The sequence below is a fragment of the Ruegeria sp. CL6 genome, from assembly GCF_056536465.1.
This window is the reverse complement of the sequence record NZ_JBQFPR010000007.1, coordinates 169949-211584: the sequence shown is the minus strand read 5'-3', so window position 1 is coordinate 211584 and position 41636 is coordinate 169949. Positions and strand designations below refer to the sequence as shown.

The following is a 41636-nucleotide window of genomic DNA, read 5'->3' as shown; positions in this document are numbered from 1 at the left end:
ACCGAAATACTTGGTGATCGCTGCGGTCAGCGTCGTCTTACCATGGTCAACGTGGCCAATCGTGCCGATGTTGACGTGCGGTTTTGTACGCTCAAACTTTTCCTTTGCCATTCCTCAGGCGCCCTTTTGCGATTTGGGGGACCCTTGGTCCCGTGGTTACATCTGCGCGCGCGAGATATTTGGTTCGCAGGGGAAAATCAAGCACATCCTGCGTTAAAAGCAGGTTAAGACGCCGGATTTTGCAGAACCTCGGAGGAATCGAGAGGTTGTATCAGGTCAGGGCGGCGTTGGAACCAGCCGTTCTCGTCATGTTCTTCGGCCAACCACTCTTCGACTCGGTCTGCAACCTTCAGGGCCAGACCGCTCATTTGCTCTTCTTTGGTCCGCGTATTTCCCGACCCTGTCAGGGCACTTTCACCGGTTGTATCTTCCAGAACCTGAAACTGTTTTCCCTTAGCCAGGAATTCCTTGTTCTTCACGTCATAGACGTTAACCAGAACAATCGCCGTGCTTTTTGGGTTGTAGATGACCGGAATGCCCGGCGGAGCCAGCATGTACCCTTCGAGACTGATACCGATATCGTATTCCTGTGCTCCTTCATACCGGCCCAAGCGGACATCCACAGCGTTCTGAATCGCCGCCGTCCATTCATCCGGCGTGGCGTCGCGGGATACCGGACCCTGCACTGCCTTGTCAGCAAAGGCATAGTTCACACGCAGCTTGAATTCCCCCAGCGACTCGGGTTCTTCATATAGCTGCGTCTGCGCACACGCGCCCAGCAGGGTCAATCCGGTTATCAAGGTCAGAATGCGTAACATGATCTCGTCTCGATGGGCCTGTTTTTCTTTGATTTAGCGCACCAACCCAACTTGTGCCAAGCTGGATCGAAAGAATTCAGTTGTTGTGGCCGCGCGATCACGAGAATTTATAGTCGCGCGGGAACCCGTAAGGCGGCTTTTTCCCAACGCTGGCGCGTTTCGCAAGCCACTGGGACATATCGGCCTCGTGCCGTGTTTTATCCCCACCCATGGACCATTTGAGCCCCTCCTCCCAGTGAAAGGTCGTGAGGTCCGACAGCCCGCCATCCAGCTCCAGCGTTCCCTGCCGTCCGCGTGCCATGTTGTATTTCTGCAGGCGCACGCCTTTGCCACGCCCCATTTCAGGCAGCTCCTCGACAGGAAATACAAGGAACTTGCCGTTCTGGGACACCACAGCCACATGGTCGCCCTGAACCGGCTTACAAATCATTGCGGTTTCGTCGCCCTTGACGTTCAAAACCTGCTTGCCGTTGCGGGTCTGGGCCAGAACGTCATCCTCGGGCACCATGAAGCCGTTGCCTGCATCCGAGGCTACCAGCAGCTTGCGCCCCGGCTTGTGGATCATGATGTCGATGATCTGTGCCTCGTTCGGCAGGTCCACCATCAGGCGCAGCGGCTCACCCATGCCGCGTCCGCCGGGCAGGTTGGCTGCGCTGACCGTGTAGAAACGTCCGTTCGACGCAAACACCAGCAGACGGTCGGTGGTTTCGGCATGGAAGATAAAACGCGGACCGTCGCCATCCTTGAACTTGAGCTCGCGCTTGAGATCGATGTGACCCGTCATTGCGCGAATCCAACCCATCTGAGAGCAGACGACCGTGATCGGCTCCTTGTCGATCATCGCTTCAAGCGGCACTTCTTCCACATTCCCGGCTTCGGCAAACTGGCTGCGGCGCGCGCCGCCTTCGTAATCTTTGCCGAATGTCTTCTTGGTCTCTTTCAACTGCTCGGCGATCTTGGCCCATTGCAGGGCGGGGTCGGCCAGCAGGTCCTCGAGATTGGCGCGTTCCAGCATCAGCTCATCACGCTCGCGCACCAACTCCATCTCTTCCAGACGGCGCAAGCTGCGCAGGCGCATGTTGAGGATCGCGTCGGCCTGAACTTCGGACAGTTCGCCCTCGCCCGGTTTAGGCGAGACATAGTCGGACTCATCAGTCGCGCGAACATGGTCGATGCCCCAATCCTCGCGCATCAGCGCGGCTTTTGGGTCGTCATCATAGCGGATGATGTCGATCACACGGTCGAGGTTCAGGAAGGCAACGATGAAGCCCTCCAATACCTCCAAACGGTGGTCGATCTTCGCCATGCGGTGACGCGAACGGCGCAGCAGAACCTCTTGCCGGTGATCGAGGAAGGCGCGCAGCACTTCCTTCATCGAGCAGACCTTGGGTGTCACCCCGTCGATCAGCACGTTCATGTTCAGGCTGAACCGGATCTCAAGGTCAGAGTTGCGATAGAGCATCCCCATCAACACCTCGGGGTCCACGTTCTTGGAGCGTGGTTCAAGGATCAGGCGGATGTCATCGGCGGATTCGTCGCGTACATCGGCAAGGATCGGGATTTTCTTGGTCTGGATCAGTTCCGCGATCTTTTCGATCAGCTTGGACTTCTGAACCTGATAGGGAATCTCGGTGACCACGATCTGCCACTGGCCGCGTCCGAGGTCTTCAACCTCGAACTTACAGCGCAGGCGGAACGACCCGCGCCCGGTGCGATAGGCTTGCGCGATATTCTCGGGCGGCTCGACGATCACGCCACCTGTCGGGAAATCCGGGCCGGGAACGTAGTTCAACAGAGTGTCGTCGCGGGCGTCGGGCGTTTTGATCAGATGCAGACAGGCATCGCAAAGCTCTGAGATGTTGTGCGGCGGGATATTCGTCGCCATGCCCACCGCAATACCGCTGGCTCCGTTCGCCAGCAGATTCGGGAACTGCGCAGGCAGCACGACCGGCTCGGTCAGGGTGCCGTCATAGTTGTCGCGGAAATCAACGGCGTCTTCGTTCAGACCTTCAAGCAGCGCCTCGGCCACGATGGTCATCCGCGCCTCGGTGTATCGCGAGGCCGCAGGGTTGTCGCCGTCGATATTGCCGAAATTCCCCTGCCCGTCGACCAACGGGTAGCGCACGTTGAAATCCTGCGCCAAACGCGCCATCGCGTCGTAGATCGCTGCGTCGCCATGCGGGTGATAGTTACCCATCACGTCGCCCGAGATTTTGGCTGACTTACGGAATCCTCCCGTCGCGCTGAGTCGCAACTCGCGCATCGCGTATAGAATTCGCCGGTGAACCGGCTTTAGCCCGTCCCGCGCATCGGGCAGTGCCCGGTGCATGATAGTAGATAGCGCATAGGTCAGATAGCGTTCGCCAATCGCGCGGCGCAGCGGTTCAGCTATCTCGCCCCCGGTCTCAGGGGTCTCCATGTTGGGGTCGTCGATCGTGTCGTTCATATATGATGTGATACGACGCAACCGCGCTGCGGTAAAGCAACCAGCACGCATTTTGCTGGGGACAAGTGGCGCTTTATGCAACAGGGGGAGGCAAGCTCAGGATTTCCCCCAATCTTTCGACTCGGCTAAAAGATTATGTTAGGCTTTCACGTATTATACTGCCGTCTATTTCACGTTTTTCTTTTACCGGGGGATGCGCCATGTCGCGCCTTGTTCTTGCTACCTTTGCCGCACTCGGATGGTGTTTCTATGTCATGAGTGACGGTGCCGATTTTGAGCCGCGCGGAGTGCGAACCGCGAAGCCGGAGCGTGTTACCTCCCCTCCGGAGCAGGTAGCCCTGCAACACACTCGTGCCGAACAACTGGTAACGAATGTTGCCGCGCGCACGCCGACGGTGAGCGTAAAGCCTATCCTCACAAAAGAAGACATCGTCGAGATTTTGCCCGAACCGGCCACTCTCGAGTCCTTTTCAAGCCTGTCGGCTTTCGATGATCCAAGCGCAAATATTACCCTTGCCTCGCTTGAGGACGGGCTGACCGGGCTTCGTCAGGTCACCGAACCTGAGCAACACTCAGAGGCGGAAACGCCTGCGATTCCAGAGCCACAAAAAGACATCCGTGAAATTTCGGGGACGCGTGTGAACATGCGCGACGGTCCGGGCACGATCTACCCGATCGTTGGCAAAGTGAGCATTGGCCAGAAGGTCGAAGTCCTAAGCGACTCGGGCACCGGATGGCTGCGGCTTCGCGTGTTGCCCGCGCAACAGGTCGGATGGATATCTGCCTCTCTGGTCAGAAAAATCACAGAGTGACGCAGTGCCAACATTGTCCTGATCCATGCCTCGCCATAGCTTTGGCGCAGGATAAATTTCAGGAAGACCATGCAGAAAACCATTCTTATCACCGGCTGCTCCTCTGGCATCGGACTTGACGCAGCGCACGGGATGCGTGCGCGTGGGTGGCGTGTTTTCGCGTCCTGCCGCCAGCAGCGTGACTGCGACCGGCTGCGCGCGCAGGGTTTTGACAGCCCGCGCATTGACTATACCGACAGCGAAAGCATCACATCCGGCCTCGCGGAAGTGCTGGATGCAACCGGTGGCACGTTGGACGCGGTTTTCAACAACGGCGCACATGGATTGCCCGGGGCGGTTGAAGATTTGCCCACAGACGGTTTACGCACGATCTTCGAGGCAAACTTTTTCGGCTGGCACGAGCTCACGCGCCAAATCATCCCGATCATGCGCGCGCAGGGCCACGGGCGAATCGTTCAAAACTCGTCGGTTCTGGGCCTTGTCGCTTTTCCGTGGCGCGGCGCTTATGTGGCCACCAAATATGCGGTCGAAGGGCTGACGGACACGCTGCGCCTGGAACTGGCAGGAACGAACATCAAAGCCATCCTGATCGAACCCGGCCCGATCACGTCAAAAATCCGCGAGAACTCGATCCCTTTCTTCGAGCGATTCATCAACTGGGAAAACTCGGCCCTGCGCGAGAAATACGAAGCCTCGTTATTGAAAAGACTGTACGAATCCTCGGGGCCGGATCGGTTCGAGCTGCCTGCGTCGGCGGTAACCGACAAGCTGGCTCATGCTGTGGAATCCAAACGCCCGCGCGCCCGGTATTATGTCACCACGCCGACTTATATCGCCGGATACCTGCGTCGGTTCCTTCCCACGCGCACAATCGACCGTATCCTGTCGGACGTCTGAGGCGAAATTACCCGTTCGCTTTTTGAGCGTCCGAGGCTAGATGATAGCCCAACGAAACAAGTAACGCGGACGGTGTACTCATGGACCTACTGATGGTCGTCCTACTGTTGGCAATGGCTGCTGTTGTCGTCGTGCTGGCGATCGGCATCTCGAATTTCGGCAAAAGCGGCAAGGCAGCCGCGATGAAAAGCAACAAGATGATGCGCCTGCGCATCCTGTTTCAATTCATTGCCGTAATACTGATCGTGCTCTACGTCTGGCTGCGCGGACAAGGAGTTCAATAGATGGTCGTTCTCAATAAAATCTACACACGCACCGGCGATGACGGTAAAACCGCGCTGGGTAACGGCGAACGTGTCGCAAAATACTCGGGCCGCGTGGCCGCCTATGGCACCGTGGATGAACTGAATTCCTTTGTCGGCGTCGCCCGCACCGAGGCCGAAGGCGAGGTTGAGGCCGCGCTGTCGCGCATCCAGAACGACTTGTTCGATCTGGGGGCCGATTTTTGCCGCCCCGACATGGAAAAAGACGCCGAGGCCGACTATCCCCCGCTTCGGATCGTACCAGCCCAGATCGACAGGTTAGAGGCCGAGATAGACGCGATGAACGAAACGCTGGAGCCATTGCGCAGCTTCATCCTGCCGGGCGGGTCTCGTTTGGCGGCTCATCTGCATGTCTGCCGCACAGTGTCACGCCGCGCCGAACGGCTGGCCGTCGAGTTGACGAACATGGAACCAGTAAACGAGGTGGCTGTTAAATACCTTAACCGTCTCAGCGACTGGTTCTTTGTGGCGGCCAGATGCGCAAATGAAAACGGCACGGCGGATGTGCTGTGGATTCCCGGCGCGAACCGCTAACTCGTCATTGGGCAAGCAATTTTATTGCGCGCCGTTGCGTCAAAAAACACGAAACGCGACGTCCCAAGTCCATGACGTGACGATTTTGCTCTGTTGCCACTCGAATTGAAACGCTATTCAGACCCCCGAGAGCATTGGTGGAGTCGCTTCGCGGCTTACCGGATTTGTAAGGAGAAAGCGCAAAATGAAGGTACTCGTGCCTGTCAAACGCGTGATTGACTATAATGTGAAGGTCCGCGTTAAAGCGGACGGTAGCGGTGTCGATCTCGCCAATGTCAAAATGTCGATGAACCCGTTCGACGAAATCGCCGTCGAAGAGGCGATCCGCCTGAAAGAAGCAGGCAAGGCCGACGAAGTCGTCGCCGTGTCGATCGGCGTAAAGCAGGCGCAGGAAACGCTGCGGACCGCTCTGGCCATGGGTGCTGATCGCGCCATTCTGGTTGTTGCAGCCGACGACGTCCATCAGGACATCGAACCGCTGGCCGTTGCCAAGATCCTCGCCAAAGTGGTCGAGGAAGAGCAGCCCGGTCTGGTTCTGGCGGGCAAGCAGTCGATCGACAACGACATGAACGCCACCGGTCAGATGCTGTCGGCCCTGTTGGGCTGGTCGCAAGGCACCTTCGCGTCAGAAGTCGACATTGAAGGCGACACCGCCAAGATCACCCGCGAGGTGGACGGCGGTCTGCAGACCATCAGCGTCAAGATGCCGACCATCGTGACCGTTGACCTGCGCCTGAACGAGCCGCGCTATGCGTCGCTGCCCAACATCATGAAGGCGAAGAAAAAGCCGCTGGACGAGAAAACCGCGGCCGATTACGGCGTCGACGTCTCGCCCCGTCTGGAAATCGTCAAAACCGAAGAGCCGCCGGCACGTGCCGCTGGTATCGTCGTAGGCTCGGTCGACGAGCTGGTTGCGAAACTCAAAGAAGCGGGGGCTGTGTAATGGCTGTTCTTCTTCTCGCCGAAGTCAACAATGGTGAACTGGCGCTGGACGCCACCGCCAAAGCCGTCAACGCCGCGAAATCGCTGGGTGACGTGACCGTTCTGGCCGCGGGTGGCTCTGCCGCTGCTGCTGGTGAAGCCGCTGCCAAGATCGACGGTGTGGCCAAGGTTCTGGTTGCCGAAGACGAGTCGCTGGGCCACCGCCTGGCGGAATCGACTGCGGCCCTGATCGCAGGCCTGGCCGATGGGTACGAGCATATCGTTGCACCCGCCACCACCGACGCAAAGAACGTGATGCCACGCGTTGCGGCCCTTCTGGACGTGATGGTGATCTCGGATGCGTCCGGCGTGGTTGACGGCTCGACTTTCGAGCGTCCGATCTATGCGGGCAACGCGATCCAGACCGTAAAGTCGTCTGACGCCAAGAAAGTCGTCACCTTCCGCACCGCGTCCTTCGACGCTGCTGGCGAAGGCGGTTCGGCTGCGGTTGAGACCATCTCGGTCGGCGCAGATGCCGGTCTGTCCTCGTGGGTTGAAGACAAGGTTGCCGAAAGCGACCGCCCCGAGCTGACCTCGGCTGGTGTTGTTGTTTCGGGCGGCCGTGGTGTCGGCTCGGAAGAGGACTTCAAACTGATCGAAACTCTGGCCGACAAACTGGGCGCTGCCGTTGGCGCATCGCGTGCGGCGGTTGACTCGGGCTATGCCCCGAACGACTGGCAGGTGGGTCAGACCGGTAAGGTTGTTGCCCCGGACCTGTATGTCGCGGTTGGCATCTCGGGTGCGATTCAGCACTTGGCCGGTATGAAAGACTCCAAGGTCATCGTTGCGATCAACAAGGACGAAGAAGCGCCGATCTTCCAGGTTGCCGATTTCGGTCTGGTTGCCGACCTGTTCCAGGCGGTGCCGGAACTGACCGAGAAGCTGGGCTAAGCCCACGCATCGCATTGGTAGGAAGGCCCGCCAAACGGCGGGCCTTTTTCATTGCAGGTCCCTCACCCTGTTAACAAGCACTTCGGCGATCGCCCTATGTGCGGCCGGCCCAATCATGTGCTCAGCCATCGGCTGCTGCATAGTTCCGAACAACATATCTTCCAGCTCGTCTGACTGGCCGGATATGCTGGCGGATATCTCAACGATCTCAAGACAAAGTGGACGCAGCGCGTCTAGCATTTCATCTGAGACGGGAACTTCTGCGTCCTGTGCTGGCTCAGATCCGTCGAGCTGCCTCAGAACACGCAAGTTCAGAAGGATCACCGGTGTTTTCAGAGATTCCAGCAGATCGCTCAATCGGGCAACCCAGCACTTGCGCAGTTCTTCAGCTACAGCTTCAAAACGCGCGTCCTGCTGCCCTTGAAGCAAGGTCGCAAGATGGTGCACGAAATGGACATCCGCGAAATCGACTTCTGGGTACAACGAGACCAAATCCTCAGTCGGTGCTAGAAATCGATCGTTCCGCCGCGGATGCACCCTGTAAAAACGATTCGATTGCCCCAGAACATCAGGTGCTTGCAGGACGCATAAGTCCGCGTTGTTCAGCACCGATCGTAAACCCGCATCGCCACACAAAGCGTCAACACCGCAAAACAAACTGCCGAGGTTCAGGCACCTCCGATCCAGTTTTCCTTCGAGTATCGCGGGGAAGGGACGCTCGACAAAGCGGCCGAATGTTTCGTTTCCGCCTACGCACGCCATGAAAGGCGTATCCAAGGATCGCTGCGGCCCGCGAAACCAAAGACGCGACTCGCCGTATTGACAAACGGCATCCTCGGGTCCCCCCGAGCCTGTTTGATGATAGCTCATATCACTCACCCATTTTTCACCCGGGTGCCATCATGCAGCCGCAAATCTTGAGAAATTCCTAATGTGCGCATTTGAAGCAAATCCGCAGTACTGGATACCCTTGCCGCCCGACCCAAACTGTCGATATTGTCGCCCTAACCCGTGGCACAAAGGCACCAGAATATGGATGTAAAATCAGTCGGAGTGATTGGCGCAGGCCAGATGGGGAATGGTATTGCCCATGTCCTCGCCCTGGCGGATTACGACGTTCTGCTGAACGACGTAAATCAGGACGCGCTAGACAGTGCGATGGCGACCATCGAAGGGAACATGGCGCGCCAAGCATCACGCGGAAAGATTTCTGACGAAGCGATACAGGCCGCCCTCAACCGTATCCAAACCACGCTTGAATTGCCGGCGCTGGGGCAAACAGATTTGGTGATCGAAGCGGCAACAGAACGAGAGGCGATCAAGCAGGCGATTTTCGAGGACCTTCAACCGCATTTGTTGCCCCACACGATTCTGACATCGAACACCTCGTCGATCTCTATTACGCGACTGGCAAGCCGTACTGACCGCCCGGAACGCTTTATGGGCTTCCACTTCATGAACCCGGTGCCGGTCATGCAACTGGTTGAACTGATCCGTGGCATCGCCACCGACGAAGAGACATTCAGCGCGTGCAAGACCGTCGTGGATCGGCTGGGAAAAACAGCGGCCAGCGCCGAGGACTTCCCGGCCTTTATCGTGAACCGTATCCTGATGCCGATGATCAACGAGGCGGTTTATACCCTGTATGAAGGGGTTGGGAACGTACAGTCCATTGACCAGTCCATGAAGTTAGGTGCCAATCATCCGATGGGCCCGCTGGAACTGGCAGATTTCATCGGTCTGGACACGTGTCTGGCGATCATGAATGTTCTGCACGACGGACTGGCCGACACCAAATACCGCCCCTGCCCTCTGTTGACGAAATACGTCGAGGCCGGATGGTTGGGGCGCAAAACGCAGCGCGGGTTTTATGATTACCGGGGTGAAATGCCCGTCCCGACTCGGTAAAGGGGGCCAGCCCCCTCGCCCGGATTTTATCCGGGCTCACCCCCCGGGATATTTTTAGCCAGATGAAGATACGGATCAGGGCTTGAGCGACTCGCCAAGCCCCAATGTGTGCTTGCGGAGCCAGGCCATGAAGCCGCGCGGGTCACGTTCGAGCAATTGCATGTCTTCGTCTGAAACCGGCTCGCCGATGACGGGTGATTGTGGCTTGTTGCAGGAGCGGACGATCTCGTGCAGCAGAAGCCCCTGACGCAGAATAGCGGACATTTTATTGGCAATCTGGTATGCGCGCGAGTTGCTGCCCGGGAAGAAGATAGGCACAACCCGTGCGCCCGATCGCCGAATCATCTTGGCCGTGAACACATTCCACTCTTGCTCGATCGCGGGGCCGAACCAGTCATCCGACGACATCACGACGCCCGAAGGGAACAGAGCAACCACCCCGCCGTTTTTTAGGTGGTCCATCGCCTTTCCGCGCATTTCAAGCATTTTGGCCTGTGCTTCCGGGTCATGTGGAAAAGGCACGGGAATCATGAACGAGGTCGCGGCTTCATCCAGACCGGTCAAAACCGAGCGCGTCAGGATACGATAGTCGCTGCGGACCCGACCGATCAATTCAGCCAAAATCATGCCGTCGACCATGCCATGCGGGTGGTTAGCCACCACGACCACCGGTCCGGTCTTTGGGATACGTGCGATCTGGTCTTCAGGGGTGGTGAGGTCGATACCCATCACCTCGAGCGCGCCGCCCCAGAACCGTTGGCCGCGATAGTATTCGTTCTTTTTCTCGAACTTGTTGACCATACGCAGAATGGTCAGCTTACCCGTACACCATTCAATGGCGCGGATCGCGGTTGCAGTCCAGGCATCGTCGAAAGAGTTTGCGTAGGTCAGGGTTCTACGGTCGTAGACTTCGCCCTGGTCCTCGGCCCCATTCACAACCGGGCCTGTCTTGGTCTCGTGCGTTGTTTCCGCCAAATCCTGGTCTTCCCGTTCTTCTTATCGCGGCAGGTGCGGTCAGAACCCTTCCCCGAACTTGTCGTTCACCAAGGTTTCCAGCGCATCAGCCAACGCCTCAGCATCCGGTCCGGATGTCTCGACGTCAATAGTCGTTCCGCGCGATGCTGCCAACATCAAAAGACCCATTATGCTGTCGCCTGACGCAGAAAGCCCGTCTTTTGACACTTCGGCCTGCGCGTCGAACCCTTCGACCACCTCGACCAGCTTTGCCGAGGCACGGGCGTGCAAGCCCTTTTCATTGATTATTTTCAAACTTCGGGTTGTCATTCTTAATCGGTCCGGTCTTCGTCCAGCGTCACATTTTGGGCATTGATGTATTTGCGTCCAGCCTCCATCGCCTGCCTTACAGCGTCGCCGACAGGCAGATGGCGGGATTTGGCCAGTTTAATCAACATAGGCAGATTTGCACCGTAAAGGATACGTCGATCCTGCGGTGCGCAGGCGCGCAGACTCAGATTCGAGGGGCTGCCGCCAAATAGATCCGTGACAACAACGACCCCGTCGCCGACATCCACACTGTCAGCGGCCGCGCAAATTTCGGCCTGCTTTGCGTCGCGATCATGATCTGCCTCAATCGAGATCGCAACCAAGCCAGATTGTTGTCCGACCACATGCTGCATCGCGGCCAGATATTCCTGAGCCAACCCACCATGTGCTACGAGTACGATCCCGATCAATCCGGCCTCACATTCAACGATCGACGTTCCATTTCGCGGTGCCTAATTGCCACTTGCTGCCCCTCCTCCGCAAGAGCCTTTGCAACGGCTTCGGCGGTGGCAACCGATCTGTGTTGTCCCCCGGTGCAGCCGAAGGCCACGGACAGGTGCGCTTTGCCCTCGGCCCGATAAGCAGGCAGCAAGTGCCTGAGCAAATCAACGACCCGGTCGAAAAACGGCGCATAGTTCGCGTCTGACTGAACATAGCGCGCCACATCCGGGTTTCGACCATCCTCGGCCCTTAGTTCCGGGCGCCAATAGGGGTTGGCCAGGAATCGACAGTCAAAAACCATATCCAGTCCGCGCGGCAACCCTCTTTTATAAGAGAATGATTCGATGGATACCGCCAGATGTCGGCCGCTCTGCGGTGCAAACCAGCGCTCGACCTCTTCGCGCAGTTGGTGGACATTCAGCGGACTTGTATCAATCAGCATGTCCGCAAACTCGCGGATCGGTGTCAAAAGTTCCTTCTCGTGACGAACACCGGTCTCGGGACTTGCGTCTGCCGCCACCGGATGACGCCTGCGTGTTTCGGAAAACCGGCGCAACAGCACCTCGTCACTGCAATCGAGATACAATGTCGACATGTCGACTTGCTCCATTCGCCGCAGTTTGGCCGCCAGTTCGATGAACCCTATCGTCGAAAACTCCCGGTTGCGGGCGTCAATGCCCAGCGCCATTGGCCGGTCGTTTTCCGGCCCTTCCAACAGGTGCAGCAAAAGCCCCATGGGAAGATTGTCAATCGCTTCAAACCCGAGGTCTTCGAGAACCCGAATCGCCGTCGACCGGCCCGCACCCGAAGGCCCGGTCACCAGAACGATACGCCGCTGCTTTGTCATATGCTGGGCCATTCAGGGTCTACGCGCCCCATCCTCAGTAATTGCATCAGAGCTGATGCCAAATTGGGGACACCCGCCCCGCGTAGCAAGGGAACAGTTTGCCTCAGGGCGCGAATTTGAACCACTTCGGGCAGGCGCGCGGGTTCTGATTGGTCCAGATCGACCACATAGCTCAGCTTAACCGGCCCCACCGGTTGCGCCCGCAACAGACCAATGCCGCGCGCCTCAATCAATCCGCTTATGGGCGCAGGGACGTCGACCAGAACACTATCGCCTTCCATCCTTAGAACGACCCTGTCGTCTGCGACAAGCCCGGCACCAAGCGCCATCATCTGCAACCCGAGTGCTGACTTACCCGCCCCAGAACGTCCGACAAATAGCATCCCCCGCCCTTCGGCGGCTACGCATGTGGCATGGAGAATTGCTGTGTCTTGATCTGCGACGTCTAAGAGGAACTGACCGCTCATGACCTACACAGGCAGGCCCACGACAAAACGGGCACCCAGCGGGTCAGAGGTAATATCCGCTTCGGTGGGGCGGATATTCTCAGCCCAGATAACCCCGCCATGCGCCTCAACGATCTGTTTGGAAATCGCCAGTCCGAGACCGGAATTGTTTCCAAAATGCTCGGGTGGACGCTGCGAATAGAACCTTTTGAAGACCTTGGTCAGCGCCTGCTCGGGAATTCCGGGGCCGGTATCCTCGACAACAATCAAAACACGGTTTTCCCGACGCCGCACCCACACGCGGATAGCGTCACCGTTTTCACAGAAGGAAATCGCGTTGGTGATCAAGTTGACAAACACCTGCGCCAGACGCGCCTCAAGCCCGTTAATTTCGATTGGTTGCGCCGGCAAGTCGGTGATATATTCGACCCCCTTTGCCCTGGCGTCTTCACCTAGGTACTGGCTGATATTACTGAGCAGCTTGAGCAGATCAAACATCTGCTCTTCTTCCTTGACCAGCTCGGCATCCAGACGCGACGCATTCGAGATATCGCTGACCAGACGGTCGAGACGGCGGACGTCATGCTCAATAACGCTCAGCAGTTTTTCACGCTGATCCTCTCGCTTGACCATGCGCAATGTGCCCACTGCAGATTGCAGGCTGGCCAAAGGATTCTTGATCTCGTGCGATACGTCAGCCGCAAATTGCTCGTTTGAATCAATACGGTTGTAAAGCGCATTCACCATGCCGCGCAAAGCCCGGCTGAGGCGGCCTATCTCATCCGGCCGGGCGCTAAGGTCTGGGATGCGGATACGACCCGGATTTACCCCGGCCCCCCGGTCCTTGCCTGTCTCGGCAGCGGCGGCCAAGTCCGCCAAGGGGTTTGCGATCGTAGACGCCAGAACAAGGCTGAGGCCGATGGATACCAGCAATGCGACCACGAACATTTGCAGGATACGCTCCTGCTCGCGACGGGCCAGTGCGTCGATCTCACCGGCAGGACCGGCCATAGCGACCGCCCCGACAGGCTGCCCGTCCTGTATGATGGGCGCGGCAGCCACGATAACGGTTTCGCCTGCGCCGTCTTTCACAGCCTGAACCTGCATCTCACCCTGCAGCGCACTGGGAACCAAAGATTGCACGCGCTGCGCCAGCGTTGGCGCTTCGTCCGGGTTGGCGTTCGTGAATACCTTGTACAACCCGGTCCACACGGCATTCAGCGCGTCACTGATCAGCGTGCTGCCTGTCTGAACCTCGGCCTCTGATCTGAGAAGGTGGGGCATCTGAACACTGACCGCCCCGCCCCGCGTCCAACCGATCAGAGTACCGGCGGCGTCGTACACAAAAACTTCGCCCCCTACGGGAAGGCTTAGCCCCGCCAGCGTATCCTTTACGTCCAGCTCGGCGCTGCCATTGGAAAGCGCGATGGAGTTTTGCCTTAGCTGCGCTTCAAACACGTTGCTGACAAGCAGGGCGTCCCCGGACAAGTTGCGTGCCGTCTGCTTTACCTTCTCCTCACGGGAATCATCCAGATACAGCAAGCCGGTCACAAGAATGACCAGAGCCACCAGATTGAAGGTTATGATCTTTCGGGCCAGAGGGGATCCGCGAAGCGAAAACAGGTTCCGGCGGCGGCGCGATGCACGCAGCTCGGCCGAGTCCGGATCCTGCGGGATGACCCAGTCATCACCCAGAACGACATCCCCATCCCGCAATTCGCTGGCTTGTTCCGTATCGCGCACGTGCCCCAACTACCCTTTCAAAGCAGCTATTTTTATTCTTCGTTATACCTGTAGCCTATCCCGTACAACGTTTCGATGGCCGAAAACTCCGGGTCGGCGGCGCGCATTTTCTTGCGCAGTCGCTTGATGTGGCTATCGATCGTGCGGTCATCCACGTAGACTTGATCGTCATAGGCGACATCCATCAACTGATCGCGGCTTTTGACAAAGCCCGGACGTTGCGCAAGAGCCTGCAAAAGAAGGAACTCAGTCACTGTCAGGGAGACATCCGCGCCCTTCCAGCTAACAGCGTGGCGCAGGGGGTCCATCCTCAACTCGCCCCGCTCCATAACCTTGGCATCCCCCGAATTGGCAACGGCGACATCACCCGAGGTGGCCTCCTGCCGGCGCAGCAATGCGCGGATACGCTCAACCAGAAGACGCTGAGAAAACGGTTTCTTGACGTAGTCATCGGCCCCCATGCGCAGGCCAAGCACTTCGTCGATTTCATCGTCCTTGGAGGTCAGGAAAATCACCGGCATCTGGGTTTTCTGCCGCAGGCGCTGCAACAAATCCATGCCGTCCATCCGGGGCATCTTGATATCCAGAACTGCCATATCCGGCAGTTTCTTGTTAAACGCGTCCAACGCAGCCTGCCCGTCGTTATACGTTTCGACCTCAAAACCTTCGGCTTCGAGAGTCATGGACACGGACGTCAGAATGTTTCTGTCGTCGTCCACCAGTGCAATCTTTGACATCGGGTTTGCCCCTATTCCTGCTCACTCATGCAATATTTCGCTTATTAGTAGGGCATTTTTGTCGTTTTTGTGGCCCCGAATCAATCCGTATCTGCGAATCGTGCGTTTGTTGTCACACAGTTGCAGCAAAAAAGCCGTTAATGTTGCCGGAAAAGCGCCCTGATTTCCGACAGGAAATTTGTGATGGCGCTAAACCTGAAGTTGGTTGCGCTAACTGCGCCAAACCGTCCTGTTCATGCCCCAAACGACCGTGATAAGACCCGGCTGTCCGCCGGAACGATCCGGCAAAATGCCCCAAGAGCGCATTGGGCCTGAAGCCTGCGCGCCGCCACAGGAGAAGACAAACATGACATCTGGACGGGTTAACCCGCAATTCCGCCTCGAAGATCAGGGCATCGAGGGTCTGGGAAATGTCTATTACAACTTCATGGAACCGGCGCTGATCGAAGAAGCGCTGAAGCGGGGCGAAGGCACGCTGGGCAACGGTGGCGCTTTCCTCGTTACCACCGGCAAATTCACCGGCCGGTCACCCAAGGACAAGCACGTTGTCAAAACAGATAGCGTCGCTGAAACCATCTGGTGGGAAAACAACGCCGAGATGAGCCCCGAGGGGTTTGATGCGCTGTACGAAGACATGCTGGCGCATATGAAGGGCCGCGACTATTTCGTGCAGGACCTCGTCGGCGGGGCAGACCCGGCCTACTCGATCAACGTGCGCATGGTCACCGAACTGGCGTGGCACAACCTGTTCATCCGTCACCTGCTGCGCCGCCCGGATCGCGAGGATCTTGACGAGTTCACTGCGGACTTCACCATCATCAACTGCCCCAGCTTCCAGGCCGACCCGAAAAAGCACGGCTGCCGGTCCGAGACCGTGATCGCGCTGAACTTCGACCGCAAGCTGATCCTGATCGGCGGCACCGAATATGCAGGCGAGAACAAGAAATCCGTCTTTACCCTGCTGAACTACATGCTGCCCGAAAAAGGCGTCATGCCGATGCACTGCTCGGCCAACCACGCTGTTGGCAACCCGGTCGATACGGCTGTGTTCTTCGGCTTGTCTGGCACTGGCAAAACCACCCTGTCTGCCGATCCGTCGCGCACCCTGATCGGGGACGACGAACACGGCTGGTCAGATCGCGGAACCTTCAACTTCGAGGGCGGTTGTTATGCCAAGACGATCAACCTGAACGCCGAGGCCGAGCCGGAAATCTATGCGACGACCAACAAGTTCGGCACCGTCATCGAGAACATGGTGTTTGACCCCGAAACCAAGGAACTGGATTTCGAGGATGACTCGCTGACCGCAAACATGCGCTGCGCCTATCCGCTGGAGTATATCTCGAACGCTTCCAGCAGCGCGCTGGGTGGCCACCCCAAGAACATCATCATGCTGACCTGTGATGCGTTCGGCGTACTGCCCCCGATCGCGCGACTGACCCCGGCGCAGGCGATGTACCACTTCCTGTCGGGCTTCACCTCCAAGGTTGCGGGCACCGAGCGTGGCATCACCGAGCCGCAACCGACCTTCTCGACCTGTTTCGGCGCGCCGTTCATGCCGCGTCGTCCGGAAGAATACGGCAACCTGCTGCGAGACAAGATCGCCCAGCACGGCGCGACCTGCTGGCTGGTCAACACCGGCTGGACCGGTGGTGCCTACGGCGTTGGCAGCCGGATGCCCATCCGCGCCACTCGCGCTTTGCTGACTGCCGCGCTGGAAGGCTCGCTGCGCGACGCCGAGTTCCGCAAGGACGCCAATTTCGGCTTTGACGTTCCGGTATCCGTACCCGGCGTTGCCGAAGTTCTGCTGGACCCCCGTCGCACTTGGGACGATCAGGCCGCCTTTGACAAACAGGCGGAAAAGCTGGTGCAGATGTTCGCCGAAAACTTTGAACAATACTTGCCGTTTATCGACGAAGATATCAAAGCGGTTGCGATCGGGTAAAAAGACAAGGGGCGACTTTCGCCCCTTTTTTTCGCCTCGACACATGACCTTCGGGCAATGCGGCCTACGTTCAAGGGCGTATACAAATACGTTGCTCGTTTCCTTGGTTTGCGGTATCCCCCGAGGTCATTGTGACGAAAAAGCCCGGCGCAGTTGCACCGGGCATATGGTGAAAAGACCTTTGGGAAGCTCAGGCGCACACTCACACACGCGATTTGAGCAACCTAATCGAATACGAGTGTATGAAACAGGGGATGAGTGTCAATACGAGACGAGCTGAACGCAAATAACTCAGTATCTCTCACCCCGTTGTTCTTGCACGGCGGGCGACACAGGCAAGGACAGGTAATACCATGACGGAAATCTCGAAACTGACCGAACTGCGCAAACTGATGCAGAGCATGGAACGCACACTGGGGCTGGAACAGCTTTCTCCGGTTGAGCGGGACATCTACTACGCTGCTGAAGAACTGTCGAAAACCGATCAGGAAGTCCGCACATTCGGCCTGATCGAGCACACTCTGGTTCAAAGTGTTTCGCGCCCTACGTTTTTCCGTGCGCTCAAGTCGCTAGTGCAGAAAGGGTATCTTTCGCAAAGCGGCAGCGCGAACCGGGGCCGGTATATCGTTCATGCACCCAGATGATGGCTTTAGCCTGCACGATGGTGGTTGATCGTCGTGCACAAATGGGCCTCTGACACATTCTACGCATCGCTGGCTTATGTCGTCGCATCCTTCCTCACGTTCGAGGTTCTGATGCCGCTGCAGAATGTTTTCTTTCCTGAATATCCCAGCCGGGCCAGCCTTTTGTTTCTGCCGCACGGCGTGCGCGTTCTGGCGGCTTGGCTGCTTGGCTGGCGTTCGATCTACGCGCTACTTCCAGGCGTCTTTATCGTGTTTGCGTTTCTGGGTGGCTCTGACGTATTCCTGCCCAGCCGCCTTGTGGCCATCGCAATCGCTGTAACCACCGTTCCGGCGGTATTTTACCTTTTGAAATGGGTGGGCTGGGATTTATTCCCGCGCGCCGACCGCAAACCCTGCTGGTCCTGTATCATGGGCGTCGGCGTCATTACCTCATTCCTCGTTTCGGGCCTGACCAATTTGGCATTTGGCAGTGCGCGAGTGGAATACGTCGCATACCTGATCGGCGATATCTCGGGCCTGTTTTTCCTTATGCTTGGGCTATATTTCGCGTTTCGCTTTGCCGACACGCGCGGCTAACCCAGAAAACCGCGCCGCAGCAGGTTCAACCCGGCGATCAGCAAGACCAGCAGCGTGACCTTTCGGAACAGCGCCTGATCAATGCGGGATTGTAGCTGCAAACCGATCCACATTCCGATAAGCGCAGGCAGAACCAAAGCCGCCGAAAACGGAGCCGTCTGGGAATTGAATATGCCTGAACCCAGATGGGCCACCAACAAAGCAACAGCACCCAGACTATAGATCACCCCCTGAACCCGCATCTGCACAGCTTTCGGCGTGTTCAGCGCGGTCAGGTAGAGAACGGTCGGCGGACCCCAGACACCGGACATACCGCCGACAAACCCCGCGATTGACCCAATCCCGACCTCAATCCGGACAGAGGGCTTTTCAAGGGTCAGCTTCAACCCCAAAACCTGAATCAAGGCGAAGAACGTCACCGGAACGCCAATGATCAAGAGAAACGTCCTCGCCGGGACAATGCTGACCAGTTGCGCGCCCAATAGCAGAAATACCAGACCGACGCTCAGAAACACCCGAAACTGCCGAACGGCGGAAATGGCTGCGGGCACCCCCTCGCGAAGCCCCTGATATCCGTTCGTCACTAGTGTCGGCAAAATCAATCCCGCAATGGCAAGGTCAGGCGGCAGGATCATACTTAGCCCCGACACCAGAATCATCGGCATGGCAAATCCAACCATACCCTTGACCCAACCGGCCAAGAACGCGACCCCGAAAGCGAGCATCAGTTCCTGCGAGGAGAGTGCGGAAAACAACGTCATGGTCCCGTGATACCACTCCTGAAATTCTCTGCACTGCAAAAATGGTAGCGCAATTTTTGAACTTTTTCGCAGCGTAATTCGTATTTTTGTTGCGCTGCATGTGCAGCATGGTATGACCGTACGACCCAGAAAAGGACGTGATTCATGGCCCATGACGGACAGGATATGACCCAGATGACGACATCCGCGATTTTGCCCGACCTACTGACTCTGACCCGCGCCGCCGTGCCTGCTGTCGAAGCAGTATTTGAACGCGCGCGCGAGTCGGTCCGGGCGATGGTAACCGAAGATGATCGTGTCTCTGGCGCGTTGATCGAAGCGAACCAAACCGCGGCACATGGGCTGGCTTGGCTGGCGACTTACCAGCAATCCCTGCAACAGATGCAACGCTGGGCCGAGGCGCTGGACGCCGATGGCAAGTTTGGCGAAATCGAACAATTGCTGCATCAGATCGCCTTTGGCGAATACCTGCATCAGGTCGCCGGTGGCATTCCGATGAACCAGGGTGAGGTCATTCGCCTGCAGGATATGGGTCTGGGCTGGGACGCGCTGTCTGGCTTCCAATCAACTGAAATCCAGACCCTGATGGCGCAGGCCAATTCTCAGGCCGCCCGCATCCGTCTGGTTGAACTGATGGAAGATCAGGCCGGTGCCACGATGTTCGGCGCGTCCGGTCTGGACGAAGAACTCGAAATGATCCGCGACCAGTTCCGCCGCTATGCGCAGGAAAAGGTGGAACCCAACGCCCATGACTGGCATCTGAAAGATGAATTAATCCCGATCGAGATCATCGAAGAACTGGCCGAAATGGGCGTCTTTGGTCTGACCATCCCCGAAGAATTCGGCGGGTTCGGCCTGTCCAAAGCCTCGATGTGCGTGGTGTCCGAGGAACTGTCGCGCGGCTATATTGGTGTTGGTTCGCTGGGCACTCGGTCCGAGATTGCCGCCGAGCTGATCATCGCGGGGGGCACTGACGAACAGAAGGCGCAATGGCTGCCCAAAATCGCCAGCGCCGAGATCCTGCCGACCGCTGTTTTCACCGAACCCAACACCGGATCGGACCTTGGCAGCCTGCGCACCCGCGCAACCAAGACCGAGGATGGCAATTACGAGATCACCGGCAACAAGACATGGATCACCCATGCCGCGCGCACCCATGTGATGACCCTGCTGGCTCGTACCAACCCTGACACCACCGACCACCGTGGTCTGTCGATGTTCCTGGCCGAAAAGACGCCTGGCACCGATGAGAACCCCTTCCCCACCGAGGGCATGACCGGCGGTGAGATCGAGGTTCTGGGCTATCGCGGCATGAAAGAATACGAGCTGGGTTTTGATGGCTTCAAAGTCAAAGGTGAAAACCTGCTGGGCGGCGAAGAAGGCAAAGGCTTCAAACAGTTGATGGAGACGTTTGAGTCCGCCCGCATCCAGACCGCCGCCCGCGCCATCGGCGTGGCGCAATGTGCGCTGGATATTGCCATGCAATACGCGCAAGAGCGTAAACAGTTCGGCAAATCTCTGATCAACTTCCCGCGTGTCTCGGGCAAGCTGGCGATGATGGCGGTCGAAATCATGATCGCGCGTCAGCTGACCTATTTCAGCGCGTGGGAGAAAGACCACGGCCAACGCTGCGATCTTGAGGCCGGGATGGCCAAGTTGCTGGGTGCCCGTGTTGCGTGGGCGGCGGCCGACAACGGCTTGCAGATTCATGGCGGCAACGGTTTTGCGCTGGAATACAAGATCAGCCGCGTTCTGTGTGATGCACGTATTCTAAACATTTTTGAGGGGGCCGCCGAAATTCAGGCACAAGTTATCGCTCGGCGCCTGTTGAGCTGACTTTTTCGGCACCCCTGTTTCCCCAACTTGACCCGGCGCTCGCGCCGGGTCTTTTTCTATTCTGCAACGTTTGGACTCAATCTGGCCTCTTGCTCAGTTCGTCCTATGAATTCATTTTAAACGACGCTAGAGCAGCCAAAGAGTTCAGACAGTCCCAAATGCGAAAATCCGAATGATCCGATCTTTACTGGCACTCTGTGCGATCTTCTTGGCGCTTGCGCTTGGCGGCTGCTCAACCTCTCAACCCAGCGCCAGTCAGAGCGATATCGACGCGCTTACCGTTGCCATCAAAGAGCTTGACCCAAGCATCGATCCAAACGAAGCGCAAAGGGCCGCTGCTATTTCATATTCCTATTCGCAGCAACTGGCGCGGGACTGGAATGTCACTGATGCGGCCATCATTCACAATGCCAAGGTCATAAACGGGTTTCGGGAGCGCGGATTGTGTAACGACTGGGCCGAAGCCATGTCTGCACGCCTTCGGCAAGAAAACTTTAGCACGTTGGACGTGCATTGGGCCACATCGCCGCCCACGCAGTTTCGTATCATCCATCACTCGGCCCTGATCAGCGCCAAGGGTGCTTCGATGTATGACGGAGTCATTCTCGACCCCTGGCGGAACAGTGGCGCGCTGTTCTGGGCCCCTGTCCGCGAAGACACACGGTATAACTGGCGACCTCGTAGCGAGGTTCGCGAAGAGCTGTTGAACGGCGCAATACCGTATTGATAAGGATACCGGCATGATACGCCTCGCCTTCGCTTTTGCCCTTCTTGCTTTATTTCAATGCGACAAGGACGAAACGGTGGCCGCTTATGGCGCGGCGGATCAGACCTGGGTGCTGCAGGAAATCGATGGTGAACGCTTTCCCGCAAGTGCCCTGCTGAGGTTCCCCGAAGAAGGCAAGATCGCAGGCAATGCCCCCTGCAACAGCTACAGCGGCACGCTGAACGCGCCCTATCCCTGGTTTGAGATCACCGATCTGACAGCAACACGCGCGGCCTGCGCCGGGCTTGAGGCAGAAGGCTTCTACTTTGCGGCGCTGCTGGCCATGACTCAGTCCGAAGTGTCCGGGGATGTCCTGATCCTGCGCAATGACGACGGGCATGAAATGGTGTTCAAAGCCGCCGAATAAACTGATCCACGAAACGGGCCCGCGCCTCGGGCAATGGGTTGTGACCGAGCGATGGGGCCAGATGATGCTCCAGAAAGTAACCTGTTGTCCGCAGCCCCTGCGCGATCTCTGTATCCGGGGCAGTTCCTTCACCCTTCAAACAAGGCGGCAATGGTAGCAACCGGTCGGCCCATTCCCCTGCGCCCTGTTCGCTGACCGCACGACCGGTTTTCGGTGAAACAAAGATCAACCCCTCGGTTGCGCCTGTTACGGCACAGGCTGAAAAGTCGAGGCCAAAACCCAACTCCTCAAGCAACGCCAGCTCCCACCGCAGATAGGCCAATGGCCAAATCTCGTCTTGGCCCAGCAGGTCCATCAACTGTTCCGTTTGCTTGTAGACCCCCGGATGCGGTTCACGCTCGGGCAGGCTGAAGGACAGCAACGCCACCACCGCGTTCAGACCCGACAACGCGAGCCGGCCAGAGAACGCCGCCGCTGCGCGTGACCGCAAGGGTTCAACCTGAAACGTGCCCAGATGTTCCTCCAGCCGGGCCCGCCAGAGTACATCCACCTGCGCGCCCGGTTGCAGAATCGGAGAGATCTTGCGGCTGGCCCCACCCCGAACAACCCCAGCGTGACGACCGTGGGTTTCGGTAAAGACCTCGATGATCGCTGAGGTCTCGCCATGCCTGCGAGACGTCAGAAGGATGCCATGATCGCGCCAGTCCAAGTTTTGATCCTGTGGAAGATTGTGCTGAGCGCAACAAATCCCAAGCCAGCGCAGTGTGCAAGGGTATCAGGCGCCGGCACCGGTTTTGCACCTGAGTTTGACGGTGCGAGGGGCACAAACTGCGTCGCGCCCCACCGGATCATCACTCCAGCCCGTCCTCACCCAAAAGATGCCGCCCTTGCCGGTCTTCGACTTCGATCACCCAAAGATCGGGATCAAAACTGCGTTGGCGCTGAATGGTACTGTCCACGTCTGCTTCTTCACCGCTGGACAGCTCCACCCATTTGCGCTCACCGCTCATCAGGTCAAAGCTGCGTTGAAAGGCCACCGCCTGACCATCCAGCGTGTTCATCTTGACCAACACAGCGCCCGCCGTATCGTCGCCATGCGCCACGACAAAAGCCGGAATATCCTGAAGCCTCAGCCGCGCGATATAGGCGTGAACCCAGAAATCTGCGGTCAGTCGAGTCATGCGTTTCCGTCTTTGAAATCCAGTCCCATTTCCGAATACCGCTCGGACTCTTCCAGCCAGTTGGGTCGGACTTTCACTTGCAGGAACAGGTGGATTTTCCGGTCAAGGAACTCTTCCAGTTCGGCGCGCGCCGCTTGGCTGACGGCTTTGATCGTCTCGCCGCGTTTGCCCAGAACGATCCCCTTGTGGCCGTCGCGCATGACATAGATGACCTGATCAATCTTGGCCGAGCCGTCCTTGCGCTCTTCCCAGTTCTCGGTCTCGACAGTCAGTTGGTAGGGCAGTTCCTGATGCAACCGCAGGGTCAGTTTCTCGCGGGTCATCTCTGCCGCAATCATCCGCAGCGGCAGATCGGCAATCTGGTCTTCGGGATAGAGCCACGGACCTTCGGGCAACTCAGCCGCCAGCCACTTTCGCAGGTCATCGACGCCAAAGCCTTTCTCAGCCGAGATCATGAAAGTCTCGGCAAAAGGATAGCGCGCGTTCAGGTCACTGGTCAGCGCCAGCAGCTTTTCACTGGGCACCTTGTCGATCTTGTTGATGGCCAGTGCGATGGTGCGGCCCTGTCCGATCTCCTCCAACCCCTCAAGGATACGCTCGACCCCTTCGGTGATGCCGCGATGGGCCTCGACCATCAGAACGACAACATCGGCATCCGCGGCCCCACCCCACGCGGCGGCGACCATGGCGCGGTCCAGACGGCGGCGCGGTTTGAACAGGCCGGGTGTGTCCACAAATACAAGCTGCGCGTCCCCTTCCATCGCGACACCACGAATACGGGCCCGCGTGGTCTGAACCTTGTGCGTCACGATCGAGACCTTGGCCCCGACCATCCGGTTCAGAAGGGTGGATTTGCCTGCGTTGGGCTCTCCGATCAGAGCGATAAATCCGGCGCGTGTGGTCATGTGTCCTGCGATCCTGTTTGCAAGTGCGCACCCCTATATCAGAAAGACCCAATGGGCCAGAGGGATTTGTTGACAGTCCGACATGCCCGCCCTTGGCAGCGACAAAGCTTTTGCCCGGCAAGAAAAGCAATAAACTGCCAGAGAGTTCTGCTAGGCTAGGGTTAGGATTTCGGACTAAAAACGTGTTTACCACCATCTGCAACAACATCCCCAGACCAACCAGAATGATCGCAGGAATGTGCGGCCTGCTGTCATGCGCCCTGCTTGCGACAACGGGTCCGACGCAGGCCGAGAACGTGGACCTCCGAATAACCGAAACCATCCCGGTCAAGGAAAAGGCACTGCCTTACACGTTGTATCTGACGCTAAAAGACACAGGACCAACCCGATTGGGCATGGCCGCGTTTCTGGATCTGCGTTCATTTCAGAAACACGCGCCCTGGATATTTTCGGGGGTGCTGCAAGAAACCTGCCAACGCAAGTTTTCGCTTGCTGTTTCTGATGTTCAGGCTGATGCGGACACGCTTGTCGCAAAGGGGCAGGTCCAGGCCAAGTTCTATGCCTGCGACACCGATGATCCCGAAACTCATTACCGGGGGGTCTTGCTGTTCGGGCAAAATGTGGATGTCATCGTGAAGGCCGCGGCAGAGGTGGAACAGAACTGTTTGCATGTGCGTCTGAGGGATATTGATCTGGAACTGCAAGGGGTCGTAGGAACCCTCTCGGATTTGATTGGCCTGACCGACAAAGCGCGTGAAGTGATCCTTGCAAAAGGCACCGAAGTTCTGGCCGAAAACCCCGTATGCCCCGAACTGCCAAGCGAATTGGCAGGGTTGGAGCCACAGTTCACATCCGGCGGAATTCGAGAGATCAACACCGGCGGCGTAGGAGCGACGCTGAGCGGGTCGGTCGATACCAGTGCGGAAACGTTGTTGGATCTGATTGCTGTACTGCAGGAAACGCAAGGCGTCGGGGTTGTAGAATGAAGGTGCTGATACCGCTTGTATACGGCTTCTGCCTAGCCTCGCATCCAGCATTGGCCCGAGAGGTAAAACTCGAATTCAATCAGACCCTTGCGGCCGACGGGATGGAATTTCCCTATCGCCTGTCCATGACGCTGACAGATGTTGCCCCAACACGTATCGGCGTTGAGGCCATTTTGGACTTGCGTGAGGTACAGGAAACACTTTCCGAAGTGTTAAACGACACCGAGCTTGCAAACCTTTGCAATGCTCAGGTGACGCTTGAAACCCTCAGCACGGTCGCGCAAGGAAGTGAAATCGCGGTTCAGGGTCGCTTTGCAATGGAGGCGTTCAAATGCGATCGCAATGCTGGCCAGTCTCCGCAACGGCTTGAAAGTATCGCAGCAAATTCCCTCACGTTCACGGCGGCGGCTTCGGTGCAGGTCCAAGACCAATGCGTGTACTTTGAATTGGGCGGGATCGACCTGACGCTGGCTAAACCGATCCCGGATACGGAGACACAAGCGCAATTCCTAAGCGAGGCCCAAGCCATATTTCAGAAGGCCAGTAATGCAGTTCTACAGCGCAATCCGGTCTGCCCGACCCTGCCGCCAGAATTGTCTTCGATTGATCCCCGCTTTGCCTCGGGCGGTACGGTAGAAATCAGCAATGGTGGGATCGGTGTCGCGCTAAAGGGGTCATTCGACGTCAGCCCCGGGACTATTCTGGATGTGCTGAAAGTGTTGCAACAGCAAGGGGTACTGCCTGCGGCTCGCTGATCTATCAGGTCAGACTATCCAACAGGGCCTTGGCCGCTGCCTGCTCTGCCTGCCGCTTTGATCCTGCTGTGGCCTGCGCCTCAGTCCCGTCCTGCAGTCTGGCCGCGATAGTGAAAACCGGCGCATGGTCGGGGCCGCTGCGCTTGACCTCGACATAGGACGGGGGCTTTTGCCCGCGCGCCTGCGCCCATTCCTGAAGCGCGGTTTTCGCGTCGCGGGCGTCCGCCTCGACATTGTGAATCCGGTCGCCCCAAAGTCGAACGATCACGCCTGCCGCGGCCTCAAAACCGGCGTCACGGTATATGGCCGCAATGACCGCTTCCATCGCATCGCCCAACAGCGCTTGCTTGCGGCGCCCGCCAGACAACATTTCGGACCGGCCCAGTTTCAGCACAGCCCCCAGATCAATCTGGCGTGCCACATCCGCGCATGCTTCTTTGCGCACAAGCGCATTGAAACGGGGCGCAAGTTGCCCTTCGGATGCCTTTTTATCGGCCTCCAGCAGCGCCGTGGCCATCACAAGGCCCAAGACCCGGTCACCCAGAAACTCCAAACGCTGGTTGTCGGGACGGGTCGACGACGACACCGACCCGTGCGTCAGGGCACGCACCAGCAATTCGGGGTTTGAAAACTCATACCCCAAACGCTGCTGGAAAGCCTTTATGTCAGCCGAGAGCTTCAATTCACCGCCTTAAAGAACCGATCTCCGCGCCAGGTCCAGAAGAACAGCATCGAACGCCCTGCGGACGAGAACATGATCCGATCAGCGCGACCAATCAGGTCTTCGTAGGGAACATACCCCACTCCGCCAGCCGATTGCGGCAGACGGCTGTCGCTCGAGTTGTCGCGGTTGTCACCCATAAAGAAGTAATGGCCTTCGGGCACGGTATAGATGCCGGTATTGTCCGACCCCTGATTGCCGATATTCAGGACGTCATAGGACACCCCGTTTGGCAGAGTTTCGATCGCGCGAGATTTTTCGCAAAGGCCGCCATAACCGACAGGTCCGTTTTCACACCGGGGGCGCAAGCCTTGCGACCCCTGCGGCGCGGACACTTCGGCAAAGACTCCGTCGGGCTGCTGCGGAACCGGGGTGCCATTTAGGATAATCTGACCCTGACGCACCTGAATTCGATCGCCCGGCAGCCCGATCAAACGCTTGATATAGTCACGACCAGTCGCTGGATGGCGGAAAACGATGACATCGCCACGCTCGGGCTCTCCCTCCCAAATCCGCGAGTTGTCGTCGCCCTGCATCCAGCCGCAAATATCCTTGGCATCAATATTCAGCCCAAAGCTGGGGATGATAAGGCTGGGACATGACGCATAAGAATACCCGTAGGCCATCTTGTTGACGAAAAGGAAATCCCCGATCAGCAGCGTCTGCTTCATCGACCCGGAGGGAATCCAGAAAGGCTGAAAGAACAGCGTGCGGAAAACGCCTGCGATCAGCAATGCGTAGACGATGGTTTTGATCGTCTCCCACACCGAATTTCCGGTTTTGACGTCCTCGGCCATACTGCTCTCCGGTCCTTGATTTGTTGGGGTGCTACATGCGGGGCGAGGCCCGGTTAGTCAAGGCCGGACGGCGCCTTCGTGAAGCTGTCGCGCCTCAATCACCACGAAAGCCTGCGCCCAGGGGTGATCATCTGTCAGCGTAACATGGATGATCGCTTCGTGGCCTTCGGGTGTCATTTCGCGCAGACGCTCAGCGGCCCAGCCGGTCACATGCATGACGGGCTGACCTGTGCGAAGATTGGTAACGGACATGTCTTTCCACGCGATCCCCATGCGCAGACCAGTGCCCAGCGCCTTGGAACACGCCTCTTTCGCGGCCCAGCGCTTGGCGTAGGTTCCGGCGGTATCCGCGCGGTTTTCGGCTTTGCGCTGTTCGATTTCCGTAAAAACCCGATTGCGGAAACGATCACCGAACCGATCCAGCGTACCCTGAATCCGTTCAATATTCGCAAGGTCCGTGCCAATGCCGAGGATCACGTCACACCTCCAGAACAACAGAGCCCATCTTCTGCCCTGCTTCTACCATTTCATGAGCCGCCGCTGCATCCGACAGCCCGCCGCCAGGCACAACCGCGTGGCTGAGCGCATTTTGCTCCAGCCATTGACCAAGCTGCGCTTCACCCCGGCGTCGCGACGCGGCATCCATCTGATAGACGATCAGCATGTGCAGGCGGATATTCTTGAACATAAAGCCATAAAAATCCAACTCTGGCCGCATCTGAGAAGCCGACGCATAGCTGGCTATCGTCCCGCAGAGGCGGATCAACGACAAAGACGCGCGCTGATTGGCGGCGAAATCCACCTCAACAATGCGATCCACGCCTTGACCGTTGGTCATGTCCATCACGGCCTCGGCCACATCCTGCGCGCGATAGTTCACCCATTCAACCGCACCGGAATGAGCGGCTTTCTCGTCAGAACTGACTGTAGTGATAACACGCGCGCCGCCCAGAGCCGCCATTTGGCAGGCATACCTGCCAACGGTCCCTGCACCACCGGTAACCAGAACGGTTTTTCCGGTTATCGGACCGTCGCAATAAAGCGCATACCAAGCAGTCATGGCCGGTATCCCGAAACAAGCGCCTTCGGCAAAGCTGGTGGTTTCAGGCAGGTAGACCGCCTGTTCGGATGGCAGGGCGATGTATTCTCCACCTGTGCCAAAAGCACGCTGCCACTGCCCATTCCAAATCCAGACTCTTTCACCAACCCGGGCGGAATCCACACCGTCGCCCACTGCTTCGATCACGCCAGCCCCATCGGAATGAGGGATGACGACGGGGTATTGCATGGTAGCACCCGGCCGCGCGCCGCCCCGCAGTTTTACGTCGGACGGGTTGATGCCGCTTGCGCGAACGCGCACCAGCACCTCGCCCGGTCCGGGCTTGGGATCAGGCATATCAACCAGTTCCAGAACCTCTGATGCGGGTCCAAACTTTCGGTAGGTAATTGCTTTCACGCCGGTACATGTCCCGTTCTGATTGACAGAGTTTTGTCGATGGCCAGGTTCTTCAAGTCTTTTGCTTCTTTCTGCCCATCGCCCTGAGCTCCGCTTTCATGGCTAGCCAGAAAATCACGCTGTTCGAGAAAAAAGCCCAGATCGTTAGCCATGCCATCAACTCTACAATTTGGCCACTGCGGTGCCAAAAGCGGAAAAGGAACATGTCCACCGGACCGATCCCGGACAGGGCTAACAGAAAATAGGCCACGTAGTTGACGAAAAAGAAGAACAACGTTGCCGCAACCGCAAACTGAAGGATTTCGATCATACGCGGCATACGCTGCGCGGATCGTGCTGTCGCACGCCCGGCAATGGCCGCCGCAAGAATCGCTGACAAATACGGAATGCCCACATTCGTCAGGTCTATTCCGGTCAGAACAAGCAACACGACGATCGAAATTGGCAGCAAAAACCGGATCACGACCAACCAGATCGCATAGTGCCACAAGTTGATAGTTTTCAACGCCTTGCCTTCCCTGATCAGGCTACGGGTTTACGCGGGCTTCATCCATCAGCCTGCGCATTTCCTGAATGGCTGGGGTGAGGCCCAGAAAAATTGCCTCGCCGATCAGAAAATGACCGATGTTCAACTCTCGAACCTCGGGAAACTCTGCCACGGGCTTCACGGTCTCATAGGTCAGCCCATGACCCGCGTGAACCTCCAGGCCCAGCGAGTGTGCGAAGGCAGACATCTCACGCAGGGATTCAAGTTCCCGGTTGGCTTCGTCAAAGTGTCCCTCGGCAAAGGCATCGCAATAAGCGCCGGTGTGCAGTTCGATCACCTCTGCCCCAATGCGATGAGCCGCTTCGATCTGGCGCTGGTCAGCGGCGATGAAGATCGAAACCCGGCACCCCGCCTCACGCAGCGGAGCGATGAAATGGGCCAGCTTGTTTTCCTCGCGCGCGACCTCTAGCCCGCCCTCGGTGGTGCGTTCCTCACGCTTTTCGGGAACGATACAGACAGCGTGCGGTTTGTGGCGCAGAGCAATTTTCTGCATCTCAGGCGTCGCCGCCATCTCGAAGTTCAGCGGCACGGACAAGACGTCCATCAGCGCTTCAATGTCTGCGTCCAGAATGTGACGGCGATCCTCACGCAAATGAGCGGTGATGCCGTCAGCACCGGCCTCTTCCGCCAGTTTCGCAGCCCGCATCGGGTCAGGGTACGCTCCGCCACGCGCGTTCCGAATGGTCGCAACGTGGTCGATATTCACACCCAAACGCAGATGGTTTTCAGACATCGCTTGATTCCTTTCCCGAATTTTTGCCCGAGCCTAGTGGGTTTGTAACGGGAACGGCAGCCCCGGACTCGGCCAAACGTTTGATTTCATCAAACTTCGCCTTGATCTTGTCTCGGCGGCGCTGCTGGTAAGTGCGTATCAGGGGAAGGCTGAGGTAATAACAGATCGCAGCGGCAAGCAGACCGGGCAGAATACCTCCGACCAGATAAGGATAAAACACTTCGCGATAAAAGACGCCAAGACCATGCCAATCCGCGACCCGATCTGTGAACATGGCGATCAGGTTGTCCTTTAAGTCCCGCAGGGCGTTGGCGAATTTCCTCATCAGCCCTTGCGTATCGCCTTCCTGGAACTCTGTTCCCAGCAAGAAATGCCCTGTCTGCAGGCACACCACCCCGATCGGAACGTAGGTCAGCGGATTGCCAAAGAACGTCCCGCTGAGCGCGGCCAGAATATTGCCGTTGATCAGCCGCGCGCACACCGCGGCCACGACAAAGTGCAAACCATAGAAAGGCGTGAACGCAGCAAAGACCCCTGCGCCGATACCACGCGCAATGCGCTCAGGCGAATCCGGCAGGCGGCGCACACGGTGTTTGACGTAGTGAAAAGCGCGGGTCCATCCACCACGAGGATAGACGAATTCTGATGCGATCTGGACAGGCGAGCGTCGATCTCGGCGCTTGAATACCACTCCTGATCACCCCTTCTTAGCCAGCCGCCACAGCGGTTTTGGTCCTGTCTCTGTAACGTTCGACCGCAGCCACGTCGCTTTCGGCCTCAAGCATCAGCATAAGCGAATGCAGCTGTTCCAGGTCGCGCAGTTCGACATTGATCAGCAGGCGGTAAAAATCCGGTTTGCGGTCGACAAATTCCAAGTTTGAAATATTGGCCTTTTTCTCGCCAATCAATGTGCAAATACGCCCCAGTACCCCAGCATCATTTCCAATGGTCAGATCAAGGGTCGCACCATAAACAGCCGGGTGTGTTCCGGTATGCCAGTGCAGATCGACCCAACGGTCAGGCTCGCCCTCAAACTCGGTCAGGCGGTCACAATCGATGGCGTGGACCACCACGCCCTTCCCGCGATAGGTAATGCCCACAATCCGCTCGCCCGGCAGCGGCTGACAGCACGACGCGCGGTCGAACTTCTGCCCGGGTTCCAGACCGATCACGGCACGGCGCAGCGGGATCGCGTCGCCGTCATCCTGAGTCAGTTCCGGGTAGACCGCGCTGACCACATCATGGGCGGTCAGTTCCGCGCTTCCGAGTCGCGCCAGCAACTCGTGCCGGTCTTTCAGACGAAGATGCTTGGCGGCCGTATCCAGCGCCTTGTCGGTCGCTTTGCGCCCGACGTGATCAAAGCCGGATCGCGCCAACTCTTTGCCCAGCTTGATGAACCGTTCGCGATCCACTTCGCGCAAGGCACGGCGAATGGCGGTTCGGGCCTTTCCGGTCACCGCGATCTCAAGCCATGTGACCTGCGGTGTTTGCCCGTCGGCGGTGATGATATCCACCGATTGCCCATTCTTGATCCGGGTCCACAACGGAACCCTGATACCATCCACTTTGGCGCCAACGCAGGCGGACCCGATCCGGGTGTGGATCGCATAAGCAAAGTCGATCGGCGTGGCCCCGCGTGGCAGCTTGACCACATCGCCCTTGGGCGTAAAGCAGAACACCTGGTCGGAATACATCTCCAACTTGACCGCTTCGAGGAAGTCTTCGTGATCCTCCTCGCTGTCAAACTGTTCGGTCAGGTTGGCGATCCATTTCGCCGGATCGACAGCAAATGGGTTTTCCGAGCGGACACCGTCGCGATAAGACCAATGCGCCGCCACACCTGTTTCAGCCACATCATGCATCTGGCGGGTACGGATCTGAACCTCGACCCGCTTACCGTCGCGCCCAGACACGGTTGTGTGGATCGAGCGGTACCCGTTCGATTTCGGCTGGCTGATGTAATCCTTGAACCGTCCCGGCACAGCGCGCCACCGCTGGTGAATGGCCCCCAGCGTCCGGTAACAATCTTCTTCAGTCTGGGTGATGATGCGGAACCCATAGATATCAGACAAGCGCGAGAAGCCCTGATCCTTTTCCTGCATCTTGCGCCAGATCGAATAGGGTTTCTTGGCGCGACCGAACACCTCGGCTTCGATCCCGGCCTTTTCCAACTCGCGCCGCATGTCGCCCGTGATGCGATGAATCACGTCACCGGTTTCGCGCTGCAATGTGATGAAACGGCGAATAATCGACTGGCGGCCTTCAGGGTTCAGAACGCGGAATGCGAGGTCTTCCAACTCCTCACGCATCCACTGCATCCCCATACGGCCCGCAAGCGGCGCGTAGATATCCATCGTCTCGCGCGCTTTGACGACCTGCTTTTCCGGGCGCATCGCCTTGATCGTGCGCATGTTGTGCAGACGGTCAGCGAGCTTCACCAGGATAACCCGCAGGTCCTTGGACATCGCCATGAACAGTTTGCGGAAGTTTTCAGCCTGTTTGGTTTCGCGGCTTGAAAGCTGCAGGTTCGTCAGCTTGGTGACACCGTCCACCAGTTTGGCAACCTCATCGCCGAAAAGGTCGGACACCTTCCCATAATTGGCCTTGGTGTCCTCGATCGTGTCATGCAAAAGGGCCGTGATGATCGTCGCATCATCCAGACGCTGTTCGGTCAGGATGGCAGCAACGGCAACGGGATGGGTAAAATAAGGCTCTCCCGAATGGCGGAACTGGCCTTCATGCATCTGCATGCCGAACTCGTAAGCTCGGGCGATTCGGTCTGCATTTGTCTTGGGGTTGTAGTTGCGGACCAGCGCAATCAGATCATCAGCAGAAATCATCCGGTCCGCACCTTCGTTCGAGGGGATTACCCCTGGCCTTGAGCCTCCATCAGAGCGCGCAACAGCTTTTCTTCGGACATGTCATCGTCCGCAGGCTTGTCGGTTTCCGCACCCATCAGCAGAGCCATCTGGTCTTCTTCCGGCTCGTCAACCTCGATCTGGGTCTGGTTGGCTTCGATCAGGCGCTCACGCAGCTCGTCCGCGCTTTGGGTTTCATCCGCGATTTCGCGCAGCGAAACGACCGGGTTCTTGTCGTTGTCGCGGTCCACGGTGATCGGGCCACCAGCGGAAATCTCGCGCGCACGATGGGCGGCAAGCATCACCAGCTCGAACCGGTTTGGCACTTTGTCTACGCAGTCTTCAACCGTCACGCGGGCCATAGGGCGCTCTCCGTTACTGAGTCCATGTCAGGAAGAAGTTTATCTAAGCGCGAATCCCCGCCTTGACAAGCAGGAAATGCTGCAAATGCACCGATCACAGCGGGGTTACTGCGGCAACTTCTTCGGCGGGAAGGTCCGCAAGCATTTCCGCTGTGGTTCGACCCAACACCGGATGACGCCAATCCGGGGCGACATCCGCCATCGGAACCAGCACAAAAGCCCGGTCCTGAAGACGTGGATGTGGCAGGATCAACTGATCCGGTGCCTGTTGCCTTTGATCTTTGGCTGACAAAGTGCGCCAGCGCTCAAATTCCGCAAAATCCGGCAGGGTGGCGTCGTCGAAACAGACCAGGTCCAGATCCAAGGTCCGCATGCCCCACCGCTGAATCCGTTCGCGGCCAAACTCGTGTTCGACCTCATGCAGCATATGCAGCAATTCGGACGGCGAGTGGTCAGTCTCAAGCATTGCCGCTGCGTTTACGTAATCCGGCCCCGCGCCGACGGGAAAGCACGGCGTTGCGAATAAGCGGCTGACAGCGCGAATCACCACATCGTGACGCGAAACTGCGTCAAGTGCCTTTTCAAGTGTCACCTTGGGTCCATGATCCCTCAAATTGAGATTTGCGCCCAGTGCGATCACCGCTTTTGACCTGATTTTACCCATCCTACTCCCTATATTCGGCGAATTGCATACTTGCGATACACGGTAAATGCCCTAATTATAGGCGTATCAGCGCGCCGCTCATTTTCTAAACTCACTCACGTAACATCCGGCGCTCTGGTTTGTACCGGAAGGAACTATTTATGTTTTATAAAGACGAACGGCTAGCGCTGTTCATCGACGGCTCGAATCTTTATGCGGCCGCGAAAGCACTGGGGTTTGATATCGACTACAAGCTGCTGCGGCAGGAGTTTATGCGCCGCGGTAAAATGCTCAGAGCTTTCTACTACACAGCGCTTCTGGAAAATGACGAGTATTCGCCGATCCGTCCTTTGGTTGACTGGCTGCATTACAACGGCTTCACCATGGTAACGAAACCGGCAAAAGAGTACACCGACAGCATGGGGCGTCGGAAAGTCAAAGGAAACATGGACATTGAGCTGACCGTGGATGCCATGGAGCTGGCGCCGCGCGTGGATCATATCGTGCTGTTCTCGGGCGATGGGGATTTCCGCCCGCTGATTGCCAGCCTGCAACGTCAGGGCGTGCGTGTTTCGGTCGTCTCGACCATTCGCAGCCAGCCGCCGATGATCTCGGACGAACTGCGCCGCCAGGCGGACAACTTCATCGAACTGGAGGACCTGCGCGACGTGATCGGCCGCCCTCCGCGTGAAGTTCCGATGGAACCGCGCAGTGTCGCGGCCAGCGGGCAATAGCACCGGTTCACTCGGTACCGGGAAGGAAATCAGCGCGGTCAGGATGAACACCTGACCGCGCTTCTTAAATTAGAAACAGGTGCTAAAACACCTAACCGTTACCACTGATTCATGTCAGTTCAATGACGCAGTCCTGTCTGGACCAAGGCCGGGAAAAGACTTACCTGTGGCCTCAAGGAGACCGTGACATGAACAAGCCCCCCCTTACCCTGTACCTAGCCGCACCGCGCGGGTTCTGCGCCGGCGTCGACCGGGCGATCAAGATCGTCGAGATGGCGCTGCAGAAATGGGGCGCTCCGGTCTATGTGCGCCACGAGATCGTGCACAACAAATTTGTCGTCGACGGGCTGCGCGACAAAGGGGCTGTTTTTGTCGAAGAACTGGACGAATGTCCCGACGACCGGCCAGTGATTTTCTCGGCCCACGGCGTGCCGAAGGCCGTCCCGGAAACTGCTGCTCGGCGCGAGATGATCTATGTGGACGCGACCTGTCCCTTGGTGTCCAAGGTCCATGTCGAAGCCCAGCGCCACGCGGACGCGGGCCTTCAAATGATCATGATCGGGCACAAGGGCCACCCTGAAACGGTTGGCACAATGGGGCAACTGCCCGAAGGCGAAGTCCTGTTGGTCGAAACGGTCGAAGATGTTGCAACGGTTCAAGTGCGCGACCCTGAAAAGCTGGCGTTTGTGACGCAGACAACCCTTTCAGTGGACGATACCAAAGACATCATCGCCGCGCTTGAGGACAGGTTCCCGTCCATTGTCGGCCCCCACAAGGAAGACATCTGCTACGCCACGACCAACCGGCAAGAAGCCGTCAAAGCTGTCGCGCCAAAATCGGACGCCTTGCTGGTGGTTGGTGCGCCTAATTCGTCCAATTCACGGCGTCTGGTCGAAGTCGCCTCGCGCGCCGGGTGCGACTATGCCCAGCTTTTACAGCGCGCGACCGATATCGACTGGCGCGCGTTGGAGGGGATCTCAAGCATCGCGATCACCGCAGGCGCATCCGCGCCCGAGGTGCTGGTGAACGAGGTGATTGACGCCTTCCGCGATCATTATGACGTAACGGTCGAGATGGTGGAAACGGCCGTCGAAAACGTCGAGTTCAAGGTCCCACGCGTGCTGCGGGAACCGGCATGAGCGGCATACCACGCGCGCCCCTGTTTCTTGGATTGGCTGGCCTCATCCCATTCGTCTGGGGCGCTCTGACCTATCTGAACGGTGACCTGAAAGATTGGGGCAAAGAGGCGCTGGGGCCTCGGTTTGTTGGGCCATATGTCCAGTTGTTTTACGGCTCTGTCATCCTGAGCTTTATGTCAGGCGTTTTGTGGGGATTCGCGACCAAGACGTCCGGCAGCAAGGCAGCAACCTGTTACACACTCTCGGTCCTGCCTGCGCTATGGGCGTTCTTCAAGACAGGCGGCGGTCCGGTCAGCGCTGGAACAAGCCTGATGTACGGTTTTGCCGGGTTGCTTTTATTGGACGCCATGTTTTCATACTGGCGACTGACCCCGGTCTGGTGGATGCGCCTGCGCATTTTGCTGACGGCCGTTGTCTTGGCCTGCCTTGCCGTCGGAGTGTATTTGTGACCGATAAAAAAACAATCGACGCCTACACAGCCCGTGTCGCCGAATACCTGAGCATCCCTCTGCCGCCAGAACAGATCGAAGCGCGCATGGCCTTTGCCGAAGCGGTGATCGACGGCGGCTATGTTCTGGACCTCGGCTCTGGTCCCGGTTCAGACAGTGCGTTCCTACAGCGCGAAGGGCTGCGGGTTCGGGCGCTGGACGCAACACAGGCCTTTGTCGATCACGCTCGGGAAAATGGCATAGATGCGCATCTTGGTACGTTCGACGACGTGACCGAGGTTGCCGAGTATGACGGCATCTACGCCAGTTTTTCGCTTTTGCACGCCCCGCGCGAAGATTTCCCACGTCATTTGACGGCGATCCACCGCGCTTTGAAACCTCAGGGCGTTTTCTTCCTCGGCCTGAAACTCGGCACGGGGGAACATCGCGACGATCTGGATCGGTTCTATACCTATTTCTCGCAGACCGAGATCGAAGCAGCCCTTGCAACCGCCGGATTTACCATCGACCAGATCACCACTGGCGTCGGAGCGGGGCTGGCCGGGTCTTACGACGGCTTCATTCTGGTGCTCGCGCATGCCTGAACTGTTTGCCTATACAGACGGGGCTTGTTCCGGCAATCCCGGCCCCGGAGGGTGGGGTGTGCTGCTGCGCGCGATGGATGGCGACACCGTTCTGAAAGAACGCGAGCTGAGCGGCGGAGAGGCCGAAACCACCAATAACCGCATGGAACTGCTGGCCGCGATCAGCGCGCTGGAAACACTGGAACGGGCGTCGAATATCACGGTCGTTACAGACAGCGCCTATGTAAAGAACGGCGTGACCGGCTGGATTTTCGGGTGGAAGCGCAATGGCTGGAAAACCTCGAACAAAAAGCCTGTCAAGAATGTCGATCTGTGGCAACGGCTGGATGAAGCGCAGGCCCGCCACGATGTGACGTGGGAGTGGGTCAAAGGACATGCCGGTCACCCCGAGAACGAAAAGGCAGATGAACTGGCCCGTGCTGGCATGGCTCCGTTCAAGCCGAAAAAGGAAAAGGCGTGAGCGGTCTGGCGCTGCTCGACTATGCCTCGGTCTTTGTGTTTGCGTTGACGGGCGCTTTGGTTGCAAGCCGGGCGCAGTTGGATTTGGTCGGCTTTGCGTTCATTGCCTGCCTGACCGCGGTTGGCGGCGGCACAGTGCGTGATCTGCTGCTGGACCGGCACCCTGTTTTCTGGGTTGGGCAGCCCAATTACATTCTGATCGCGACCGGTGCTGCCGCGTTGGTGTTCTTCACGGCACACCTGGTGGAAAGCCGGTATAGCTGGCTGGTCTGGCTGGACAGCTTTGCCCTGTCCATCGCCGTTGCCGCTGGAACGGCTGCCGCTTTGTCACTGGGTCATTCCGGCATCATCGTCGTTTTGATGGGGATCATCACAGGTTGCCTCGGCGGGTTGATGCGCGACGTGGTCTGCAATGAGGTCCCACTGGTTCTGAAACAGGGCGAGCTTTACGTGTCTTGCGCCTTTACCGGTGCTCTGACCGCCGTTCTTGCAACCCGTTTTGGGCTCGATACCCTTGCAGCGCTTGCCGCTTGTGCGCTTGTCTGTTGGGCTCTCAGAGCTGGATCGTTACTGTTTGGCTGGCGACTGCCCGTCTACAAAAGCCGGCCACCGCGTCGTTAGCTACGAATCCTGGGCCAAATATCGTGTATTGGTCCGACAGCGGCCAAGCAGATCAGCGGCGCAGATATTTTTGCCAGATCCAGATCACCAGCAATGCGCCCAGAACGGCACCAACGAAACCGGACAGCCAGCCAGCAACGGTTATCAATGCGCGCAGAAGAAACCCGCCGACCAGTGCGCCGACGATGCCAATAAGCATCGTTGTTGGAATGTCAGCCTCGATCCGCATCAGACGTGTGGCCAGAAACCCTGCGGCCGCGCCGATCACAATCAGAGCGATTACGGGCATGTCATTTCCTCCAATGCGTCGGCACGATGATCAGCGCGCCGATGGATGAGATCACAGCTTTCAGGCCAGGCGCGCCAAAGCTGATGCCGAACATGATACGGATAAAATAAAACAGAAAAGCCCCACCGACGCATATTATGATGGATGGCACGTAACCGTTATGTGTGAAACCGGTTTTCTCTGACAGGTATCCCACGATCCCGGCGATCACGACTGTGCCCATCAGGATCATGAACATGCGGCATTACTCCGATTGAAAAAGCGTGCCGGCCGGGATTGGCCAGCCGCGCAGGAACGTTTCTGTATCCTGCGCGGCTTTGCCCGCCCTTTGCAAGCGCAGCAGTTTCACGGCCTCTTCTCCGCAGGCGACACACAGCGCGTCGTCCAGAACCTGACCGGGGGCGCCCTGCGCCTGGGCGAGACAAGAGGCCAGCAGTTTGACCCGCTCGCCTTCAACCAAGGTCCATGCGCCGGGAAAGGGTGACAATCCGCGTATCTGGCGATCAACCTCAACCGCTGGGCGGGTCCAGTCGATGCGTGCCTCGGATTTGTCGATCTTGGTGGCATAAGTCACGCCATCGTCGGGCTGGTTTGCCGGGGTCAGCTCTGGCAGTCTGGCCAGCGCCTGTACGATCAGCTCCGCGCCCATCTCAGAAAGCCGGTCATGAAGTTGGTCGGTCGTTTCCTGCTCTCCGATATCGGTGGCCTGTCGCAGCAAGACGGGGCCGGTGTCCAGCCCTGCCTCCATCTGCATGATACAGATACCGGTCTGAGCATCGCCCGCCATGATCGCACGGTGAATCGGCGCGGCACCTCGCCAGCGGGGTAGCAGGCTCGCATGGATGTTCAGGCACCCATGTCGCGGCGCATCCAGAATGGGCTGAGGCAACAGCAAGCCATATGCCACGACGACCGCCACATCAGCCTGCAGGGCAGCGAAAGCGGATTGTTCTTCTTCGGACTTCAAGGAAACAGGGTGGCGCACGGTCAGGTCCAACGCCTCGGCCCGTGCATGAACCGGTGTCGGGCGGTCTTTCTTACCCCGCCCCGCCGGGCGCGGCGGCTGACAGTATACAGCGGCAATCTCGTGCCCGGCCTCAACCAGCGCGTCCAAAACCGGCACCGAAAATTCGGGCGTTCCCATGAAAATTATGCGCATGATCTGCTCCAAGGATTGGGTGGTGCCGGGCTAAAGCCCAGCCTACGCGAGTTTCTTTGCTTTGCGCAGCAGTATGTCGCGTTTGACCTTGCTGAGCCGGTCGAAATACATCTTTCCGTTCAGATGGTCGATCTGGTGCTGCACGCTTGTGGCCTCGATCCCGACAAAATCACGACGGTCAATCATGCCCTGTTCATTCAGAAACTTGACCGTCACCGCACGCGGCCGTTTCACCTTGGCCGAGACACCGGGCAGGTTTGGGCTGGCCTCATCATGCTCACGCAGTTCGATCGAGCTGTGCAGAATCTCGGGGTTCGCCAATCGCACGGCCCGCCCCCGCTCGGTCGAGCCATCCACGACGGCCAGTCGCAGCATCACCCCGATCTGAGGCGCGGCAAGGCCCACACCGGGCATCGCCTCCATCGTATCCACCATGTCGTTCCAGATCGTGCGAATATCGTCGGTGATCTCGGTCACGGCCTCGGCCTTGGTGCGCAGGCGTTTGTCGGGCCACGGCAGGCAAGTACGGACCGTCATGCGCGGGCCTTTTCACGCTTTAGCTTTTGCATCTTGCGCGTGATCATCTGGCGCTTGAGCGGCTTGAGATAGTCGATGAACAGCTTGCCGTTCAAATGGTCTATCTCGTGCTGCACGCAGGTCGCCCAGAGGTCACCGAAGGTTTCCTGCTGCGCGTTTCCATCGCGGTCGATCCACGCGACCTCAACGACTTTGGGTCGGGTCACTTCGGCGTATTGCTCGGGGATCGAAAGGCAGCCTTCCTCATAGACGTTGGTTTCGTCCGAGGATGCGATGATTTCGGGGTTGAACATGATCAGCGGGCGCGGTGTCTCGCCCTCTTCCTTGACGCAGTCCATCACGATCAGCCGATCCAACACACCGATCTGCGGCGCGGCCAGCCCGATGCCGGGGGCGTCATACATGGTTTCCAACATGTCATCGGCCAGTTGACGCAGCTCGTCCGACAGGTCGGTCACAGGGGCGCAGACCTTTTTCAGGCGGGGGTCGGGATGGATAAGAATTGAGCGTTTCATGAGGTTGATTTAGGCCATCACACGCCCCACCGCAACGCCCCCCTTGCACCTGTCAAAATTGTAGCTAGCTTTCCTGCGGACAGATGGAGAAGACATGACTTTCAACGACCTGATCGACCGCCGGGGCACTCACAGTTCAAAATGGGACAAGATGGAGCAACTCTACGGCGTGTCGCCGCAGGACGGGCTGGCGATGTGGACGGCAGATTCCGATTATCCCAGCGCGCCCTGCGTCATTGAGGCCGTTCGCAAGGCCGCAGAACACGGCGTTTTCGGCTATTCGTGGGCGCACCCTGACTATCTGGCCTCGGTCCAGTGGTGGATGAAGAACCGTCATGGGTGGGACATCGACACAGACTGGGTTCTGACCTCGCAAGGTCTGGGCAACGCGATCGCACTGTGTCTGGATGTGTGGACCGAGCCGGGGGACGGCGTGGTCATATTCACGCCGGTCTATCATGAGTTCGCCCACAAGGTGAACAAAACCGGTCGCCGCGTGGTGGAATGCCCGTTGGTACGAGAGGGCGACAGTTACACCATTGATTTGGACGACGCGCAGTCGCGCTTGGACGGGTCGGAAAAGATGCTTCTCTGGTGCTCACCGCAGAACCCGTCTGGCCGGGTCTGGACTGCGGATGAGCTACGCGCTGTGGCAGCCTTTGCCGAACGCAACGGGCTTGTGCTGGTGTCTGACGAGATTCACCATGATCTGGTCTATCCCGGCAGCACCTTTGTCCCGATGGACGTGGCCGCACCCGATGCGCGCCCGTGGACGGTGACGCTGACAGCAGCCTCCAAGACGTTCAACATTGCCGGTCAGCGTACCGGCAACATGATCATTCCTGACCCGAAACTGCGCGCAACGATGATCCATCGCCTCAACACGCTGGACTATGGGCCCAGCGCTTTGGGCGTGGCCATGATCATGGCGGCCTATTCGCCCGAGGGTGCCGCATGGGTCGACGAACAGATCGCGCATCTGGACGGCAACCGCAAACTATTCGATGCGACGATCGCGGACATTCCCGGCCTTTGTTCGATGCCACTTCAGGCGACCTATTTGGCTTGGGTCGATTTTTCGGGCACTGGGATGGATCACGATGAGTTCATCCACCGCCTTAGAAATGATGCGCGGATTGCAACGTCCTCCGGGCCCGGTTTCGGCGCAGGTGGGGAAACGTTCGAGCGGTTCAACCTAGCCAC

Annotated in this window: 52 protein-coding genes (1 of these 52 cut by a window edge); 22 read left to right on the top strand and 30 right to left on the bottom strand. The window is 58.0% G+C overall.

Going from position 1 to position 41636, the window contains the following annotated elements:
• The 3 genes from ACR0LH_RS18315 to parC all read right to left on the bottom strand — a co-directional run.
• Positions 1-111: GTP-binding protein (locus ACR0LH_RS18315; RefSeq protein ID WP_170744588.1), on the bottom strand; the 111-nt coding region annotated here is incomplete at its 3' end.
• A gap of 113 nt (positions 112-224) precedes the next feature.
• Entirely contained in the window at positions 225-818 is a 594-nt protein-coding gene (locus ACR0LH_RS18310) for a hypothetical protein (protein WP_170485935.1), read from the bottom strand.
• 97 nt (positions 819-915) lie between these two features.
• Positions 916-3264, bottom strand: coding sequence for a DNA topoisomerase IV subunit A (gene parC / locus ACR0LH_RS18305; RefSeq protein WP_170797445.1), 2349 nt, complete (start codon positions 3262-3264; stop codon positions 916-918).
• Between the two features lie 200 nt (positions 3265-3464).
• Between parC and ACR0LH_RS18300 the strand changes: the two genes are divergently transcribed.
• The 6 genes from ACR0LH_RS18300 (at position 3465) to ACR0LH_RS18275 (ending at position 7702) form a co-directional block, all read left to right on the top strand.
• Complete coding sequence (locus ACR0LH_RS18300) at positions 3465-4076, top strand: SH3 domain-containing protein (protein WP_480721993.1); 612 nt, start codon at positions 3465-3467, stop codon at positions 4074-4076.
• A 69-nt stretch (positions 4077-4145) separates the two neighbouring features.
• A complete protein-coding gene (locus ACR0LH_RS18295) occupies positions 4146-4973 on the top strand; it encodes an SDR family NAD(P)-dependent oxidoreductase (protein WP_170485937.1) in 828 nt (275 codons plus the stop codon).
• 80 nt (positions 4974-5053) lie between these two features.
• Positions 5054-5257, top strand: a complete 204-nt coding sequence (locus ACR0LH_RS18290) for a twin transmembrane helix small protein (protein WP_170388302.1) — start codon at positions 5054-5056, stop codon at positions 5255-5257.
• Positions 5258-5830 carry a cob(I)yrinic acid a,c-diamide adenosyltransferase gene (locus tag ACR0LH_RS18285; RefSeq protein WP_170413962.1) on the top strand — a complete coding sequence of 191 codons (573 nt, stop codon included), beginning with the start codon at positions 5258-5260 and terminating at the stop codon, positions 5828-5830.
• A gap of 184 nt (positions 5831-6014) precedes the next feature.
• Complete coding sequence (locus ACR0LH_RS18280) at positions 6015-6773, top strand: electron transfer flavoprotein subunit beta/FixA family protein (protein ID WP_170388298.1); 759 nt, start codon at positions 6015-6017, stop codon at positions 6771-6773.
• Positions 6773-7702 (top strand): electron transfer flavoprotein subunit alpha/FixB family protein, encoded by a 930-nt coding sequence (locus ACR0LH_RS18275; protein WP_170413959.1) that lies wholly within the window; start codon positions 6773-6775, stop codon positions 7700-7702. The genes ACR0LH_RS18280 and ACR0LH_RS18275 overlap by 1 nt, the downstream gene beginning before the upstream one ends.
• Before the next feature lie 48 nt (positions 7703-7750).
• On the opposite strand, the gene ACR0LH_RS18270 is transcribed toward ACR0LH_RS18275, so the two are convergent.
• Positions 7751-8572, bottom strand: a complete 822-nt coding sequence (locus ACR0LH_RS18270; protein ID WP_480721991.1) for a DUF6473 family protein — start codon at positions 8570-8572, stop codon at positions 7751-7753.
• 162 nt (positions 8573-8734) lie between these two features.
• Here ACR0LH_RS18270 and ACR0LH_RS18265 point away from each other — a divergent pair, with 162 nt between their 5' ends.
• Positions 8735-9610 (top strand): 3-hydroxybutyryl-CoA dehydrogenase, encoded by an 876-nt coding sequence (locus tag ACR0LH_RS18265; RefSeq protein ID WP_480721990.1) that lies wholly within the window; start codon positions 8735-8737, stop codon positions 9608-9610.
• Between the two features lie 75 nt (positions 9611-9685).
• Here the strand turns inward: ACR0LH_RS18265 and ACR0LH_RS18260 are convergent, their stop codons facing one another.
• The 7 genes from ACR0LH_RS18260 to ACR0LH_RS18230 are packed head-to-tail and all read right to left on the bottom strand — an operon-like array spanning position 9686 to position 15108.
• On the bottom strand, positions 9686-10585 hold the full coding sequence (locus tag ACR0LH_RS18260) for a lysophospholipid acyltransferase family protein (protein ID WP_480721988.1): 900 nt from the start codon (positions 10583-10585) through the stop codon (positions 9686-9688).
• 39 nt (positions 10586-10624) lie between these two features.
• Complete coding sequence (locus ACR0LH_RS18255) at positions 10625-10894, bottom strand: HPr family phosphocarrier protein (RefSeq protein WP_170485943.1); 270 nt, start codon at positions 10892-10894, stop codon at positions 10625-10627.
• Between the two features lie 2 nt (positions 10895-10896).
• On the bottom strand, positions 10897-11304 hold the full coding sequence (locus tag ACR0LH_RS18250) for a PTS sugar transporter subunit IIA domain-containing protein (protein WP_170388288.1): 408 nt from the start codon (positions 11302-11304) through the stop codon (positions 10897-10899).
• On the bottom strand, positions 11301-12182 hold the full coding sequence (gene rapZ / locus ACR0LH_RS18245) for an RNase adapter RapZ (RefSeq protein ID WP_480721986.1): 882 nt from the start codon (positions 12180-12182) through the stop codon (positions 11301-11303). Before rapZ ends, ACR0LH_RS18250 begins: the two co-directional genes overlap by 4 nt.
• Positions 12179-12649: an HPr kinase/phosphorylase gene (locus ACR0LH_RS18240; protein WP_480721984.1), complete on the bottom strand. Its 471-nt coding sequence runs from the start codon at positions 12647-12649 to the stop codon at positions 12179-12181. Before ACR0LH_RS18240 ends, rapZ begins: the two co-directional genes overlap by 4 nt.
• 3 nt (positions 12650-12652) lie before the next feature.
• A complete protein-coding gene (locus ACR0LH_RS18235) occupies positions 12653-14371 on the bottom strand; it encodes a sensor histidine kinase (protein WP_170485946.1) in 1719 nt (572 codons plus the stop codon).
• Positions 14372-14403: 32 nt separating this feature from the next.
• On the bottom strand, positions 14404-15108 hold the full coding sequence (locus ACR0LH_RS18230) for a response regulator transcription factor (RefSeq protein WP_170388274.1): 705 nt from the start codon (positions 15106-15108) through the stop codon (positions 14404-14406).
• A 346-nt stretch (positions 15109-15454) separates the two neighbouring features.
• Between ACR0LH_RS18230 and ACR0LH_RS18225 the strand changes: the two genes are divergently transcribed.
• From ACR0LH_RS18225 to ACR0LH_RS18215, 3 genes are all read left to right on the top strand, one after another.
• The gene (locus ACR0LH_RS18225) at positions 15455-17053 is read left to right on the top strand and encodes a phosphoenolpyruvate carboxykinase (RefSeq protein WP_170388272.1); all 1599 of its coding nucleotides are present in this window, start codon (positions 15455-15457) and stop codon (positions 17051-17053) included.
• 353 nt (positions 17054-17406) lie between these two features.
• The gene (locus ACR0LH_RS18220; RefSeq protein ID WP_170388330.1) at positions 17407-17697 is read left to right on the top strand and encodes a hypothetical protein; all 291 of its coding nucleotides are present in this window, start codon (positions 17407-17409) and stop codon (positions 17695-17697) included.
• Positions 17698-17730: 33 nt separating this feature from the next.
• Positions 17731-18273 carry a hypothetical protein gene (locus ACR0LH_RS18215; protein WP_480721982.1) on the top strand — a complete coding sequence of 181 codons (543 nt, stop codon included), beginning with the start codon at positions 17731-17733 and terminating at the stop codon, positions 18271-18273.
• Here ACR0LH_RS18215 and ACR0LH_RS18210 read toward each other — a convergent pair.
• A complete protein-coding gene (locus tag ACR0LH_RS18210) occupies positions 18270-19034 on the bottom strand; it encodes a sulfite exporter TauE/SafE family protein (protein WP_170388270.1) in 765 nt (254 codons plus the stop codon). The two genes, ACR0LH_RS18215 and ACR0LH_RS18210, sit on opposite strands and share 4 nt — an antisense overlap.
• 144 nt (positions 19035-19178) lie before the next feature.
• On the opposite strand from ACR0LH_RS18210, the gene ACR0LH_RS18205 reads away from it, so the two are divergent.
• The 3 genes from ACR0LH_RS18205 to ACR0LH_RS18195 all read left to right on the top strand — a co-directional run bounded on the left by ACR0LH_RS18205 (position 19179) and on the right by ACR0LH_RS18195 (position 22003).
• Positions 19179-20870 (top strand): acyl-CoA dehydrogenase family protein, encoded by a 1692-nt coding sequence (locus ACR0LH_RS18205; RefSeq protein WP_480721981.1) that lies wholly within the window; start codon positions 19179-19181, stop codon positions 20868-20870.
• Between the two features lie 172 nt (positions 20871-21042).
• Positions 21043-21597, top strand: coding sequence for a hypothetical protein (locus tag ACR0LH_RS18200; protein ID WP_170805021.1), 555 nt, complete (start codon positions 21043-21045; stop codon positions 21595-21597).
• 13 nt (positions 21598-21610) lie between these two features.
• A complete protein-coding gene (locus ACR0LH_RS18195; protein WP_480721980.1) occupies positions 21611-22003 on the top strand; it encodes an META domain-containing protein in 393 nt (130 codons plus the stop codon).
• On the opposite strand, the gene recO is transcribed toward ACR0LH_RS18195, so the two are convergent.
• From recO to era, 3 genes are all read right to left on the bottom strand, one after another.
• Complete coding sequence (gene recO, locus ACR0LH_RS18190; RefSeq protein ID WP_480721979.1) at positions 21987-22712, bottom strand: DNA repair protein RecO; 726 nt, start codon at positions 22710-22712, stop codon at positions 21987-21989. The genes ACR0LH_RS18195 and recO overlap by 17 nt on opposite strands.
• A 142-nt stretch (positions 22713-22854) precedes the next feature.
• Positions 22855-23184, bottom strand: a complete 330-nt coding sequence (locus tag ACR0LH_RS18185; RefSeq protein ID WP_170485951.1) for a DUF1491 family protein — start codon at positions 23182-23184, stop codon at positions 22855-22857.
• A complete protein-coding gene (era, locus tag ACR0LH_RS18180; RefSeq protein ID WP_170388257.1) occupies positions 23181-24089 on the bottom strand; it encodes a GTPase Era in 909 nt (302 codons plus the stop codon). The genes ACR0LH_RS18185 and era overlap by 4 nt, the downstream gene beginning before the upstream one ends.
• Positions 24090-24271: 182 nt before the next feature.
• Between era and ACR0LH_RS18175 the strand changes: the two genes are divergently transcribed.
• Together ACR0LH_RS18175 and ACR0LH_RS18170 are read left to right on the top strand one after the other, a co-directional pair.
• Positions 24272-25075 (top strand): hypothetical protein, encoded by an 804-nt coding sequence (locus ACR0LH_RS18175; RefSeq protein WP_480721978.1) that lies wholly within the window; start codon positions 24272-24274, stop codon positions 25073-25075.
• A complete protein-coding gene (locus ACR0LH_RS18170; protein ID WP_480721977.1) occupies positions 25072-25830 on the top strand; it encodes a hypothetical protein in 759 nt (252 codons plus the stop codon). The genes ACR0LH_RS18175 and ACR0LH_RS18170 overlap by 4 nt, the downstream gene beginning before the upstream one ends.
• 4 nt (positions 25831-25834) lie before the next feature.
• Here ACR0LH_RS18170 and rnc read toward each other — a convergent pair whose 3' ends face one another.
• From rnc to folK, 10 genes are all read right to left on the bottom strand, one after another.
• A complete protein-coding gene (rnc, locus tag ACR0LH_RS18165; protein ID WP_480721975.1) occupies positions 25835-26512 on the bottom strand; it encodes a ribonuclease III in 678 nt (225 codons plus the stop codon).
• Positions 26509-27348 (bottom strand): signal peptidase I, encoded by an 840-nt coding sequence (gene lepB, locus ACR0LH_RS18160; protein ID WP_480721974.1) that lies wholly within the window; start codon positions 27346-27348, stop codon positions 26509-26511. The genes rnc and lepB overlap by 4 nt, the downstream gene beginning before the upstream one ends.
• A 57-nt stretch (positions 27349-27405) precedes the next feature.
• On the bottom strand, positions 27406-27825 hold the full coding sequence (gene acpS / locus ACR0LH_RS18155) for a holo-ACP synthase (RefSeq protein ID WP_170388243.1): 420 nt from the start codon (positions 27823-27825) through the stop codon (positions 27406-27408).
• A gap of 1 nt (position 27826) precedes the next feature.
• Complete coding sequence (locus tag ACR0LH_RS18150; protein WP_480721973.1) at positions 27827-28804, bottom strand: NADPH:quinone reductase; 978 nt, start codon at positions 28802-28804, stop codon at positions 27827-27829.
• Positions 28805-28856: 52 nt separating this feature from the next.
• Positions 28857-29309 (bottom strand): ABZJ_00895 family protein, encoded by a 453-nt coding sequence (locus ACR0LH_RS18145; RefSeq protein WP_480721972.1) that lies wholly within the window; start codon positions 29307-29309, stop codon positions 28857-28859.
• Positions 29310-29331: 22 nt separating this feature from the next.
• Positions 29332-30084, bottom strand: a complete 753-nt coding sequence (locus tag ACR0LH_RS18140) for a pyridoxine 5'-phosphate synthase (protein ID WP_170567751.1) — start codon at positions 30082-30084, stop codon at positions 29332-29334.
• Entirely contained in the window at positions 30077-30775 is a 699-nt protein-coding gene (locus ACR0LH_RS18135) for a DUF2062 domain-containing protein (protein ID WP_170388234.1), read from the bottom strand. The genes ACR0LH_RS18140 and ACR0LH_RS18135 overlap by 8 nt, the downstream gene beginning before the upstream one ends.
• Before the next feature lie 16 nt (positions 30776-30791).
• Positions 30792-32924 (bottom strand): RelA/SpoT family protein, encoded by a 2133-nt coding sequence (locus ACR0LH_RS18130; protein ID WP_170485960.1) that lies wholly within the window; start codon positions 32922-32924, stop codon positions 30792-30794.
• A 26-nt stretch (positions 32925-32950) separates the two neighbouring features.
• Positions 32951-33304 (bottom strand): DNA-directed RNA polymerase subunit omega, encoded by a 354-nt coding sequence (rpoZ, locus tag ACR0LH_RS18125; RefSeq protein ID WP_142639234.1) that lies wholly within the window; start codon positions 33302-33304, stop codon positions 32951-32953.
• 94 nt (positions 33305-33398) lie between these two features.
• On the bottom strand, positions 33399-33968 hold the full coding sequence (gene folK / locus ACR0LH_RS18120; RefSeq protein WP_480721971.1) for a 2-amino-4-hydroxy-6-hydroxymethyldihydropteridine diphosphokinase: 570 nt from the start codon (positions 33966-33968) through the stop codon (positions 33399-33401).
• A 140-nt stretch (positions 33969-34108) separates the two neighbouring features.
• Here folK and ACR0LH_RS18115 point away from each other — a divergent pair, with 140 nt between their 5' ends.
• From ACR0LH_RS18115 to ACR0LH_RS18090, 6 genes are all read left to right on the top strand, one after another.
• Positions 34109-34681, top strand: a complete 573-nt coding sequence (locus tag ACR0LH_RS18115; protein WP_170388228.1) for a LabA-like NYN domain-containing protein — start codon at positions 34109-34111, stop codon at positions 34679-34681.
• Positions 34682-34869: 188 nt separating this feature from the next.
• On the top strand, positions 34870-35820 hold the full coding sequence (gene ispH / locus ACR0LH_RS18110; protein ID WP_480721970.1) for a 4-hydroxy-3-methylbut-2-enyl diphosphate reductase: 951 nt from the start codon (positions 34870-34872) through the stop codon (positions 35818-35820).
• Positions 35817-36269, top strand: a complete 453-nt coding sequence (locus tag ACR0LH_RS18105) for a DUF3429 domain-containing protein (RefSeq protein ID WP_480721969.1) — start codon at positions 35817-35819, stop codon at positions 36267-36269. Before ispH ends, ACR0LH_RS18105 begins: the two co-directional genes overlap by 4 nt.
• On the top strand, positions 36266-36853 hold the full coding sequence (locus ACR0LH_RS18100; RefSeq protein ID WP_480682289.1) for a class I SAM-dependent DNA methyltransferase: 588 nt from the start codon (positions 36266-36268) through the stop codon (positions 36851-36853). The genes ACR0LH_RS18105 and ACR0LH_RS18100 overlap by 4 nt, the downstream gene beginning before the upstream one ends.
• A complete protein-coding gene (gene rnhA, locus ACR0LH_RS18095) occupies positions 36846-37313 on the top strand; it encodes a ribonuclease HI (RefSeq protein ID WP_170567762.1) in 468 nt (155 codons plus the stop codon). Before ACR0LH_RS18100 ends, rnhA begins: the two co-directional genes overlap by 8 nt.
• The gene (locus ACR0LH_RS18090; protein ID WP_480721968.1) at positions 37310-37933 is read left to right on the top strand and encodes a trimeric intracellular cation channel family protein; all 624 of its coding nucleotides are present in this window, start codon (positions 37310-37312) and stop codon (positions 37931-37933) included. Before rnhA ends, ACR0LH_RS18090 begins: the two co-directional genes overlap by 4 nt.
• Before the next feature lie 52 nt (positions 37934-37985).
• On the opposite strand, the gene ACR0LH_RS18085 is transcribed toward ACR0LH_RS18090, so the two are convergent.
• The 5 genes from ACR0LH_RS18085 to def (ACR0LH_RS18065) are packed head-to-tail and all read right to left on the bottom strand — an operon-like array spanning position 37986 to position 40433.
• Complete coding sequence (locus ACR0LH_RS18085) at positions 37986-38222, bottom strand: GlsB/YeaQ/YmgE family stress response membrane protein (protein ID WP_170413888.1); 237 nt, start codon at positions 38220-38222, stop codon at positions 37986-37988.
• Position 38223: 1 nt separating this feature from the next.
• Entirely contained in the window at positions 38224-38460 is a 237-nt protein-coding gene (locus tag ACR0LH_RS18080) for a hypothetical protein (protein WP_480721967.1), read from the bottom strand.
• A 6-nt stretch (positions 38461-38466) separates the two neighbouring features.
• Complete coding sequence (gene fmt, locus ACR0LH_RS18075; protein WP_480721965.1) at positions 38467-39381, bottom strand: methionyl-tRNA formyltransferase; 915 nt, start codon at positions 39379-39381, stop codon at positions 38467-38469.
• Positions 39382-39423: 42 nt separating this feature from the next.
• Positions 39424-39918 (bottom strand): peptide deformylase, encoded by a 495-nt coding sequence (gene def / locus ACR0LH_RS18070; protein ID WP_170554659.1) that lies wholly within the window; start codon positions 39916-39918, stop codon positions 39424-39426.
• Positions 39915-40433, bottom strand: coding sequence for a peptide deformylase (def, locus tag ACR0LH_RS18065; RefSeq protein ID WP_480721964.1), 519 nt, complete (start codon positions 40431-40433; stop codon positions 39915-39917). Before def (ACR0LH_RS18065) ends, def (ACR0LH_RS18070) begins: the two co-directional genes overlap by 4 nt.
• Positions 40434-40527: 94 nt before the next feature.
• On the opposite strand from def (ACR0LH_RS18065), the gene ACR0LH_RS18060 reads away from it, so the two are divergent.
• Positions 40528-41636 carry the 5' portion of a MalY/PatB family protein gene (locus ACR0LH_RS18060; protein ID WP_480721962.1) on the top strand. It continues 64 nt past the right edge of the window, so 1109 of the gene's 1173 nt are visible here — the first part of the coding sequence; its start codon is at positions 40528-40530; its stop codon lies beyond the right edge, outside the window.

Coding starts and splice junctions, on each gene's coding strand:
- ACR0LH_RS18275 (WP_170413959.1), top strand. CDS start 6,773: ATGGCTGTTCTTCTTCTCGCCGAAGTCAACAATGGTGAACTGGCGCTG.
- ACR0LH_RS18085 (WP_170413888.1), bottom strand. CDS start 38,222: ATGCCCGTAATCGCTCTGATTGTGATCGGCGCGGCCGCAGGGTTTCTG.
- ACR0LH_RS18295 (WP_170485937.1), top strand. CDS start 4,146: ATGCAGAAAACCATTCTTATCACCGGCTGCTCCTCTGGCATCGGACTT.
- ACR0LH_RS18115 (WP_170388228.1), top strand. CDS start 34,109: ATGTTTTATAAAGACGAACGGCTAGCGCTGTTCATCGACGGCTCGAAT.
- ACR0LH_RS18300 (WP_480721993.1), top strand. CDS start 3,465: ATGTCGCGCCTTGTTCTTGCTACCTTTGCCGCACTCGGATGGTGTTTC.
- ACR0LH_RS18270 (WP_480721991.1), bottom strand. CDS start 8,572: ATGAGCTATCATCAAACAGGCTCGGGGGGACCCGAGGATGCCGTTTGT.
- ACR0LH_RS18285 (WP_170413962.1), top strand. CDS start 5,258: ATGGTCGTTCTCAATAAAATCTACACACGCACCGGCGATGACGGTAAA.
- lepB (WP_480721974.1), bottom strand. CDS start 27,348: ATGGCCGAGGACGTCAAAACCGGAAATTCGGTGTGGGAGACGATCAAA.
- ACR0LH_RS18240 (WP_480721984.1), bottom strand. CDS start 12,649: ATGAGCGGTCAGTTCCTCTTAGACGTCGCAGATCAAGACACAGCAATT.
- ACR0LH_RS18290 (WP_170388302.1), top strand. CDS start 5,054: ATGGACCTACTGATGGTCGTCCTACTGTTGGCAATGGCTGCTGTTGTC.
- ispH (WP_480721970.1), top strand. CDS start 34,870: ATGAACAAGCCCCCCCTTACCCTGTACCTAGCCGCACCGCGCGGGTTC.
- ACR0LH_RS18205 (WP_480721981.1), top strand. CDS start 19,179: ATGGCCCATGACGGACAGGATATGACCCAGATGACGACATCCGCGATT.
- folK (WP_480721971.1), bottom strand. CDS start 33,968: ATGGGTAAAATCAGGTCAAAAGCGGTGATCGCACTGGGCGCAAATCTC.
- era (WP_170388257.1), bottom strand. CDS start 24,089: ATGACCACACGCGCCGGATTTATCGCTCTGATCGGAGAGCCCAACGCA.
- rapZ (WP_480721986.1), bottom strand. CDS start 12,182: ATGACAAAGCAGCGGCGTATCGTTCTGGTGACCGGGCCTTCGGGTGCG.
- fmt (WP_480721965.1), bottom strand. CDS start 39,381: ATGCGCATAATTTTCATGGGAACGCCCGAATTTTCGGTGCCGGTTTTG.
- ACR0LH_RS18195 (WP_480721980.1), top strand. CDS start 21,611: ATGATACGCCTCGCCTTCGCTTTTGCCCTTCTTGCTTTATTTCAATGC.
- ACR0LH_RS18265 (WP_480721990.1), top strand. CDS start 8,735: ATGGATGTAAAATCAGTCGGAGTGATTGGCGCAGGCCAGATGGGGAAT.
- ACR0LH_RS18130 (WP_170485960.1), bottom strand. CDS start 32,924: ATGATTTCTGCTGATGATCTGATTGCGCTGGTCCGCAACTACAACCCC.
- def (WP_170554659.1), bottom strand. CDS start 39,918: ATGACGGTCCGTACTTGCCTGCCGTGGCCCGACAAACGCCTGCGCACC.
- ACR0LH_RS18140 (WP_170567751.1), bottom strand. CDS start 30,084: ATGTCTGAAAACCATCTGCGTTTGGGTGTGAATATCGACCACGTTGCG.
- def (WP_480721964.1), bottom strand. CDS start 40,433: ATGAAACGCTCAATTCTTATCCATCCCGACCCCCGCCTGAAAAAGGTC.
- parC (WP_170797445.1), bottom strand. CDS start 3,264: ATGAACGACACGATCGACGACCCCAACATGGAGACCCCTGAGACCGGG.
- ACR0LH_RS18225 (WP_170388272.1), top strand. CDS start 15,455: ATGACATCTGGACGGGTTAACCCGCAATTCCGCCTCGAAGATCAGGGC.
- ACR0LH_RS18210 (WP_170388270.1), bottom strand. CDS start 19,034: ATGACGTTGTTTTCCGCACTCTCCTCGCAGGAACTGATGCTCGCTTTC.
- ACR0LH_RS18170 (WP_480721977.1), top strand. CDS start 25,072: ATGAAGGTGCTGATACCGCTTGTATACGGCTTCTGCCTAGCCTCGCAT.
- rnhA (WP_170567762.1), top strand. CDS start 36,846: ATGCCTGAACTGTTTGCCTATACAGACGGGGCTTGTTCCGGCAATCCC.
- ACR0LH_RS18105 (WP_480721969.1), top strand. CDS start 35,817: ATGAGCGGCATACCACGCGCGCCCCTGTTTCTTGGATTGGCTGGCCTC.
- ACR0LH_RS18255 (WP_170485943.1), bottom strand. CDS start 10,894: ATGACAACCCGAAGTTTGAAAATAATCAATGAAAAGGGCTTGCACGCC.
- ACR0LH_RS18185 (WP_170485951.1), bottom strand. CDS start 23,184: ATGACTCGACTGACCGCAGATTTCTGGGTTCACGCCTATATCGCGCGG.
- ACR0LH_RS18280 (WP_170388298.1), top strand. CDS start 6,015: ATGAAGGTACTCGTGCCTGTCAAACGCGTGATTGACTATAATGTGAAG.
- ACR0LH_RS18080 (WP_480721967.1), bottom strand. CDS start 38,460: ATGTTCATGATCCTGATGGGCACAGTCGTGATCGCCGGGATCGTGGGA.
- ACR0LH_RS18220 (WP_170388330.1), top strand. CDS start 17,407: ATGACGGAAATCTCGAAACTGACCGAACTGCGCAAACTGATGCAGAGC.
- ACR0LH_RS18310 (WP_170485935.1), bottom strand. CDS start 818: ATGTTACGCATTCTGACCTTGATAACCGGATTGACCCTGCTGGGCGCG.
- ACR0LH_RS18230 (WP_170388274.1), bottom strand. CDS start 15,108: ATGTCAAAGATTGCACTGGTGGACGACGACAGAAACATTCTGACGTCC.
- ACR0LH_RS18200 (WP_170805021.1), top strand. CDS start 21,043: ATGATCCGATCTTTACTGGCACTCTGTGCGATCTTCTTGGCGCTTGCG.
- rpoZ (WP_142639234.1), bottom strand. CDS start 33,304: ATGGCCCGCGTGACGGTTGAAGACTGCGTAGACAAAGTGCCAAACCGG.